This is a genomic window from Pseudomonas sp. HT11 (genome assembly GCF_044875395.1).
Taxonomy (GTDB): Bacteria; Pseudomonadota; Gammaproteobacteria; order Pseudomonadales; family Pseudomonadaceae; genus Aquipseudomonas.
The window spans coordinates 1,329,976-1,384,595 of record NZ_CP173217.1 but is presented as its reverse complement, the minus strand read 5'-3'; the positions used below and the strand labels follow the sequence as shown (position 1 = coordinate 1,384,595).

Sequence of the window (54,620 nt, the reverse complement as noted above, 5' to 3'; positions counted from 1 at the left end):
GGCCGCGCGCAGCATGTCGCCGGTGGAGATTTGTGGAATGCCGAATTTTTCAGTGATGAACTTTGCCTGAGTACCTTTACCGGCCCCGGGAGCTCCCAGCAGAATGACGCGCATCGATGTGCTCCTCAATTTTTTATAGAGATGACGCTCGGATTCGCCGCGTGGGGCCAATCTCGTAAAAATATGGGTCCAGGCCGATCAAACGGCCAAAGGCTGATCAAGATACACAGCGGGCTCTATCCATACAAGCCGCCGAAAGTCGCAGGAACCCACGCCCGGCATGCGTCACAGCTCGGGTGTGCCTGAGTGCAACCTTGCCCCGCAAACGCCGACCGCCCTTTTCGGGGCGGTCGTCATGGTTTATCTGCAAGCCGTTGAGAACACGCAGAAAACTTTAACCGGTGTTGCGCAAACCGGCGGCAATACCGGCCACAGACACCAGCAGCGCCTGTTCCAGAGGGCTGTCCTGTGCGGCTTCCTGCTCACGCGAGCGCGCCAGCAACTCGGCTTGCAGCAAGTGCAACGGGTCGAGGTAGGTGTTGCGCAGACGGATGAACTCAAGGGTGTCTGGGCTATGGGCCAGCAGTTGCGACTGGCCAGTCAGGCCAAGCACCACGCTGCACGCCTGCGACAATAGGTCGCGTAAGTGCGCACCCAATGGCAGCAGGTCCGGTTGCACCAGACGCTCGTCATACAGGCGGGCAATATCGGCATCGGCCTTGGCCAGCACCATTTCCAGCATGTCGATGCGCGTGCGGAAGAACGGCCACTGCTCGCGCATCTGCCCCAGCAACTCGCCTTCACCCCGCTCCAGGGCCTTGCTGAGTGCTGCTTCCCAGCCGAGCCACGCAGGCAGCATCAGGCGGGTTTGGGTCCAGCCGAAGATCCATGGAATGGCCCGCAGGCTTTCGATTCCGCCCGCGCGGCGCTTGGCCGGGCGACTGCCGAGCGGCAAGCGGCCGAGCTCCTGCTCTGGCGTGGACTGGCGAAAATACTCGACGAACTGCGGATTTTCCCGCACCACGGCGCGGTAGGCGCTGACACCGTCTGCTGCCAATTCATCCATCAAATGGCGCCAGGCAGGCTCCGGTGGTGGCGGTGGCAACAGCGTGGCTTCCAATACGGCGGCCAGGTACAGGTTGAGGTTCTGCTCAGCGATGTCCGGCAAGCCGAATTTGAAGCGGATCATTTCGCCTTGCTCGGTGGTACGGAAACGCCCCGCCACCGAGCCCGGCGGCTGCGACAGGATCGCCGCGTGCGCCGGGCCGCCGCCACGGCCGACGGTGCCGCCGCGACCGTGGAACAACAACAATTCCACCTGTTGTTCGCGGCAGATATCCACCAAGCGTTCCTGTGCCCGGTACTGTGCCCAGGCGGCGGCAGTAGTGCCGGCATCCTTGGCTGAGTCCGAGTAGCCAATCATGACTTCCTGCGGGCCTTGCAACCGCGCGCGATAGCCCGGCAATTGCAGCAGGGTTTCCATGACCGGCCCGGCGTTATCCAGGTCGGCCAGGGTTTCGAACAGCGGCACCACCCGCATCGGCCGTTGCACGCCCGACTCTTTAAGCAGCAGCTGCACCGCCAGCACATCGGAGGCGGCACCTGCCATCGAGATGACATACGAGCCGAGCGACGCAGCGGGCGCGGCGGCGATTTCCTTGCAGGTGTTCAACACCTCGGCAGTGTCCGCCGACGGTTTGAAGTAGCCCGGCAGCAGCGGTCGGCGATTGGTCAGCTCCTGGGTCAGGAAACTGATGCGTGCCTCTTCGTCCCAGTCTTCATAACGACCCAGGCCCAGGTAATCGGTGATTTCGGTCATGGCCGACGAATGCCGGCTGGAATCCTGGCGCACGTCCAGGCGTACCAGGAACAGGCCAAAGGTCACCGCACGGCGCAGGCAGTCGAGCAACGGGCCATCGGCGATCACGCCCATGCCGCACGCGTGCAGCGACTGATAACACAACTCCAGCGGGTCCAGCAGGTCACGGTTGTTCTGCAACACTTCGGCCGGCGCCGGGGTGTTGGCGGTCAGCGAGGTGTGCGCCCATTGGCGCGTGGCGCGCAGACGTTCGCGCAGTTGCTTGAGCAAGGCGCGATAAGGCTCAACGCTGTCGCCCACCTTGGCCTGCAACGCGGGGCTGGCCTGTTGCATCGACAGCTCGGACGCCAGGTGATCGATGTCGCGCAGGTACAGGTCCGCCGCCATCCAGCGCGCCAGCAGCAGCACTTCACGGGTCACCGGTGCGGTGACATTCGGGTTGCCGTCACGGTCGCCGCCCATCCACGAAGCAAAGCGGATCGGCGCTGCCTCCAGCGGCAGGTGCAGGCCGGTGGCGGCGTGCAGGGCATGGTCGGCTTTGCGCAAGTAGTTGGGGATGGCGTGCCACAGCGAATGCTCGATCACCGCAAAACCCCATTTTGCTTCGTCCACCGGGGTGGGCCGTACGCGGCGGATTTCTTCGGTGTGCCAGGCTTCGGCGATCAGCCGTTGCAGGCGCTCACGGATCTGTTCGCGCTCGGCAGTGGTGAGGTCGCGGTGGTCCTGCAGCGCCAGTTGCGCGGCAATCGCATCGTATTTCTGAATGAGGGTGCGCCGCGCCACTTCGGTGGGGTGGGCAGTGAGGACCAGTTCAATCTCCAGTCGCGCCAACTGGCGGGCCAGCGACTCGTTGCTGTGCCCTTCGCTTTGCAGGCGGGCCAGCAACTCGGGCAACACACGGGATTCGAACGGTGCCGGTTGCGACTCATCGCGCCGGTGGATCAATTGGTATTGCTCGGCAATGTTGGCCAGGTTGAGGAACTGGTTGAAGGCTCGCGCCACGGGCAGCAGTTCGTTTTCCTGCAATTGGTTCAAGCTGGCGCTGAGTTCCTCGCCGGCGGCTTGCTCGGCTACGGCTCCACGGCGGTCGGCCTTGGCGCCTTTGCGGATCTGCTCGATCTTGTCGAGAAAGTCGTCGCCGTACTGCTCTCGAATGGTGTTGCCCAACAGCTCACCCAGCAGGTGAACATCCTCACGCAAGCGTGCATCGATATCACTCATCAGCCAATCTCCAGCCAGAAATCCGGGACGCGCAGGGGTTCCAGAGTGCCGCCCGCGTCGGTTTCTGACAAGACACTTTAAACCTTGTGAGTTGCAGCTAGTCTCAACCGTGAGTCGCCGCGTTATCCGCGTCGGCGGCCGGACACTCATCACCGCCTGCTACTGCGGGCTCATTGAGGTTGCCATGAAGATTCGAGAACTGGCCCAGCATTGGGAAGAGAACGCCACGGGTCGCCTGACCAAGACCGAGTACGCGATTCATCTGGATGTGGAGTCTGCTGCACGGCTGGCCGCCATTGCCGAGATGTACCCCAAGCGCCACACCGAAGAACTGCTCGGCGAGCTGATCGGGGCCGCCCTTGAAGAGCTGGAAGCGAGCTTTCCCTACGTCAAGGGCCAGCACGTGATTGCCACCGATGAAGAGGGTGATCCCCTCTACGAAGACGTGGGCCCGACGCCACGCTTTCTCACGTTGTCCCGGCGCTATCTGCATGATTTGTCAGACAGTGCTGACGAACAGCAGCACTGATACACACCTGCAAAATCTCTTTTGACCCAAGTATTCCGGGCCTTTCACGGGCCCTGGGTACCTCTGCGCGCGTCGAAAGTTCCAACTTTTAAACGCTGACCATTCAGTCAGATATTTTTTTAGGCAATTCGCCATCTTCTCTGAACTTTTGAAAAAAGCCTCCGGTCACAACCAGTAAGCCATCACTTGGAACGGCCGTTTGAATAAGTGTTTCGAGCCTTGCCGCCGAGACCCGAACCGCCGACCAGTGCCATGGATTTTGATGTTTTTCAGGAGTTACCCAATGGAGTTGAAGACGATGAAGACCAGCACTGCCAAAACCTCGTTTAACCACCTGCGCGGGCTTAAATTGGCCGCGCTGGCAATCGGCACCAGCTTCGTTCTGGCGGGCTGCGCCGGCAACCCACCGACCGAGCAATACGCCGTGACCCAATCTGCGGTCAACAGCGCTGTAAGCGCCGGCGGCACCGAGTACGCAGCTGTGGAAATGAAGTCGGCTCAGGACAAGCTCAAAGAAGCCGAAATCGCCATGCATGACAAGAACTACGACAAGGCTCGTCAGTTGGCCGAACAAGCCGAGTGGGACGCTCGCGTTGCAGAGCGCAAAGCCCAGGCCGCCAAAGCCCAACAGGCTGTGAAGGACTCCCAGAAGGCTGTTCAGGAGCTGCGTCAGGAAGGCATGCGCCCAGCTGTTATCCAACAGCAATAAGCCAACGCCCCTGATTGCATTGCACCCGAAATCGAATTGAAAGGACGACACGACTATGCGTAAACAATTGATGATCCCTGCTCTGCTGGCGATGAGCGTTGCCCTGGCGGCCTGCTCCACCCCGCCGAACGCGAACCTGGAAAACGCACGGACCAACTTCTCGGCCCTGCAGACCAACCCACAAGCCACCAAGCTTGCGGCGCTGGAAACCAAGGACGCCAGCGACTGGCTGGACAAGGCTGACAAGGCCTACCGCGACAAGGAAGACGAGAAGAAGGTCGACCAACTGGCCTACCTGACCAATCAGCGCGTTGAAGTGGCCAAAGACACCATCGTGCTGCGTGAATCCGAAGCCAAGCTGAAAAACGCTGGCGACGAACGTGCTCGCGCCCTGCTGCAAGCCCGTGACGCCCAGATCAAGCAACTGCAAGACAGCTTGAACGCCAAGCAAACTGATCGCGGCACCCTGGTGACTTTCGGTGATGTGCTGTTCGCCACCAACAAGTCCGATCTGAAATCCAGCGGCCTGGTCAACATCACCAAGCTGGCGCAGTTCCTGCGTGACAACCCGGACCGTAAAGTGATCGTCGAAGGCTACACCGACAGCACCGGCTCCGACTCGTACAACCAGAGCCTGTCCGAGCGTCGTGCCGCTTCCGTGCAGCGCGCACTGGCTCAACAAGGCGTGGATATCTCGCGCATCGTGACCCAGGGTTACGGCAAGGAATACCCGGTTGCCGACAACGGCAGCGCCTCGGGCCGTGCCATGAACCGTCGCGTTGAAGTGACCATCTCCAACGACAACCAGCCGGTCAAGCCACGTTCTTCCGTTGCTAATTGATCGATTGAAGCAGTAAAAAAAACCCACCTTTTGGTGGGTTTTTTTATGCCTCAGACTTCGATTTTACGGCTGCTGTCATCGGCGGGCATCATGGCCTCCATGCCTTGTCGGCCCGCCATCAGTTTCTCCAGTTCCTGCGGGCCCTTCTGGTCCTCGGCGCTGCCGCCCTGAGACCCGCCCGCCGCCTTCGACAGCATGTCCATGAGCATCTTCATCGGGTCTTGCTTCTCTTGCTTCTGGGCGTCTTGAGCGCCGTCCTCACCGCCCTGCCCCAGCTTTGCTGCGCCCTGGGCCATTTCCAACATCTTACTGATCGCGCCAATTCCACCAACCATGATCACTCTCCCGGATTCGATATACGCAAATTAACTATCAGCAACACTGACACGTCATTCAGTGGCTTCTTACGCGATACGGTTCCAGATATTTCCGTGATCATGTGGCAGGGATGAAGCGCAGGTCACTCCTGCAGTTGCGGCGTCTCCTGGCCCATGCAGCGCACGGCCTGCTTCTTGTTGTTCACCAGCACACCGCTCAAGCCTTTTTGTTCGGTATCAAACATCACCAACACACCGTCGACGCACTGCGCCACTTGCGCCGCTGGCGTCAGGGAAATTTTGTAGTCCTCGCCCGGCACCGTCTTGAGCAGGGTGAAGTCGCTGAGCAGCAACGCATCTTCCGGCTTGGCGAAGTGCAGGTAGCCGTAATACCACAGGCAACCGACGGTGCCGATGATGGTGCCGACGCCGGTGAGGATCAGCGGGATCATGTTGCGTTCTTCGCTCATTGCGGGCTCTCTGACGTGTCAACGTTAGGGTTCGGGTAGTTGGGGATTTCCCCCAGGCGGCGCAGGCCGTTGAAGTGCTGCGGGTCGTCCAGATAACGCAGCATCACGGTTTGCCAGGTCTTGTCGGCAAATGTCTGCACATGGCCGCCACGCGTCAACTGCAACACCCTGGGCGGCGGCGCGGCCTGATACAGGCGAATGCCATTGGCCAGCGGCACGATCGGATCATCCAGGCTATGAAACAGCAGCTTGGGTACGCCGGTCAGTTGCGGCATGGCGTTGATCGCACTGTCAGCGTCGGGCACCAGCCAGGACAGGGGCACTTGAAACGGCCATGTTATCCAGGACGTACTCAGAGCGAATTGTCCTACGTCACGATAACTGGCGGGCACCCCGTCCAATACCAGCGCCTTGAGCTGCGGCTGGCGCTGCGGGTGCGCCGCCAGGTAATGCACAGCGAGTGCCCCACCCAGGCTTTGACCCAACACAATCAACGGTTGACCCTGGGTTTCGGGCGCCTTGTCGATCCAGTTGAACGCCGCATCAATGTCCTGGTAGATCGCCGGCAACGACGGCTTGCCTTCCGACAAACCGTACCCGCGGTAGTCCAGCAGCAGCACTTGATAGCCCTGCTCCGGCAACCACCAACTGCCCCCCAGGTGCCACGCCAGGTTGCCGCCGTTGCCATGCAAGTGCAGCACCGTGCCTTTGACTGGCACGCCGGATTTGGCCGGCAGCCACCAGGCGTGAAGCTTTACCCCGTCGGCGGTGGTCAGGGTGACATCGCGGTACTGCAGATGGGCTTTTTCCGGCGTGAACGGCAGGCCGGGTTCGGGGTAGAACAGCAGCGAGCTGCAGCCGTTCAATGTGAGTAGCAGGCAAAGAATGCCGAGGATTCTCATCCGTTGAAGCCTCGTAAGTGGGTTGGAAATCAGTCTTAAGATCAATAGAGATCAAAGGTGGGAGCTGGCTTGCCAGCGCCCACCTTTTGATCCGGTTTTTCAGGACTATCGCCTACAGGATATTCGAGTAATCCGCCTCGATCCGGTCCAGGCTCAAGTGGTTGAGGAAGTTGGAGAAGCACATCCACGCCGCCAGCGCGTTCATGTCGCGAAACTGCTCGGGCAGGTACTTGGGCGGCACCACCAGGCCTTCATCGACCAATTGGCGCAGGGTGCGCATGTCTTCCAGCGTGGTCTTGCCGCAGAACAGCAGCGGCACTTGTTCCAGCTTGCCTTTGCGCACGGCCAGCTGGATGTAGTTGTAGACCATGATAAAGCCCTTGAGGTAGGACAAATCCTTGGTAAACGGCAGACCGGTCGGCGTCGAGCCGCGGAAAACCCGGCTGGCATTGCCGTAGCTTTCGGCCATCTCAAAGCCTTGCTCACGGAAGAATTCGAACACCTGCAGGAAATCGGCGCCCTCCTCGACCATATGGATGGCACGGGTGCGGTTGGTCAATTTGCGCAAGCGGCTCGGGTAGGAGGCGAAGGTGATGATCTCCATCAGAATTGCCAGGCCTTCCTGGGTCACCGTGGACGACGGCGGGCCCTTGGACAGGAAGGTGCAGATCGGCTGGTTCTGACCGTTGAGCGTGGTGCCGACGTGCACCAGGCCTTCATGCACTTCCAGGGCGCGCACATCGCGGTCGTTGAACATCGCATCGGCGCGAATCTTGATGTAGTCGGCGCCAGCCGCCGCGTCCGCGACAATCCCGTCGGACTCAAACACGCGGATGGTTTCTTCGGCTTCGCCAAACACCTTGTTCAGGCGGGTTTGCAGCAACGCCACTGCATCCTTGGCGGTGAGGGTCTTGGCTTCGTCCTTGAGGTCGCCACGGCCGTCGATGTTGTTCAGGTAGTCAGACAGCATCAGGCCCAAGTCGGCCAGGGTCGGGTCGCCGGCGTGGAACGCATCGGAGGCGGCGCCATACAGCTCCTGGGAGATCAGACCGAAATCCTCGGTGCCGCGCGCTTCGAGCATGCGCACCACCATGCGGTATTCACGGCACATGCGCCGCATGATCTGCCCCACCGGGCTGAACTGGCCGAGGCGGCGGGTGATGTCGCGCTCGATGTTCTGGAACTCCAGCTTGACTGCACTGGAATCGAACGACAGTGGCCGGTTCAGGTAGTAGTCGCGGTCCACGGCCGGCATCGCCTTGCCCTTGGCCTTGAGGAAACCCTGACGAATGTTCTCGTCCCACTTCACGGCGTCGAGGACGCGAATCGGTGTTTGCGCCAGCACAATGCGATCAGACAAGGTGCGTATCGTCTGCTGGTAATCGTCCACCCGGTGCTTCCTCTTTAAACGTTATTTGCCCGCGCGCTGGTAGCGCACGGCTTCAACGAACACATCGGCATTGGCCGGGTCATCCAGGTAGGCAAACACCTGGTCCATGGAGCTGTCCACCAGCACGCCGGCGCCTTCGACCGTGTCGACGGTGCTGCCGTGCAGCACGTGTTGGCCGATGGCTTGGTGGATCTGCTCAAGGTCGAGGTTGTAGACCACCAATTCAGGCTTTTTGTCGCCTTCGTTTTCAAAGTCAAAGCCGGCGAGGATGAAATGCCCACCCAGCTTGTCCGGCAACGGCGCCGACAAATACCAGCGGTTGCCATGGCGCACCACGGTAAACAGGTACTCATCGCGCTGGACCGGCTTGGCTTTAGGGTAGCTCACGGCTTTATAGCGGTGCTCGCCGACGCGCGTGATCTGCAGGTTAAGCGGCTCGCCCCAGGCATTCTTGCTCGACCAATGGCCAAGCAAGGCGGCCGGCGCAGCGTCGCGCGCCAGCAGCGGGTCCTTGAAAGTCACCAGGCAACCGCTGAGCAACAGGAACGACAAGGCGATCAACGCGACATGCCAGGCTTTCATTGCGTACTCCATCAGGTGTCGGAGCTGGCTTGCGTGCGATACAGGCGCCTCGGTGCATCGGGTAATCCAAGGCGATGCTATCGCAGGAACGCCAGCCCCCACATAAAGCGGATAGCGCACAGGGTGTGCTAGACCGAAGCCAGCACCAAATGCATATAACGCTTGAGGATCTCAAGCATCTCTTCACCGGTCAGAGGCTCTGGGCCGCCAAGCAGGCCCTGATATTCCATCCGACCGATTATCGCCGTCAACACTTTGGCATCCTGTTGCGGCTCCCGAGAACCCAAGACCTGGAAAAACTGCCCGGTGCCCTGCAACAGAATCTGCTGATGGGACCGCACCAGTTGCGCCAGACGCGGGTTGAGCAAGGCTTCCTGGCGAAAGGCCTGCTCGGCCATCAGGTGTTCGCGGCGGTTGGTCAGTTGGCGCATCACGTAGTCGGCGGTGAGCCGCGCAATGTCATCGGCCAATTGCGAGCGCGACTGCGGGCTGCCATCGCCATAGGCGACCATCTCGCGCAGCAGGCCTTCGTTGCGCACCCACAGCTTGCCCATGAAGGCAGCGCTGCGTTCTACGTATTGGGCGAAGGTATCGGTGAGCAGGTCATCGATGTCCTTGAAATAATAGGTGGTGGCCGACAACGGCACGCCCGCCTCTGCCGCCACGGCGCGGTGGCGCACGCCACGTACACCATCGCGCACGACGATGCGCATGGCCGCATCGAGAATATCCTGCCTGCGCTGCTCGCTGCCCCGCCGACTGGCCTTACGGCCCTGGTACTGAACACTTTCAGCCACGGCAGCAGCAATGCCGGCGGCACCTTCTTGAGCCATTACGCGGTTCACGACAGATCTTCCTTTAAAGGGTGACGCGGAGCGTCACGGGCTGCGTTCCTACGCACAGTGTGGGAACGATCACCTGGCGCCGTTCTCTTGACGGCTGAATACGCCACATAAAAAAGCCGCCTTATAAAAGGCGGCTTCGGATTTCACTACGGTTACGCTTGTGGCCGCATGTGCGGGAACAAGATCACATCGCGGATCGACGGCGAGTTGGTCAACAACATCACCAACCGGTCGATGCCGATACCTTCACCGGCGGTTGGCGGCATGCCGTATTCCAGGGCGCGGACGAAGTCGGCGTCGTAGTGCATCGCCTCGTCGTCGCCAGCGTCCTTGTCGGCCACCTGGGCCATGAAGCGCTCGGCCTGGTCTTCAGCATCGTTAAGCTCGGAATAAGCGTTGGCGATTTCGCGCCCGCCAATGAACAGCTCGAAACGGTCGGTGACGTTCGGGTTGTCATCGTTGCGACGGGCCAACGGCGACACTTCGAACGGGTACTGGGTGATGAAGTGCGGCTGCTCCAGCTTGTGCTCAACCAGCTCTTCGAAAATCATCACCTGCAATTTGCCCAGGCCTTCAAAACCCAGCACCTTGGCGCCGGCTTTCTTGGCGATGGCGCGGGCCTTGTCGATGTCATTCAGGTCGTCAGCGGTCAGCTCAGGGTTGTACTTGAGGATCGAGTCGAACACCGACAGGCGCACGAACGGCTCGCCGAAGTGGAACACCTTGTCGCCGTACGGCACGTCGGTGCTGCCCAGGACCAGCTGCGCCAGCTCGCGGAACAACTCTTCGGTCAGGTCCATGTTGTCTTCGTAGTCGGCGTAAGCCTGGTAGAACTCCAACATGGTGAATTCTGGGTTGTGACGGGTCGAGACGCCTTCGTTACGGAAGTTGCGGTTGATCTCGAAGACTTTTTCGAAGCCGCCAACCACCAGGCGCTTGAGGTACAGCTCAGGCGCAATGCGCAGGAACATTTCCATGTCCAGCGCGTTGTGGTGGGTTTCGAACGGCTTGGCTGCGGCACCACCGGGGATGGTTTGCAGCATCGGCGTTTCCACTTCCAGGAAGTCACGCTTCATCAGGAAGCTGCGGATGTGGGCGATGACTTGCGAACGCACGCGGAAGGTCTGGCGCACGTCTTCGTTGACGATCAGGTCAACGTAGCGCTGGCGATAGCGCTGTTCGGTGTCGGTCAGGCCGTGGTGCTTGTCCGGCAGCGGGCGCAGGGATTTGGTCAGCAGGCGCACGCTGGTCATTTCGACGTACAGGTCGCCCTTGCCGGAACGGGCCAGGGTGCCTTCAGCGGCAATGATGTCGCCCATGTCCCAGGTTTTCACCGAGGCCAGGGTTTCTTCCGGCAGGGTTTTACGGTTGACGTAGACCTGGATGCGGCCGGTCATGTCCTGGATCACCATGAACGAGCCACGGTTGAGCATGATGCGACCGGCAACCTTGACCGGGATTGCAGCCTCTGCCAGCTCTTCCTTGGTCTTGTCCGCGTACTGCTTCTGCAAGGCATCGCAGTAGTTTTCGCGGCGGAAGTCGTTGGGGAAGGCATTGCCCTTGGCGCGCTCGGCAGCAAGCTTTTCCTTGCGCAGGGCGATCAGGGAGTTTTCTTCCTGTTGCAGGGCTTGCGGGTCGAGTTGTTGGTCGCTCATGTCTTTAAATTTTCCATCAGGTTCGTTGCCCCAGCCTGTGGCTGGGGATCGCGGGCAAGCCCGCTCCCACAGGGATCGAGGGGTGTCAGCCAATCCCGCATTGCATGTATTACAAGCCCGATTTCAGGCTGGCTTCCAGGTATTCGTCAATGTCGCCATCGAGCACCTTGTCGCAGTCACTGCGCTCGATGTTAGTGCGCAGATCCTTGATCCGCGACGCATCAAGCACATACGAACGGATCTGGTGACCCCAGCCGATATCCGACTTGGTGTCTTCCAGCGCCTGGGACGCGGCGTTGCGCTTCTGCATTTCCTGCTCGTACAACTTGGCCCGCAGCATTTTCATGGCGGTGTCCTTGTTCGCGTGCTGGGAACGTTCGTTCTGGCAGCTGACCACGGTGTTGGTCGGTACGTGGGTAATACGTACGGCCGAGTCGGTGGTGTTTACGTGCTGACCACCGGCACCGGAGGAGCGATAGGTGTCGATCCGCAGGTCGGCCGGGTTGATCTCGATTTCGACCTTGTCGTCGATCTCTGGCGAGACGAACACCGCCGAGAACGAGGTATGGCGACGGTTGCCGGAGTCGAATGGGCTCTTGCGCACCAGGCGGTGCACGCCGATCTCGGTGCGCAGCCAGCCAAAGGCGTATTCACCCTTGATGTGCACGGTCGCGCCTTTGATGCCAGCGACTTCACCGGCCGACAGCTCCATGATGGTCGCGTCGAAACCGCGTTTGTCAGCCCAGCGCAGGTACATGCGCAACAGGATGTTGGCCCAGTCCTGGGCCTCGGTGCCGCCGGAACCGGCCTGGATGTCCAGGTAGGCGTTGTTCGGGTCCATTTCGTGGCTGAACATGCGGCGGAATTCAAGCTTGGCGAGGTTTTCCTCGAGACGGGCCAGCTCGGCGACGACATCGCCCACTGCGCCTTCGTCGTTTTCTTCGACGGCCATGTCCAGCAGGTCGCGGCAATCGCCCAGACCGGTGTTCAGTTCGTCGAGCGTGTCGACGATCTGTGCCAGCGCAGCGCGCTCGCGGCCCAGTTCCTGGGCGTATTCAGGTTTGTTCCAGACAGCCGGATCTTCAAGCTCGCGATTGACTTCGGTCAGACGCTCATGCTTTTGATCGTAGTCAAAGATACCCCCGAATAGTTTCGGAGCGCTCGGACAGGTCCTTGATGGTGTTAAGGATCGGGTTGATTTCCATGGCGGGCAGCACTCGTTGGCGAACTTTTGAAAGCCGACGAGTATAACGACAAACCAGCGGGAACGGCAGCCCGCTTGGCGAAAAGGCCGGATTTGTACACAATCCAAGCCCCATGAAGATCCAAATATGGGAGGGGCTTGCCCCCGCTGGCAGCCTGTCAGTCAATGATGTTGTGACTGCCCCACCGCTATCGGGGGCTAGCCCCCTCCCACATTGAATGGGGCACGGCCTCAGGTCACTCGATACCGACCTGATTGCGCCCATTGTGCTTGGCCGTGTACAAGCCTTTATCCGCCGCCATGATCAGCTGCCGGCAATCCGTGCCCTGCACCGGCGTCAGGGTCGACAGGCCAATGCTGATGGTCAGGCTGGCGCCTTCGGCCGGGGCAATGTGCGGGATTTTCAGCGCCGCCACGGCCATGCGCAGCTTTTCTGCCACCAGGCGTGCGCCGCCCGGCGAGGTGTTCGGCAGCACCAGCGCAAACTCTTCACCGCCATAGCGTGCCGGCAGATCGGAAGGACGACTGCTGGCTTCGCGGATCGTCGCAGCGACTTTGCGCAACGCTTCGTCACCTTCGACATGGCCAAAGCTGTCGTTGTAGGTCTTGAAGAAATCCACATCGATCATCAACAACGACAACTGAGTCTGGTCACGCATGGCGCGACGCCATTCCAGCTCAAGGTACTCATCGAAGTGCCGGCGATTGGACAGCCCGGTAAGACCGTCGGAGTTCATCAACCGTTGCAGCACCAGATTGGTGTCCAGCAACTGCTGCTGGCTGACCCGCAGCGCCCGATACGCCGCATCCCGCTGCAACAGCGTCATGTACGAACGCGAGTGATAGCGGATGCGCGCCACCAGCTCGATGTTGTCCGGCAGCTTGACCAAATAGTCGTTGGCCCCGGCCGCGAACGCCGCGCTCTTGATCAGCGGGTCTTCCTTGGTCGACAGCACGATGATCGGGATATTCGCGGTGGCCGGATGGTTGCGGTATTCACGCACCAGCGTCAGGCCATCAAGGCCCGGCATGACCAGATCCTGCAGGATCACCGTGGGCTTGATGCGAATCGCCTGGGCAATCGCCTGATGCGGGTCGGCGCAAAAGTGGAAGTCGATGTTTTCCTCATGGGCCAGGCCGCGCCGCACCGCTTCGCCGATCATGGCCTGGTCGTCGACCAGCAACACCATGGCGGCATTTTCGTCGGTCTTGATGTCGTCGATCTGTAAATCATTCATGTGCAGTCACCTGAATTACTTTCCTGCATGCCGGCACCGCGGAGGGTTTGATCATTTTGCAAAGACCTCCAGCAATCGGGGCGCAATTCTGTCCAGTGGGCGAATTTCAACAGCGGCATCAATGGCCGCCGCCGCTTTGGGCATGCCATACACCGCCGAGCTCTGTTGATCCTGGGCGATGGTCAAATATCCTTGTTCACGCAGCAATTTGAGCCCCTGGGCGCCGTCGCGACCCATGCCGGTCAGCAATACGCCGACGGCGTCGCCGTTCCAATGGCTGGCGACGCTTTCAAAAAACACGTCGATGGAAGGCCGGTAAATCTCGTTAACCGGCTCTGCGGTATAGGCCAGCGTGCCGTTTTTCAACAGGCGGATGTGGTGGTTGGTGCCGGCCAGCAGGACCACACCGCTTTGTGGCGGCTCGCCCTCACGCGCCAGGCGCACCGGCAGGCCGGACGCGCTGCTCAGCCACTCGGCCATGCCCGCGGCGAACACCTGATCCACATGCTGCACCAGCACGATGGCCGCCGAAAAGTCCCGTGGCAAACCCTTGAGCAGGATTTCCAGGGCAGCCGGCCCGCCTGCCGAGGAACCAATCGCCACCAGGCTTTGACGCTTGCCGGTGCCGCGCTGGGGCGCCGTTTCGGTGCGCACCCGGCTGCCGCGCTGGCCGACCAGCCAGCCAATATTGAGGATTTTGCGCAGCAACGGCGCCGCCGCATCCTTGGCGTTGCCAACGCCCAGCGCCGGCGTATCCACCACATCCAGGGCGCCATGGCCCATGGCTTCGAACACGCGGCTGACATTGGCCTGGCGGTCGACGGTGACGATCACGATCGGGCACGGGGTCTCGGCCATGATCCGCCGCGTGGCCTCCACGCCATCCATCACCGGCATGATCAGGTCCATCAGGATCAGGTCCGGGACCACCTCGGCGCAGTGCTGCACGGCTTCCAGACCGTTGCTGGCCACCCACACCACCTGGTGCGCGGGTTCAAAACTCAAGGCGCGGCGCAAGGCCTCCACCGCCATGGGCATGTCATTGACGATCGCAATCCTCATGCCCGTGCGCCTCCGATCAGTTCCATCACGGCGTCCAGCAAGGCATCGTCATGGAAACTGGCTTTAGCTAAATAATAGTCGGCGCCGGCATCCAGTCCACGACGCCGGTCTTCTTCGCGATCCTTGTACGACACCACCATCACCGGCAACGATTGCAGGCGACTGTCACGGCGCAAGAGTGTGACCAATTCAATACCGTCCATGCGAGGCATATCAATGTCAGTGATGAGCAGGTCGAAGTCTTCGGAACGCAACGCGTTCCAGCCATCCATGCCATCGACCGCGACAGCCACTTCATAACCGCGATTAAGTAACAATTTGCGTTGCAGCTCACGCACAGTGAGCGAGTCGTCCACCACCAGCACGCGTTTACGCGGCGCCTCGGTGGCCTGCTGGCTACGCCGGGCGATGCGTTCCAGGCGGCCGGTATTGAGCAGCTTGTCCACCGAACGCAGCATGTCTTCAACGTCGACGATCAACACCACCGAGCCGTCGTCCAGCAAGGCACCGGCAGAAATATCCTGAACCTTGCCGAGGCGATCATCCAGCGGCAACACCACCAGCGTGCGCTCGCCGATAAAGCGCTCCACCGCGATGCCATACACCGCATCGCGCTCGCGGATCACCACGACTTTAAGCGTCTCCTCATTGCTCTGCCCCGGGGGGCGCTGCAGCAACTGGCTGGCGGCGACCAGGCCGACGTGGCGGCCCTCGTGCCAGAAATGCTGGCGGCCTTCCAGTTGCACGATGTCATCGGGGGCCAGGTCGCACATGCGTTCGATGTGCGCCAGCGGGAACGCATAGGCTTCCTCGCCGACTTCCACCACCAAACTGCGCACCACCGACAGGGTCAGCGGCACCTCAAGGTGGAAGCGGCTGCCGCGCCCCGCCGCCTGCTCCAGCACCACCGCGCCGCGCAGTTGGCGCACCATATGCTGCACCGCATCCAGGCCGACGCCGCGCCCGGACACTTCGGTGACCTTGTCGCGCAGGCTGAACCCCGGCAGGAACAGGAACGTCAGCAATTCTTCCTCACTCAGGCGCTGAGCGGTTTCCAGTGGCGACAGGTGCCGCTCGACGATGGTGCCGCGCAGGCGCTCAAGATCGACGCCGTTGCCGTCGTCGCTCAACTCCAGCACCAGCAAACCTGCCTGGTGCGAGGCGCGCAGGCGGATCAGGCCCTCGGCCGGCTTACCGGCCAGCATGCGCTGCTCGGGCATTTCGATACCGTGATCGACGGCATTGCGTAAGAGGTGCGTGAGCGGGGCTTCGAGCTTTTCCAGTACGTCGCGGTCAACCTGGGTTTTTTCGCCTTCGATTTCCAGGCGCACTTGCTTGCCAAGGCTGCGGCCCAGGTCGCGGACCATACGCACTTGACCGGCCAGTACATCGGCAAACGGACGCATGCGGCAGGCCAGCGCGGTGTCGTAAAGCACTTGGGCACGCTGCCCGGCCTGCCAGCCGAACTCGTCCAGCTCGGCGGTTTTTTCCGCCAGCAAGGCCTGGGCTTCGCTTAACAGGCGCCGGGTGTCGGCCAGCGCTTCCTGGGCTTCGAGGTTCAAATCCAGGGCTTTGAGCTGGCCGTCCAATGTGTCCAGGGCGCGGGCGCTGTTGCTTTGAATGCGTTTGAGGCGCTGCATGCTCGCCAGGTAAGGCTTGAGCCGCTGGGTTTCCACCAGGGATTTACTCGACAGGTCGAGCAGGCTGTTCAAGCGCTCGGCGGTGACCCGCAGCACACGTTCGCCGCCTTCGGTCATGCGTTTGTTCTGGCGTGGCGGCTCGCTGGTCACGGGCGGCGCAGGCTCGGGTTCCGGCGGCGGCTCTTCGATAATCGGCGCCGGTGCAGATTGCGCAGGCGGCGGTGGCGCGATGTTGGCGGTCGGCTGCGACGGATCGAGCAAGCGCTCCATCAACGCCACATAAGCCTGGATATCCGCCGGGCCAACGTCGTTGCCGGGCGTGGCGATGCGCATCAGCAGGTCGGTGCCTTGCAGCAACGCGTCGATATGTTCGGGTTGCAAGTACAGGCGGCTTTCCTGGGCGCTGACCAGGCAATCCTCCATGACGTGGGCCACGCTGACCCCAGCGTCCACCCCGACAATCCGCGCCGCGCCCTTGAGCGAATGCGCGGCGCGCATGCACGCCTCCAACTGGTCGGCCTGGGTCGGGTTGCGCTCAAGCGCCAGCAGGCCGGCGCTCAGCACCTGGGTTTGCGCATCGGCTTCCAGGCTGAACAGCTCCAGCAGCGAGGCATCGCGCATCTGCTCGGGGGTCATGAGAGGCTCCGGGTCACGGCGGACAACAATTGCGCCTCGTCCAGCCAACGCAGGCTGCGGCCTTTCCACTGCAACACGCCCTGGGTGAAGCGCGCACTCGCCTGGGTGCCGGACGCCGATGCGGCCTTCAAGGTGCGCTCGTCGATGGCGTGGATGCCGTCAACTTCATCGACCGGCACCACGACCGGGCCGTCCTGCGCGGCGATGATCAACATGCGCGGCATGATGCGCCCGCCACTGGCACCGTTGCTGGTCGCGTCCAGCCCCAGCAGCTCCACCAACGACAGGCATGCAACCAAGGCGCCACGCACATTGGCCACGCCAAGCAGCGCCCGGGAACGCTGGTGCGGCAGCGAATGAATCGGCTGCAGCGGCGCCACTTCGACCAGGCACCGGGTGGCGATGCCCAGCCATTCCTCGCCAAGACGGAACATCAACAGGGAACGGGTAACGATGTCTTCGTCGAGTTCAGCCACGGCATAGGCGCGCTCACCGCCCTGCTGCAAGGCGTAACGGTCGAGCAACCGGGTGGCGGCAGCGGAATACACCGAGCAGTTGCGGCAGTGAATATGCTCCGCCAACAGCGGGCAGGACTTGTCGCCATGGATGCCGATGCGGTTCCAGCAGTCGTCAATGGCTTGGGTGTCGGCCAGGGTCAGATCCAGGCTTGCGGTGTTGAGCGCGTCGGTGCTACTCATCGTTTGGACTCACTGTCAGCTCGCTCGCTACGCGCGGCCCGCGCCTGCAAACGGCGCGCCCCCGCACTGTCGCCCTGGGACTCAAGCAACGCCGCCAGGTGCATCAAGGCCTGCGGGTGCTGCGGCTCCAGGTACAAGGCTTTTCGATAATAGCCCTGGGCTTCCAGGGCGCTGCCGGCTACATCGCTGAGCAACCCCAGCCAATAAAACACCTGGGCGGCCGGCGGATGGTTACTCAAATACTGCTCACAGGCGGCGCGGGCTTCGGCGCTCTTGCCTTCATTGGCCAGCGTGGCGATACGGCCGAGCAAGTCGCCGGCATCCGTCTGCGACGCCTTGATCGGCACCACCTGCGCGCTGACCGTGCTGAACGGCCGTGGCTTGACCGGAATCGGTGCGGCACTGCGCTGCGGAACCGGCGCAGGCACGGGCACGAATACCGGCTCAGGCTTGACCGGCTCGACGTGCCGACTGAAGGCAAAAGATTGCGGTATGCCAATCGAGCGCATGCCATGGCGCCCCAACAGGCTGCCTTCGGCCGGGCCGATAAACAGCACGCCGTCCTGATGAGTCAGGCCCTTGAGCACATCAAAGACTTGCTTTTGGGTCGGCTGGTCAAAGTAGATCAGCAAGTTGCGGCAAAACACGAAGTCGTAGCTCGGCTCATTGGCCAGCAGGCCCGGATCGAGCAGGTTGCCGACTTGCAGGCGCACTTGTTCGCGCACCCGGTCGGCGATGCGAAAACCGTCGGCCTCCTCGGTGAAATGGCGCTCGCGAAAGTCGATGTCGCTGCCGCGAAACGAATTCTTGCCATACACGCCACGCTTGGCGCGCTCCACCGACAACGGGCTGACATCCAGACCCAGCACCTTGAATTGATGCGGCGCCAGGCCCGCATCGAGCAGGGCCATGGCAATCGAATACGGCTCTTCGCCGGTGGAACACGGCAAGCTCAGAATACGCAGCGCGCGCATCTGCTTGATCTCGGCCAGCCGCGCCTTGGCCAGCCGCGCCAGGGTGGCAAAGGATTCGGGGTAACGGAAAAACCAGGTCTCGGGCACGATCACCGCTTCGATCAGCGCCTGCTGCTCATCATGCGAGCTCTGCAGATGCCTCCAGTAAGCCTCTGGCGTCTGCGCCTGCACAATCTGGCTGCGCTGGCGCACCGCGCGCTCGATGATCGCCTCGCCCACAGACGAGACGTCCAGGCCGATGCGTTCCTTCAAGAAGGCAAAGAAGCGCGGGTCGTTGCTCATAGACTCAGCTCGGCAGAAAACAGCAAGGTGCGCACGGGCTCGGTGAGCAATTCGTTGACACCAATCCATTGCATCAAGCCCAAGGCGTCCTCACGCACCAGCCCCAGGTAGGGTGCCTCGCGATTGTCCAGGCCATACGGCTTGAACTCCCCAAGGCCGCAGCGCAGGGTGTCGGTGGCCTGTTCCAGGATCAGCCCCAGCCAGCGCGCTTCAACCCACGGTTGCGGCTGGTAGTTGACCAGCACCAACCGCGTACTGGTGCGGGCTTGGGCCGGCGTGCCGAAGGTCAGCGCACACAGGTCGATCACCGGCACCAGCGCGCCACGGTGGGCAAAAATCCCCGCCACCCAGACCGGCGCATGTGCGATGGGTTTGAGCGGCAGGCGCGGCAGCACCTCGGCCACTTCCGTGGCTTTGAGGGCATAACGTTCGCCGCCGATGTGAAACACCAGAAACAACGCCTTTTTCGCTGCCGGGACGGCGCCGCGTTTAGCCGCGAGGTCGCTCATCAGACTTTGAAACGCGACACGCCGCTGCGCAGACCGACCGCAACCTGGCTCAATTCATCAATGGCAAAGCTGGCCTGGCGCAGGGATTCGACGGTCTGGCTGCTGGCATCGCCCAGTTGCACCAGTGCGTGGTTGATCTGCTCGGCACCGGTGGCCTGGGCCTGCATGCCTTCGTTGACCATCAACACGCGTGGCGCCAACGCCTGCACCTGATGAATGATCTGCGACAGTTGCTCGCCCACTTGCTGCACTTCGAACATGCCGCGGCGCACTTCCTCGGAGAATTTGTCCATGCCCATTACGCCGGCCGACACTGCTGACTGGATCTCGCGCACCATCTGCTCGATGTCGTAGGTGGCCACGGCGGTCTGGTCGGCCAAGCGGCGCACTTCAGTGGCAACCACGGCGAAACCGCGGCCGTATTCACCGGCCTTTTCGGCCTCGATAGCAGCGTTGAGCGACAACAGGTTGGTCTGGTCGGCGACCTTGACGATGGTCACCACCACTTGGTTGATGTTGCCGGCCTTCTCATTGAGGATCGCCAATTTGGCATTGACCAGGTCGGCGGCGCCCATCACCGAGTGCATGGTTTCTTCCATGCGCGCCAGGCCCTGTTGGCCAGAACCGGCAGCGACCGACGCCTGGTCGGCAGCGGTGGACACTTCGGTCATGGTACGTACCAGGTCCTTGGACGTGGCGGCGATCTCCCGCGACGTTGCGCCGATCTCGGTGGTCGTTGCCGCGGTTTCGGTGGCGGTGGCCTGTTGCTGCTTGGAGGTAGCGGCAATCTCGGTGACCGAGGTGGTCACCTGCACCGACGAGCGCTGGGCCTGGGACACCAGGGCCGTCAGCTCGGTCATCATATCGTTGAAGCCGGTTTCGACGGCGCCGAATTCGTCCTTGCGCTCCAGGTTCAGGCGCTTGCTCAAATCGCCGTCACGCATGGTGCCGAGGATCGCCACGATGCGCTGCATCGGCGCCATGATGGCGCGCATCAACAGCAGGCCACACAGGCCGGCGGCGAGAATGGCCAGGGCCAGCGACACGAACATGCTGACTTTGGCAGCCGACACCGCGTCATCAATCGCCGTGGTTGCACGGTCGGCGACGTCTTTGTTCTCGGTAATGATGTCGTTGAGCTTCATGCGTCCTGCCGTCCAGGCGGGCGTCAGGTTGGCGTTGAATTCCTTGCGTGCAGCAACCAGGTCATTGCGCTGCAGGGCGTCGAGCACGATGGCCAGGCTCTTGTTATAGGCCTGGTGCAGGGCTTCGAACTTGTCGAACTCGGACTGGTCATCGCGACCGTTGATGGTGTGCTGGTAGTTGGCCATCTGCTCCCGGACACGCCCTTCAAATGACTTGAAGTCAGCCCTGTCGGCATCGGTCAGGCCCTTGTCGTCACGCAGACCGAGCAATGCCAGGGTTTGCAGGTAGCTGTCGACCCAGGCACTGCGGATCATCGAGCTCAGATAAACCCCCGGCACCGCGTCATCGCGGACAGCCGTCTCGCTGACCTCAATCTTCAGCAACCGTGAATAAGAGACCACAACCATTGACAGCATGATCGCGATAATGACCGCAAAGCTCGCCAAAATCCGTTGGCGCAAGGTCCAGTTCTTCACAGTAATTCCTCGAAGGGCCATTCAAATGGAGGGGAGTATAGCTGAGCGGATGGCCTCATTTATCAATGGGATTTGATGTAGCGTGCACAGAACGCAAATAAAGGTGGGAGGGGGCTTGCCTCCGATAGCGGTGAGCCAGCTAGCGATAAGCTGACTGATACATAACTTGTTTCACATGCAAGGCCATCACGCCGCCATCAATCAATTTTCCTGCGTCACCGAACCGCTTAAGCTATCCGGCGTCTGTTTATAGTCCGTTGCGTTTGGCCGAAGGCATGTCCGAACCGTTATTTCTGATCCAGCACGTGCCAGGAACGGCGCGGGATTTGCTCACGACAGGTTGTCTCTATGCACCGCAGGAATTTGCTTAAAGCGTCCATGGCCATTGCGGCTTACACCGGTTTATCGGCCAGTGGCCTGCTGGCCGCGCAGGCCTGGGCCGGTAACCGTGCCGCCGATGGCAAGGCCGTGGCGTTTGACTTTGAAACACTCAAAGCCCAGGCCAAACAGCTCGCCGGCACCGCGTATAAAGACACCAGGCAGGTGCTGCCGCCGACCCTGGCAAACATGACGCCGCAGAATTTCAATGCCATCGGCTACGACGGCAACCATTCGCTGTGGAAGGAGTTGAACGGCCAACTCGACGTGCAGTTCTTCCACGTCGGCATGGGTTTCAAGACGCCGGTGCGCATGCACAGCGTCGACCCCAAGACCCGTGAAGCCCGCGAGGTGCATTTCCGCCCGTCGTTGTTCAACTATGAAAAGACCACGGTAGACACCAAGCAACTGACCGGCGACTTGGGTTTCTCCGGTTTCAAGCTGTTCAAGGCGCCGGAGCTGGATCGCCATGACGTGCTGTCGTTCCTTGGCGCCAGCTACTTCCGTGCGGTGGATTCCACCGGCCAGTACGGCCTTTCCGCACGCGGCCTGGCGATTGATACCTACGCGAAAAAACGCGAAGAATTCCCCGACTTTACGCAGTTCTGGTTCGAAACCCCGGCCAAGGACGCCACGCGTTTTGTGGTCTATGCCCTGCTCGACTCGCCGAGCGCTACCGGTGCCTACCGCTTCGACATTGATTGCCAGGCCACTCAGGTGGTGATGGCCATCGACGCGAACATCAATGCGCGCACCGCCATCGAACAATTGGGTATCGCGGCGATGACCAGCATGTTCAGTTGCGGCACCGTTGAGCGCCGCATGTGCGACACCATCCACCCGCAGATCCACGACTCTGACCGCCTGGCGATGTGGCGCGGCAATGGCGAGTGGATCTGCCGCCCGCTGAACAACCCGGCCACACTGCAATTCAACGCGTTCGCCGACACCGACCCGAAAGGCTTCGGCCTGGTGCAGACCGACCATGAGTTCGCCAGCTACCAGGACACCGTCGACTGGTACAGCAAGCGCCCAAGCCTGTGGGTTGAACCGACGACCGCATGGGGCGAAGGCTCGATCGACCTGTTGGAAATCCCCACCACCGGCGAAACCCTGGACAACATCGTGGCCTTCTGGACCCCGAAAAAGCCCGTGGCCGCCGGCGACTCACTCAACTATGGCTACAAGCTGTACTGGAGCGCATTGCCACCCGTGAGCACACCGCTGGCCCAAGTCGATGCCACCCGTTCAGGCATGGGCGGCTTTACCGAAGGTTGGGCACCGGGCGAGCACTATCCCGAAGTGTGGGCGCGCCGCTTTGCCGTGGACTTCAAGGGCGGCGGCCTGGACCGTCTGCCGGCCGGCACCGGCATCGAGCCCGTGGTGACTTGCTCTCACGGTGAAGTGAAAGACTTCAGCGTGCTGGTGCTCGACAACATCAAGGGCTACCGCATTCTGTTCGATTGGTACCCGACCAGCGACAGTGTGGAGCCGGTGGAATTGCGGCTGTTTATCCGCACCCAGGACCGCACCTTGAGTGAAACCTGGCTGTACCAGTACTTCCCGCCTGCACCGGACAAGCGCAAGTACACCTGACCCACAAAGTGGGCGCTGGTTAGCCAGCGCCCACGCGGTCAGCGCGTTGTCTAAAACCGCGACACACTCTTCATCGCCCCTATCAGATACCGCATCGCAACCTGATCGTTTTCGGTCAGGGCGCGATATTGCGCCAGCAATTCGGCTTCATCCGAACTCAACCTGCGGCCACGCAAGAACATCCTGCGGGTTAGAAAAGACGCCACCACACCCGCTACACCATAGGACTTGGCCATGGACTGTTTCTCCTGATATCGATCTAAGACTCCTGTCGCCCATTCACCACCTTCCCTGAGGCGCAATGCCTTCGCGGACACACCGACTGACTCCCTGGGCCAGAAATCAGACTTACCTTAAGCGTAGAAACAATCTCGGCACGTGTGGGATTTTTTTAGAGTATTAACTTAAATAATTCGCTTAGGTAACAAAGACCTACAGCCCTTTCGCACGCGGCAACCGCCAGCGCTGGAAGTCGTCAGAAACGCGCGCAAGAAAAAACCCACCGGGTCAGGGTGGGTTTCGGTGAATCAGGCGCTGGTCAGTCCCGCAGATCAGACTCATGAATCGGCTGATCACGATGGGTCGCCCGTTGGTACTGCGCCGGCCAGGTGGCCTGGCGACCGCCCAAGTCATCGTCGGCATGCAACGGCCAGTACGGGTCACGCAACAGCTCACGGGCCAGGAAGATGATATCGGCCTGGCACGTGCGCAGAATGTGCTCGGCCTGGGCCGGCTCGGTGATCATGCCGACCGTGCCGGTGGCGATGCCCGACTCTTTGCGCACACGCTCGGCAAAGCGCGTCTGGTAGCCGGGGCCGGTGGGGATCTCGGCGTTGGCGGCGGTGCCACCGGACGACACGTCGATCAGGTCTACGCCCAAGTCTTTGAGGCGGCGCGCCAGCTCCACGGTTTCATCCGGGTTCCAGCCGTCTTCGACCCAGTCGGTGGCCGACACGCGCACAAACAGCGGCAGCTCCTGAGGCCAGACCTCACGCACGGCCTGGGTCACTTCGAGCACCAGGCGTATGCGGTTTTCAAACGAGCCACCGTAGTGGTCCTGGCGCTGATTGCTGATGGGCGACAGGAATTGATGCAGCAGGTAACCGTGGGCCGCATGGATTTCCACCACTTCAAAGCCGGCGGTCAACGCGCGTTTGGCGGCGGCGACAAAGTCGGCGATCACTTGCTGAATTTGCGCATCATCCAATGGCTTGGGCTGGGTGTGGTTGGGATCAAAGGCAATCGGCGAAGGCCCAACCGGCACCCAACCGCCCTCTTCCGGCTTGACGCTGCCGTGCTTGCCGATCCACGGCCGGTGTGTGCTGGCCTTGCGCCCAGCGTGCGCCAGTTGAATGCCCGCCACTGCGCCCTGGGCAGCAATGAAACGCGTGATGCGTTGCAACGGTTCGATTTGTGCGTCGTTCCACAGGCCCAGGTCCTGGGCAGTGATGCGGCCATCGGCGGTCACGGCGGTGGCTTCGGTGAAAATCAGCCCGGCGCCGCCCACGGCGCGGCTGCCAAGGTGCACCAGGTGCCAGTCATTGGCCAGGCCATCGTCGGATGAGTACTGGCACATCGGCGAGACGGCAATCCGGTTGAGCAGGGTCAATTGACGGAGGGTGTAGGGTTCGAGCAGCTGACTCATGGCGCACCTCTTCTGGGTTCTGTGGGCACTATTCAAACAGTGCTTAGAGCCTAGTCGACAACGGTGGCTTGCATAGGGTTCAGATGGAAAACGGGAGCCGATTGCCGGCTCCCGTGCAGCAGCGGCTTACATTTCGACCTGGGTGCCCAGCTCGATCACCCGGTTGACCGGGAGTTTGAAGAAGCGCAGGTTGCCGTTGGCATTCTTCAACATGAAGGCAAACAGGCTTTCACGCCAACGGGCCATGCCCTTGATGCGCGAGGCAATCACCGTTTCGCGGCTGAGGAAGTAGGTGGTGCGCATCGGGCTGAAATCCAGGTCGTCCAGATGGCACAGCTTGAGTGCCTCCGGCACGTCCGGCTCATCGGTAAACCCGAAGTGCAGGATCACCCGGAAGAACCCTTCCCCATAGGCGTCCACCTCAAAGCGCCGCGAGGCCGGCACACGCGGAATGTCCTCGTAGACCACCGTCAGCATCACTACCTGCTCATGCAGCACCTGGTTGTGCAGCAGGTTGTGCAACAGCGCGTGGGGCACGGCGTCTGGGCGCGCGGTAAGGAACACCGCCGTGCCCTGCACGCGATGAGGCGGCTGCACGCGAATACTGCTGATGAAGATCGGCAACGGCAGGCCGCCCTCGTCGAGACGCTCCACCAGCAATTGCTTGCCGCGCTTCCAGGTGGTCATCAGCACAAACAGCACGATCCCCGCCAACACCGGAAAGGCACCGCCCTGAATGATCTTCGGCACGTTGGCCGCAAAGTACAGGCCGTCCACCAACAGGCAGCAAACCAAGACCGGCACGGCGAGTATCGGCGGCCATTTCCACAACAGCAGCATCACCGCCGACACCAGGATGGTGGTCATCAGCATGGTGCCGGTCACCGCTACGCCGTACGCGGACGCCAGCGCATTGGAGGACTCGAAGCCGATCACCAGCAGAATCACGCCAACCATCAGCGACCAATTCACCGCGCCGATGTAGATCTGGCCCTGTTCGGCGCTGGAGGTGTGTTGAATGTGCATGCGCGGGATATAACCCAGCTGGATCGCCTGGCGCGTCAACGAGAACGCACCCGAAATCACCGCCTGGGAGGCAATCACCGTGGCCAGGGTGGACAACACCACCAGCGGGATCAGCGCCCAGCTCGGCGCCAGCAGGTAGAACGGGTTACGCGCGGCTTCCGGATCGCCCAACAGCATGGCGCCCTGGCCGAAATAGTTAAGCACCAGCGCCGGCAGCACCAGAATGAACCAGGCGCGAGCGATGGGTTTACGGCCGAAGTGGCCCATGTCGGCGTACAACGCCTCGGCGCCCGTCAATGCCAGCACCACCGCACCGAGGATTGCCACACCAATACCCGGGTGAGCCTCGAAGAAACGCACGCCCCACATCGGATTCAATGCGTTGAGCACTTCAGGGTGCAGGGTGATGCCATACACACCGAGGCCGCCGAGCACCAGGAACCACGTCACCATCACTGGCCCGAACAGCTTGCCGATGCGGTCGGTGCCGTGTTTCTGGATCAGGAACAGCGCCACCAGCACCACCAGTGCGATCGGTACGACCCATTTGTCGAGGCCATCGAATGCCAACTCCAGGCCTTCAATAGCCGACAACACCGAAATCGCCGGGGTGATCATGCTGTCGCCGTAGAACAGTGCCGCGCCGCACAAGCCACACACCACCAGGAAACTGCGCAACTTCTTGCGCTCCCCTGCCGCTCGTCGCGCCAACGCCGTCAGCGCCATGATGCCGCCTTCGCCTTGGTTGTCGGCGCGCAACACGAACAGCATGTATTTGATCGACACCACCCAGATCAGCGACCAGAAGATCAGCGCCAGGATCCCCAGCACACCATCATGGTTGACCTGAACACCGTAACCACCGGTAAACACTTCTTTAAGGGTATAGAGCGGGCTGGTACCGATATCGCCGTAAACCACCCCGACTGCCGCCACCAGCATGCCAATCGGCTTTGCATTGGAATGCTCGGCACCTGCCGCCTGACTATTTGCCTGACCCATCAACCACTCCTGCCCTTTGACCCAAGGTCTTTTATAAACAACGCGCCTAAGCTGACCGTAGCATGCGCTGTTTTACTTCTCGTAACAGACGTTTTATTGACCCAAGGGTTTTACCCATGCGCAACGGCGCGAAGCATAGCGCAGCACTCGTCGCATTTCCCTGCTCAAGTGATTCAGGCAATGCAGTCAGTCAGAGAGGAAGCGGCAATTTGCAGCCTTTTTGCCTGCATTGATCACATCTACGGCCACCCGTATATTTTTGGCCCGGCCCAGTAGTGCCGCCTTCGCGGTGTAAGCGAAAGATTCCTGACCGGCTTACCCGATCAATAAACCATGCCCCTACATGGCGCGCGCAGCCGATATAGAAACTCAATGATCGGCCTGTCTCTTTTAAGGTACATTTCTCATGTACGAAGTGAAACACGTACTGTCAGTCAATGGCGTGGATATCTACCAGGCCTGGCTGGACACCGTGCAGGACACGCGCTCAAAAGCAAGAATCACCACCAGAGTGGACCGCGCGTCCCTTGGTCACTTTGGCGCTACCGAGCCAGTGGGTGGTGGGGTCTTTGAGATGAAACTCGATTTCGGACCTGGGTTTCGCGTGTATTACGCAATCCACGATCGGCAAATTGTTTTTCTGTTGGGTGGTGGATCAAAAGCCAGGCAGCAGAACGATATCGATCAGGCTAAGGCGCTCTGGAAATCTTATAAGGTGCAGCAAAAATGACCATTCGTACTCGTTCTCATGAAGACAGCGTTCTTGAAATGCTTCGAGACGACGAAGCGTTCGCCCTCGAATATCTGTCTGTCGCGCTTGAAGAAATCGATGAAGCGGGTGGTGAAGACGCCTTCCTTGTTGCTATCCGTCGAGTGGCGGAGGCTCGTGGCGGAATGCTCAGCTTGTCGAAAAACACAGGGCTTAATAGGGCGAATCTCTACCGGTCCATCGCCGTCGGCGGCGACCCGAAGCTCTCGACTCTCTTGAAAGTGCTTCAGGCGTTAGGTGTGGGCATGTCTAAAGTTGTAGCGCACCGCGCAGAGCAAGACGTCCGGGCTTAAGAGCCTGGTAAGGATTGTGCGAATCCGCCACTGCAGCACTCGTCGCATTTCCCCGCATAAAGCTGGTCAAGTGCGTTGCCCGTCGCTAGAATTGCGCACTTTTTGATCAGAGGCGCACCAAGCGCCCGTCTACCGCCGTGTCGTGCCCGACTGGCGGCGCCATTCAATACCGAGGTTAGACATGTCCACCACCATCGCAAAAGCCAACCCCAAGGTCGGCTTTGTATCCCTGGGTTGCCCGAAGGCTCTGGTCGACTCCGAGCGCATCCTTACGCAACTGCGCATGGAAGGCTATGACGTCGTGTCCACGTATCAGGACGCCGACGTGGTGGTGGTCAACACCTGCGGCTTCATCGACTCGGCCAAGGCTGAGTCGCTGGAAGTGATCGGCGAAGCCATCAAGGAAAACGGCAAGGTCATCGTCACCGGCTGCATGGGCGTGGAAGAAGGCGCTATCCGCAACGTGCACCCAAGCGTGCTGGCCGTGACCGGCCCGCAGCAGTACGAGCAGGTGGTCAACGCCGTGCACGACGTGGTGCCGCCGCGTCAGGACCACAACCCGCTGATCGACCTGGTGCCGCCGCAAGGCATCAAGCTGACCCCGCGCCACTACGCCTACCTGAAGATTTCCGAAGGCTGCAACCACAGCTGCAGCTTCTGCATCATCCCGTCGATGCGCGGCAAGCTGGTCAGCCGCCCGGTCGGTGATGTGCTGGACGAGGCTCAGCGCCTGGTCAAATCCGGCGTCAAAGAGCTGTTGGTGATTTCCCAGGACACCAGCGCCTACGGCGTCGACGTAAAGTACCGCACCGGTTTCTGGAACGGCGCGCCGGTGAAAACCCGCATGACCGAACTCTGCGAAGCCTTGAGCAGCTTGGGCGTATGGGTGCGCCTGCACTACGTTTACCCGTACCCGCACGTGGACGAACTGATCCCGTTGATGGCCGCCGGCAAGATCCTGCCGTACCTGGACATCCCGTTCCAGCACGCCAGCCCGAAAATCCTCAAGGCCATGAAACGCCCGGCCTTCGAAGACAAGACCCTGGCGCGCATCAAGAACTGGCGCGAGATCTGCCCGGAGCTGATCATCCGCTCGACCTTCATCGTCGGCTTCCCCGGCGAAACCGAAGAAGACTTCCAGTACCTGCTGGACTGGCTGACCGAAGCGCAGCTGGACCGCGTTGGTTGCTTCCAGTACTCGCCGGTCGAAGGCGCACCCGCCAACCTGCTGGACGCAGCCATCGTGCCGGATGAGGTCAAGCAAGACCGTTGGGAGCGCTTCATGGCGCACCAGCAGGCCATCAGCTCGGCACGTCTGCAACTGCGCATCGGCCGGGAAATCGAAGTGCTGATCGACGAAGTCGACGAGCAAGGCGCCGTAGGCCGTTGCTTCTTCGATGCGCCGGAAATCGACGGTAACGTGTTTATCGACGATGCCAGCGGTTTGAAGCCGGGCGACAAGGTCTGGTGCACCGTGACCGACGCCGACGAATACGACCTGTGGGCCGTCAAGCGCGACTGATCAAAAAAACCTTAAAAGCCCCGCATCTGGACAAGATGCGGGGCTTTTTTAGGTCTATCGTTTGCCCATTGGCGTAGAAACAGGCGAGGGGCAGCGGGCATGCGTCAGCTTTCGGCAATTCATACACCCAAACTCAGCGACTTCGCGCACCTGGCGCAACTGTGGGAAGACTCGGTGCGGGCGACCCACGACTTTTTGCCGGACAGCTACATCGTGTTGCTCAAGGAGCTGGTGCTGACGCGCTACCTCGACTCGGTGATGCTGATCTGCACCAAGGACGCGCGCCAACGCATCACCGGGTTTGCCGGCGTGGCGTCAGGCAAGGTCGAGATGCTGTTTATCGACCCGCAGCACCGTGGCCAGGGCCTTGGCCGGCAACTGCTGCGTTATGCGATCGAGCACATGAACGCCGACACGCTGGACGTCAACGAACAGAACCCGCAGGCCCTGGGCTTTTACTTCAAGCAGGGCTTTGAGGTGATCGGACGGGCGGAGCATGACGGGCTGGGCCAGCCGTATCCGTTGCTGCACATGCGTTTGCGCCAGCAGCAACTGCGCAGAGGCTGACGCAACACAGAATAAAATGCGGGAGCCGGCTTGCCTGCGAACGCGGTGGCCCCATCAGCACACCTTGGCTGATACACCGCCTTCGCGAGCAAGCCCGCTCCCACATTTTGAACCGTGTATTGACCAATAAAGCTCCTGCGCTGAAATGGAGCCGGGATTAACCCGCGCCAGGCAGGTACAATAGCTCCCCCATTTTGCTACGGCCCTTGTCATGACTGACCCCATACGCCTCTCCAAACGCCTTATCGAACTGGTCGGTTGCTCCCGTCGGGAGGCTGAGCTGTTTATCGAAGGCGGCTGGGTCTCGGTGGACGGCGAAGTGATCGACGAACCGCAGTTCAAGGTCACCACCCAGAAGGTCGAGCTGAACCCAGAGGCCAAAGCCACTGCACCGGAGCCGGTGACCATTCTGCTGCACGCGCCGGCTGGCGTGGACGCGGAAACGGCGATGGCGTCGATCAGCGCCGAAACCCTGTCCGAAGAACACCGCTTCAGCAAACGCCCGCTCAAGGGCCACTTCCTGCGCCTGACCGCCAGTGCCGACCTGCAAGCCAAGGCCAGCGGCCTGCTGGTATTCACCCAGGACTGGAAGATTCTGCGCAAGTTGACCGCCGATGCCGCCAAGATCGAGCAGGAATACGTGGTGGAGGTTGAAGGCGACATGGTCGCCCACGGCCTCAATCGCCTGAACCACGGCCTGACTTACAAAGGCAAAGAGCTGCCCGCCGTGAAAGCCAGCTGGCAGAACGAAAACCGCCTGCGCTTTGCGATGAAAAACCCGCAGCCGGGCGTGATCGCGCTGTTCTGCGAAGCCGTTGGCTTGAAAGTCATCGCCTTCCGCCGCATCCGCATTGGCGGCGTGTCCATCGGCAAAGTGCCGGTCGGCCAATGGCGTTACCTGTCCGGCAAAGAGAAGTTCTAAGCCGCTGCCCCTTTCTCGACGCCGCCTGAGTGGGCGGTGTCCTCAGTTGAATACCAGGATTGCCCACCATGATTCACAACGACGTACTGCGCAGCGTGCGCTACATGCTCGACATCAGCGACAACAAGATGGTCGAGATCATCAAGCTCGGCGGCATGGACGTGACCAAGGAAGACCTGCTGACCTACCTCAAGAAAGATGAGGAAGAAGGTTTTGTGTTCTGCCCGGACGACGTCATGGCGCACTTCCTTGACGGCCTGGTGATTTTCAAGCGCGGCAAGGACGAAAGCCGTCCGCCGCAGCCGATCGAAACCCCGGTGACCAACAACATCATCCTCAAGAAGCTGCGCGTGGCCTTCGAACTGAAGGAAGACGACATGCACGCGATCCTCAAGGCCGCCGAGTTCCCGGTGTCCAAGCCTGAGCTGAGCGCGCTGTTCCGCAAGTTTGGCCACACCAACTACCGCACGTGTGGCGACCAGTTGCTGCGTAACTTCCTCAAGGGCCTGACGCTGCGGGTTCGTGCGTAAACCATGAGCTACAACGTCTCCCCCGTCGGCTTCGTGCGCTCCTGCTTCAAGGAGAAGTTCGCCATCCCACGCCAACCGCAACTGGCGCCTGCCGCCCGCGGCGTGCTGGAACTGGTGACGCCGTTCGACGGGGGTGAGGCCGTGCAGGGCCTGGAGCAGGTCAGCCATGTCTGGTTGCTGTTTCTGTTCCACCAGGCCCTGGAAGACAAGCCGCGCCTCAAAGTGCGCCCGCCGCGCCTGGGCGGCAACACGTCCATGGGTGTGTTCGCCACCCGCGCCACCCATCGCCCGAACGGCATTGGTCAGTCAGTGGTCAAGCTGGACAAGGTGGAGCCGGGGCGGTTGTGGATTTCCGGGATTGATTTGCTCGATGGCACGCCGGTGCTGGATATCAAGCCGTATGTGCCCTACGCCGATATTATCGACACGGCCACCAACCGCATCGCCAGTGGCGCGCCGCAGCTGATTCCGGTGCAGTGGCTGAAGACCGCGCTGCAACAGGCACAAGGCCATGCTCAGCGTCTTGGCGAGCCTCTGGTGGAGTTGATTGATCAGTGCCTGGCGCAGGACCCAAGGCCGGCGTATCAAACGCCGGGGCCGGAGCGCGAATACGGTGCGCAGTTCTGGGATGTGGATGTGCGCTGGCACTATCCCGAGGCGGGCCTTATCTGTGTACTGGAAGTGGTTCCAGCTGAATAAACCGGAAACAAAATGTGGGAGGGGGCTTGCCCCCGATAGCGGTGGGACATTCAACATCTCTGTTGACTGACTTGGCGCCATCGGGGGCAAGCCCCCTCCCACATTTAGATCTTCTTTGTTGCCCTGACTGTTTTACTTCTCGACGAACGCCCGCTCGATCAGATAATCACCCGGCTCACGCATACGCGGCGAAACCTTCAGGCCGAAGCTGTTCAACACTTCGCTGGTTTCGTCCAACATGCTTGGGCTGCCGCAAAGCATGGCGCGGTCGTCTTCGGGGTTGATCGGTGGCAGGCCGATGTCGCTGAACAGCTTGCCGCTGCGCATCAGGTCGGTCAGGCGGCCTTCGTTTTCGAATGGCTCGCGGGTCACGGTCGGGTAGTAAATCAACTTGTCACGCAGGGCCTCGCCGAAGAATTCGTTCTGCGGCAGGTGCTCGGTGATGAATTCGCGGTAGGCGACTTCGTTGACGTAACGCACGCCGTGGCACAGGATCACTTTTTCGAAACGCTCGTAGGTTTCCGGGTCCTGGATCACGCTCATGAACGGCGCGAGGCCAGTACCGGTGCTGAGCAGGTACAGGTGTTTGCCCGGCTTCAAATCGTCAAGCACCAGGGTGCCCGTCGGTTTTTTGCTGATGATGATCTCGTCGCCTTCCTTCAAGTGCTGCAATTGGGAAGTCAGCGGGCCATCGGGCACCTTGATGCTGAAGAACTCCAGATGCTCTTCCCAGTTCGGGCTGGCAATGGAGTATGCGCGCATGAGCGGGCGGCCATTTGGCTGTTGCAGGCCGATCATCACGAACTGACCGTTCTCGAAGCGCAGGCCCGGATCGCGGGTGCACTTGAAGCTGAACAGAGTGTCGTTCCAGTGATGAACACTGAGGACACGCTCGTGGTTCATGTTGCTCATGTACGGGGGACTCCTGGAAATGGGTCTGCGCCAAGATTGAGGTGCGCAATTGCACAGCATTCTAATGGCGGCGACAATATCTGTTAACTGGATTATTAAGATAAGGGTTATCGGTTATATCGATATGCGATTTACTCTCCGTCAACTGCAAGTCTTCGTCGCCGTCGCCCAGCAGGAAAGCGTCTCACGCGCTGCTGGCCTTCTGGCCTTATCTCAATCCGCCGCCAGCACCTCGATCACCGAGCTGGAGCGTCAATCCAGCTGCCAATTATTCGACCGCGCGGGCAAACGCCTGAGCCTCAATGCCCTCGGCCATCAGCTGTTGCCGCAGGCGGTGGCACTGCTGGACCAGGCCAAAGAGATCGAAGACCTGCTCAACGGCAAGTCAGGCTTTGGCTCCCTGGCGGTCGGCGCCACCCTGACCATCGGCAATTACCTGGCCACGCTGTTGATCGGCAGCTTCATGCAGCAGCACCCCGAGAGCCAGGTGAAGCTGCATGTGCAGAACACTGCGCATATCGTGCATCAGGTAGCGCACTACGAAATTGACCTGGGTCTAATCGAAGGCGACTGCAGCCACCCGGACATCGAAGTGCAAACCTGGGTGGAAGATGAGCTGGTGGTGTTTTGTGCGCCGCAGCATCACTTGGCCAAACGCGGCGTGGCAACCATGGAAGAGTTGACCCATGAAGCCTGGATCCTGCGCGAACAAGGCTCCGGCACGCGGCTGACCTTTGACCAGGCGATGCGACATCATCGCAGCGCGCTGAATATCCGCCTGGAGCTGGAACACACCGAGGCGATCAAACGCGCGGTGGAATCGGGCTTGGGGATTGGCTGCATTTCCCGGCTGGCGCTGCGCGATGCATTCCGCCGTGGCAGCCTGGTGCCGGTGGAAACCCCGGACCTGGACCTGGCCCGGCAGTTTTACTTCATCTGGCATAAACAGAAGTACCAGACCTCGGCAATGCGCGAGTTTCTGGAACTGTGCCGCGCCTTCACCGCCGGGGTTCAGCGCAGCGACGAAATTGTGCTGCCGAGCATCGCCTGAGGCCTTAGATCAGAATCACGGCCCACACCAGGGTAATCATGGTCAGCGCCACGAATTGCGCGGCGCTGCCCATGTCCTTGGCGTTTTTCGACAGCGGGTGCAGGTCGAGGGAAATCCGGTCGATGGCCGCTTCCACCGCGGAGTTGAGCAGTTCGACAATCAGGGCCAGCAGGCACACCGCGATGAGCAAGGCGCGCTCAACGCGGCTGACGTGCAGGAAAAAGCTCAGCGGAATCAGGATCACGTTGAGCAACACCAACTGACGGAATGCCGCCTCGCCAGTGAAAGCCGCACGCAGGCCATCCAGGGAATAGCCCCCTGCGTTGAAGATACGTTTAATACCGGTTTGACCCTTGAAAGGCGACATAGATGTAGGCAACTGAACCAAAGAAGTAGGGAAACTAGATCACGCAAAGTCAAAAAAGCGTGAATCGGCAATGTCTTAGTGCTGCGAAATTGACTCAAGTTGTTGCAAGAGCAGCGCCGCCTGAGTGCGCGTGCGCACGCCCAGCTTGCGAAAAATCGCCGTCACATGGGCCTTGATGGTCGCCTCCGACACGCTCAATTCATAAGCAATCTGCTTGTTCAGCAAGCCTTCGCAGACCATGGTCAACACCCGAAATTGCTGGGGCGTCAGGCTGGCGAGGCCATCACGGGCAGCCTTGGCTTCGTCGGACACGTTGATTTCGTCAAACGCTTGCGGCGGCCAGGACACATCGCCGTCAAGCACGGTGCGCACGGCTTTCTGGATCGCTTCCATTGAACTGGACTTGGGAATGAAACCGCTGGCACCAAACTCCTTGGAGCGCACCACCACGTCAGCTTCTTCCTGGGCCGAAACCATCACCACCGGGATCTGCGGGTATTGACCGCGTAACAGCACCAGCCCGGAAAAACCGTAGGCACCGGGCATGTTCAGGTCGAGCAGCACCAGGTCCCAGTCGGATTTTTCGGTGAGTCGTGCTTCCAGCTCAGCAATGCTGGCCACTTCAACCAGTCGCACGTCCGGGCCAAGGCCCAGGGTTACCGCCTGATGCAGCGCACTGCGAAACAGCGGGTGGTCATCGGCTATCAGGATTTCGTATGTGGCCATTGATTAAATGATCCTGTTTTTTATGGCAGCCCTGACGGGTTCAGGGTTCGCCAGTACACAAGGCAACGGCCAGGCAGCCACCGCCAAGGGGCAGGCTCAGCGTCAAAAACACCTGCAACGACGCTGAAAATTCACGGTTACGCCCCAATCGGCGCCCAGCATGCCCAGCGTAGCCTGGGGGGTCAAGCACTACGCCCGTGGGCATTTTAGCGAGTTGCAGGTTTACAGTGCCATCATGCAAACGTCGTCTGGTCATACCGCCGGGATGTGGGGCGAGAGGCGCGCATGAACGCTGTCCGACGGGTCCAGCGGCAACAGGAACTTGGCCGCCAGGTAATGGGTGCTGAATACGTCGAGGTAAGCATCCAGCACTTCACTGGCCGCCTGATCGCTGGCCAGCTCCAGGCACAGCGCCGCGACTTCGGCGGTGCAAAAATGATCATCCCGCTTGGAGCGGCGCAGCTTGTAGCGCGACAGCTGTTCAGGCGCCAGGCTCAACACGGGCAAGTGCTCAAGGTAGGGGCTCTTGCGGAACATCTTGCGCGCTTCACTCCAGGTACCATCCAGCAGGATGAACAACGGGCGCTTGCCCTCCTCCACTTTCACCTCACTGACAACCCGCTCTGGCGCGACGAATTCGCCGGGAAACACGATGTAGGGTTGCCACTGCGGGTCGGCCAGCAGGGTCAGCAACGCGGGATCAACCTCGGTGCGCGACCAGGCGAACGCGGTGGTGTCGTCAATCACATCGGCAATCAGCCAGCCGGTGTTGCTCGGCTTCATCGGCTCCACATCGTGCATCAGCAGGCACATCGCCGAACGCGCCTCTACCTGCGGCCGCCAGGCACACAGGCAATATTCGGGAATCACCCGGCAGCCGGGGCAACGTTCGGCGCGCGAACCTCGGTTGAGGAACGGGCGCACGGCCCGCGCCAGCCGCTGGGTACGCAAGCGGGAAACGGCATGGCTCATCGGGTGCAACCCGTAGAAGGGAAAATCGACACTGGGGGAACTCGAGACAGGCTTAAGTGGCGGCAGTTTACCAGAGCCGCCGGCACTTCTGAGCGATACGCCTGGCTGTAGTGGCAGGCGCTCACCTATAATTGCGCGCCACTGAACGCACAGCGCAGTGGCTGGTCTATGCACCAGTAACCGAATCAGGAGATTTTCATGCTGCGTTCCATGCTGCGCCTTGTTGCCCCATCCGTCGCCCTCGCGCTGGTATTGCCCATGGGCGCCCACGCGGCCTCGCTGCTGGAGGCCCAAATGAACAGGAAGCTGCAAAGCGTCGCGGCCGAAAGCAACAAGGACCTGCCCCGGGAAATCGATGAAAAAACCCTGGAAGTGGCCTACACCGTTGAAGGCATGCAGCTGATCGATCACCTCAGCGTGCAGCCTGACCGTGCCGAACAGATGCGCGCCAACCCCAAGGCCGTGTATTTCCAGCTGGGTCAAAGCGTGTGCCTGAACAAGGGTTACCGCGAGTTGATGGCCAAGGGCGCCGTGATGCGCTATGACATCTCCGAGAACAAGACCAACCGCCCGGTGGCGTCGGTCAAGTTTGTCGAAGCCGATTGCCCGGCACCTGCCGCAGCGAAGAAGAAAAAGTAACGATTGCTCGACCATCGCGCGCTGCTGTCCTGTGGCGCGCACTTCCCTCGCTGCCTATGCTTGCCGACGACTAAACTGCTTGATGTACGGCCAATAACCGGTTGCCAGCCAAGGGTTTTTCGGCTCATGATCAAGTCATCCCGACCGCCTGCCCCGCGCATTTTCCACGCCGTTCTGTAACATTTTCAGGGCAAAAGAGGGTTGCCCTCCTGCGACTTGCAGTGCAAAGGTTTCCAAATCACAAGGAACATACAGAGCCCGCTTCGCCGCTCGGTGCATACCGTGCAATGCCCCTGGCGTGCAGCGACACATGCAGTGTCGTGGCCGCGGACGAATACCTCGCCGAGGGCCCAGGTTCTGTGAAGAAGGAGAAGTTGAATGCCTTACGAATCGAATGACCGTCTGCTCCGTCATTTTGAAGAACACGGGACCGACCTCACTCAGCAGGTCGACGCGCAACTCCAGCTGGTCGCGCCCAGCAGCCCGAACATTCCCCTTTATCGCGACATGATCCTCACCGTTCTGCGCATGGCCCAGGACGATCGCAACCGTTGGAACGCCAAAATCACCTTGCAGGCGATCCGCGAGCTGGACAATGCCTTCCGCGTGCTCGAACAGTTCAAGGACCGCCGCAAGGTGACCGTGTTCGGCTCGGCGCGCACACCGGTTGAAAGCCCGTTGTATGCCCTGGCCCGGGAAGTCGGCGCCCAGCTGGCGCAATCGGACCTGATGGTGATCACCGGCGGTGGCGGCGGCATCATGGCGGCAGCCCACGAAGGCGCCGGCCTGGAACACAGCCTGGGGTTCAACATTACCCTGCCGTTTGAGCAGCACGCCAACCCGACCATCGACGGCACCGAGAACCTGCTGTCCTTCCACTTCTTCTTTACCCGCAAGCTGTTTTTCGTCAAGGAAGCCGATGCGCTGGTGTTGTGCCCGGGCGGGTTCGGCACCCTGGATGAAGCGCTTGAAGTGCTCACCCTGATCCAGACCGGCAAAAGCCCACTGGTGCCAGTGGTACTGCTGGATGCTCCGGGCGGCGGCTTTTGGCAAGGCGCTTTGGACTTTATCCGCAGCCAGCTGGAAGCCAATCGCTATATCCTGCCCACCGACCTCAAGCTGGTCCGACTGGTACACAGTGCTGAAGAAGCCGTGGACGAAATCAACCAGTTCTATGCCAACTTTCACTCCACGCGCTGGTTGAAGCGTGAGTTTGTGGTGCGCATGAACCATACGCTCAGTGAACGGGCGCTGGCTCATTTGCAAAGCGAGTTTGCCAGCCTGCGGCTGAGTGGTGAATTCCAGCAGCTTGCCTATACCGGCGAGGAACACGATGAGCCGAGGTTCAGCCATTTGACGCGCTTGGTGTTCAACTTCAATGGCCGCGATCAAGGCCGACTGCGAGAGTTGGTGGATTACATCAATCTGCCGGAAAATTGGGCACAGGCTCAGGGGAAAGCGCAGCAGCGAGTAACGCCCGAGCCAGCATGATTTTTTGAAGGCAAAAAAAAGGCCCACTATTTTCATAGTGGGCCTTTTTAATTTACCGAGTTCGATCAGATGCATCAGATTCGATGTGGGAGCTGGCTTGCCTGCGACGGCATCATCGCGATCCTACTGGGAAACCGAAGTGTCCACATCGCAGTCAAGCCAGCGCCCGGATTCTAAATTTCAGCAGCTAGAAAACTCAGTCTTCCATGTCTCGGCCGCTTAACAGGCGGCTGATCATGTCCATCGAAAACCCGCGATAACTCAGGAAACGACCTTGCTTAGCACGCTCCCTGGCATCAATCGGAAGATGGCCGGCAAACTTGCGGCGCCAGGTATCTTCCAACTGCGACTGCCAACTGATACCGCACTCACGCAGGGCGAGGTCGATATCAGCGCGTTGCAGACCGCGCTGGCTCAGCTCTTCACGAATTCGCGCCGGGCCATAGCCGGAGCGCGCGCGGTAGGAGACAAAGCTTTCCAGGTAACGCGCTTCCGACAGAAGCCCTTCTTCCGTTAAGCGGTCGAGGGCAGTTTCGATCATCTCGGGCTCTGCACCGCGCTGACGCAGTTTACGCGTCAGCTCGACTCGACCATGCTCGCGTCGAGCGAGCAGGTCCATCGCAGTGCGCCGAACGGCGACGAGTGTATCCAGTACAACAGTCATCGTTTGCTTCAGATGTCAGTGTCAGCTTCTTCGACTTCTTCAACCGGCTCACGATTGGCAGCAGCTTTCACGTCTGGCGCTGCGGTCAGCAGCTTGTCGCGAATCTGCTTCTCGAGCGTGGCGGCGATATCCGGGTTGTCTGCCAGGAACTTGGCCGAGTTGGCCTTGCCCTGACCGATCTTGCTGCCGTTGTAGGCATACCAGGCGCCGGATTTCTCGACGAAACCGTGCAACACGCCCAGGTCGATCATCTCGCCGTTCAGGTAGATACCCTTGCCGTAGAGAATCTGGAACTCAGCCTGACGGAAAGGCGGAGCCACTTTGTTCTTCACGACTTTAACGCGGGTTTCGCTGCCGACAACCTCGTCACCTTCCTTCACCGCGCCGGTACGGCGGATATCCAGACGGACCGAAGCGTAGAACTTCAGCGCGTTACCACCAGTGGTGGTTTCCGGGCTGCCGAACATCACGCCGATCTTCATACGGATCTGGTTGATGAAGATCACCAGGCAGTTGGCGTTCTTGATGTTACCGGTGATTTTACGCAGCGCCTGGGACATCAGGCGGGCTTGCAGGCCCACGTGCATGTCGCCCATTTCGCCTTCGATTTCAGCTTTCGGTACCAGGGCTGCCACGGAATCGACCACGATCACGTCGATGGCGTTGGAGCGCACCAGCATGTCGGTGATTTCCAGGGCTTGCTCACCGGTGTCCGGCTGGGAAACGAGCAGGTCGTCTACGTTGACGCCCAGTTTGCCGGCGTATTCAGGATCCAGGGCGTGCTCGGCGTCGACGAACGCGCAGGTGGCGCCCATTTTTTGCGCCTGGGCAATCACCGACAGAGTCAGAGTGGTTTTACCGGAAGATTCAGGACCGTAGATTTCGACGATACGGCCTTTTGGCAGGCCGCCAATGCCGAGCGCGATGTCCAGACCCAGAGAGCCAGTGGAAATAGCCGGGATCGCCTGACGATCGTGATCGCCCATACGCATTACGGCACCCTTGCCGAATTGACGTTCGATCTGACCCAGGGCCGCAGCCAAGGCTTTCTTCTTGTTGTCGTCCATTAAAGTCCTCACGTAATCAATAAGGCCTGACGGCCAACACCTGTATAAGTAGACAGTATTGTTCCACAAAGATCGAAGATCGCCTACCCCTGTTTTTCTATTTCTAGTGCAGCTCGTCGCAACAAGCCCTCAAGCGCGGCTTTTACCGTTTGTCGGCGGACCTCGTCGCGGTTGCCGGGGAAGTGCGCAAGCTCGGCCGTCACCTCTTCGCCAACCCCAAACGCCAGCCAGACGGTGCCGACCGGTTTGTCCGGCGAACCACCATCCGGCCCTGCCACACCACTGACCGCCACGGCAAAGCGCGACAGGCTTTTTTCCTGTGCGCCGCGGACCATCGCCTCCACCACTTCCTGGCTGACAGCGCCGACTTTGCCGAACAGTTTCTCCGGTACGCCCAACTGCCGGGTCTTCTGCCGGTTGGAATAGGTGACATATCCCGCCTCAAACCAGGCCGAACTACCTGGAATCCGCGTGATGGCTTCGGCAATACCGCCGCCGGTGCACGACTCGGCGGTAGTGACGTGGGCGTTGAGCACCTGCAAACGGCGACCCAGTTCAGCGGCCAGTTGAGTGATTTCCTTCACGGTCGACTCCAGAAGTAGGCGGGGGATTTGCCTACCCTACAGGAGCAAATCGCACGCGCAAGCGACAGACTGGATCAAGATGCTAACGCCCGACGGCGCGCACGTACGCTTGGCAGGCACGTAAGGCGATCAGGGCGTTATCGCCGTCATCGGTGATGGCGATAATTCGTTGAGCATGCGCCGGGTCAAGTCGGGCTCGCGGGGCTGCATGAACCACGCCGCCGGAGGTGGTGGCGGCTGGCATTGGGCAGCCGAGGGTACGGTCGGCGGCGTCGAGAAGGACTGACAACCGCACATCAGCAGTGGCCAGGCGGTCGCGCAGAGCAGCTTGATTACGCTGGGCATCAATCAATTCCTGGGCATGTTGTCGGTCGCTGGCACTGAGTTGCTGCTCCAGCGCCAGCCGTTTTTTCTGCTCTGCCTGCTGTCGAAGCGAGGCCGCCTGAGCGTTTAGATCCGCCTGCTGCTCAAGCTGTGAACCATATCGCCACGCCTGCACCTGCCAAACCGCAACCACCAGCAAGCACACGCCGATCAGCCGTAACCCGCCTAAGAAGCGCACAACACCGCCTTCGCCCGGGCCCACAATTGCAGACGGTGCTCCAGCCCGTTCAACCCACCGTTGATGCGTCGGGTGATGGTGGTGAACTGGTCCTTGTCGGCCAGCTCATTCAAACCGTTGCTTTGCCAGAACCACGCCGCCGATTCACACGCCCACTGCGGCTGCTCCAGCAACTCGGGCTGGCGCAGCAGGCGATCGTCGCCAAACAGCGCCTGGCTGCACGCCAGGTAATTGCGCCGCCCCGTAATCTGGATCAGTCCCCTGCCCCGATACTTCTGGCCATCGCCGTCCGCTTCGGGGGTGTTGCCCAGGCGTGCGGCCAAGATGCCGGTGTCGTATTTGCTGAGGTATTGGTCGCTGCCCAGTTCGCGCACGTAGCGCAGCTCGCCGGATTCGTGACCGATTTGAGCCAGGAACGCAGCGATGCGCTTGGTTTGGCCGATCCCGAACCTGGACATTGCAGTGTTCAATGCGGACAAAAAAAGGCCCGCAACAGGGCGGGCTCCGGGCAGGATTTGAACCAGTTGAGAAAGCGTTATAGCCATGGGTCCTCACTCGGCCGCGGATAAACCGTTGGCCATGATCGTGCATCGATAACTCTCGCTGCGCTTGCCACTGGAGGTCACCGTCTTGATCGACCAACGGCCGCGCATAAAGTCGGGCCACGACTCGTCCAGCAGCAACAGGCCTTCAGCGCCGAACAAGGGGTTTCCGGGGCAGATCACATTGACCTGCATCCCTTCGCGCCCCACTCGGCGCATCTCGCCCTCGGCAGCGGTTCTGGCTTCAGCCTCGTTCTGGTAACGCTGCGTCACCACCTTGAACGGCGCGATGCCCACCTGCACCACCCGTTGTTTACCGGCTGCCGCGTCCCACCAGGACGTTTGTGCGCCCAGGTAAGTAGCGCGGCTGGTTTGGGTAAAGCTGGCGGTGATAAACGCGCGATCACCCGGACGATTGTCGCGGGTGATCGACAACGGCACGACCGGCAAGACCTTGCCCGACAGCGATTTTGTCTGCCCTTTGCGGCCCAGCACATACAGCTCGTCGACAGGCTTGGCCACGGCATCGAAGCGATTGGCCAGACGCGTGAGAAACGCCATGTCACTTTCATTGGTCTGGTCGATGTGCGGGATATGCTCGCCTTCCAGATCAGGCGCCACGCGCGGTGAAAAACCGTAGCGCGTGGTCAATTGGCGAAACAGCGCACCCAGGCTGATCGGCCCGTGACTGGCGGTGCGTCGCTTCTTGAATTCGGGCTCATCAAAGGGCGCCGCCGTCGCCACCAGCACCAGACGCAGCGGGAACAGTGACGGTGTGCGCTGGGTGATCTTGAAGCGGCCCTTGTCCACCAGGCCCGACTCCCGATACCCGATGCGCAGGCCGATACGCCCGCCCAGGCTGGGCAGCCCTTCAAGGCCCTCGATGTCGAGTGTCAGCTTGACCTGGTCGGACGTGAACCCGGCCATGTCGGTATGCTCCCACTCCAATAGCCGCTCATTGAGGAGCGCGGCATTGGCACCGTAAATCTCCACCACGGGTGTAAATCCAAGTGTCATGGTTGCTCCTTAATCCCAGGCCGTAACCGGCTGCCTGGCCACGGGCTGGGTATCCAGCTCAGGCACAATCACATTGACGCCTGCCGGCAATACCGCGCCCTGTTCGGCCAACTGCGGGTTCAAGCGCCACAGCACCTCTTCGGCGGCATCATCACAGCGACCGAGCTCGCGATAGAGCAACAGGTTGACCGAGTCACCGGCAATACTTCGAACCTTACGCATTGACGAACTCCTCCAGTACCAACACCCAATTGACCACCATGGCCGTGCCGTCATCGATCACACAGGACTGTTTTTCGTCCACCGATTTGATGGTCCACAGCCCCCAGTTCAGGCCTACGCCATCGACCAGCGGCAACGGCACACGCTGGGCTTGCAGCGCACGCAATTCGTCCATCCGCGCCATGCCCAGCGCGCGTGCAGCCTTGCCGCCGAATGACAGCGTTTCGAGCGCCTGGCCAACTTGGGTGGATTTGGGCTTGCCGGAAACGATATCTAGGCTGCCCCAACCCCCACTGCTCAAACGGTCCAGGGTGTCGTAGGCGAACCCACGGGACAGCCCGAAAATAAACGGGCCCAACGCCATTTGTTGTCGCATCACACCACTCCTGTATCGGTCAGGGCCGAGTCACGTCGCGTCGCCAGCAGGCTGTCCATCGACAGCGGCGAGAATTGCGCTTCGATCTGTTGCACCACGATCGCGGCCAGTTGTTGTGGGTTGGCCTGCTCGGGTGCGTTGATGGTGATTTGCGGTGCGAAGTTGACTTGGCGGTTGTCGGCTTGAGCGCTACTGAGGTTTTTGCTGGTCTGGCCAGGTGATGGCAGACGGTCATCGGAGCCCATCAGTTTTTCACTCAGCCAGGCGCCGATATCACTGCCGGCAAACGTACCCAGCGCGCCGCCGACCACTTTGCCGATGGCACCGCCAGCGACACCGCCCATGACCCCGCCCAGCACTGTGCCAGCCCCCGGCACCACCGAGCCGATCGCCGCCCCGGCGAGCGTGCCGAGCGCGCGGCCAACGGCCATGCCCGCAAATTCGCCAGCAACGCCACCGGCAACACCGCCGCCGACTGACCCTACCGTGGTGCCGACGGCTTTACCCAGGTTCCCCGACATCGCGCCCTGGACAAGGTCAATGCCAGCACCCGCCAGCACCACGCCAAGGGAGCCACTTCGCGCGACCTTACTGGCTCTCGCAGTTCGTGAAGGCTTGTCTGCGGAGCGATCACCGCGCGGCGTTTCGTTGCCTTTGGGTGTGTTCTGGCTGGCTGGCGCGCTCACCTTGCCTGGTGTGGTATCGCCGCCTCCGAGAATCTTGCCGGCGACCTTCTCGAACACCTTGTCCTTCACCGCATCGAACACACCAGAAAACACCGGCCCCAGCGCCGCGCCAGCCAGCGTTACAGCAGCCGTGGTCTTGGGCAGCGCCTCGGCCAACCAGCCCACGCCCGTCACCAGCCCGGTCATCGCGCTTAGCGAGGTGTCCACGATCGGCGCCAGCGCGGCATCCTTGGCGGTATCCAGACGCGTGGTGCTGGCCTCGAAGGCTTGACGACGTGCCTGTGTGGAATCTGCGCGAACCGCTGCCGAACGCAGGACCGAGCCTTGTTCGCCAAGTGCCGACGTCGCGTACACCGACTTGTCGGCCACCAGCGTAAACGCCTGCTTTACCGTATCGATGGCGGGCACCAGGCTCAGAATCGACTGGTTGCCATCGAACAATTGAGTGGCCAACGCCGCTTGTTTCTCAGCCGGTTGCGCCTTGAGCGCTTCAAGCACCGTGAGCAGGGTCTGGGGCGCATCCTGCTGCATCCCGCCAGCGAGCAACGTGGGATCAAGTTTGAGCGCCGCCCACGCATTGCGCTGGCTTTCAGAAGCGCCGTCGCCTTTGGCCAGGGTGCTGCTGATTTTCTCCAGCCCGACACCGGCTGCACTCTTGCTGTTGCCGGCACTGAGCAATGCCGCCGAAAGCGCCGCTGCCTGCTCGGGGCTCATGCCCGCGGCGGTGGCCGTCCCCCCTGCGCGCTGCACAATAGCGCCGATATCCGCCGCTTCTGCCTTGAGCGAAACGTGGGTGCCCAACACATTGGTCGCGTCAGCCAGGTCCCGGGTTTGCTCGCGGTCGATTTTCATCGACTCGCGCCAGCCGCCCATCATGTCGCCGGCATTTTTGACGTCGACCTTGAAGGCCGTCGCCATGATGGCTGCGTCGCGGGCAAACTGGGTCAGGTCGTCCTGACGAGCCGCGCGGTCGATATTGCCCGAGGCATCCTTGCGGTCGCTGCCGATGCCGGACCGGGCGGCCACATACTCGACCTGTGCCAGGTCCACAGCGCTTGCACCGCTCGCCGCTACCATCGGTTCCGACGCCATGGCCAAGTTGGTTTCGCGCAGTTGTTTGCGCTGGCGGCCGACAAACATCAACAACTGATCCAGGTCAGTCATCGCGGCATCCAGTGCCTGCGAGGGTTTGCGCGCCTCAGCGGGGGCTGCAGCTTTTGCTGCTCCCGCGCCTTCGCCAGCTTCAACTTGCCGGGCGTCCATCATCTTGAGCAGTGAGGCGTTGAACAGCTCGAGGGTATTCACCAGCCGATCCTGCCCCGCCGCCAGGAGATTGATCTCAAGGCTGGCAGTCGCCAGGGCCAACCCCAGGCTCGCGGCCTCTACCGGCATCGCGCCCGAGGGCCCGGCGAGTGTTGACGCAATGGGTTTGATACTGGCCTGCGCCACTGCGGTGTCACGTGAGCCCAGCGTCAGCTCGCCTTCCGTGGCGATGGCTGACGGGCTTGCATGGTTATTGCCTGCCATACCGCTCTACTCCTGTTTGACGCCAAGGCGAGTGATCGCGATGTCGTAGCGGCGCAATGCTTTTCCGGCGTCCCAGTCGAGGATCTCCGCCTCATTGACCGAGTAAATCAGTGGCACCACATCGAGGATCACTTCGATGTCGCGCTCCGAAAGAAGTCCGCCGGTTTGTTTAAAAAATCGTCGATGCGCTCCTGCAGTTCCGTCCAGTCAGGAACGGTCAGACCGGCCAAGTCAGGGATCATCAGGCCGGTGCAATGAGCGGTAATGAATTCGGCGCGTTCTTTGTTGGTGGCGAGTTTCTTCATGGCCTTGGTAGCGCGCAGGGCAGGCATTTCCAGGCTCAGTGCGGTCAGGCTGCGGCCGGCGGCGTCGAGGGGCAGCAGCAGGTGCACCTGTTCATGCTGCGACGGTTCATCGCGTTCGCCGAGGAAGAACGACGCTGGGCGCGTCGACATTTCGTGCACGTACTGAGCAATGCTCACGTAGTCCGGGCGCTTGAGCTGATCGAGTTCTTTTTCCGACAGGCCGGTGGCGAGTTTCGCCAGTTCAAAAAACTGGTCGTCCTCGTCATCACCGGCCCGGGCCAGCGCAGCTTTTTGCGCGGCGTAGAACAGCGGCTTGAGTTGAATCTGCTGGATCGTCGCGCCAGTGTCGGCGGTGATCGGAGACAGCAGAATGTGCAGCGGTGGCATCCAGGCCATGGGGCAATTCCTTGTTTAAGCGTTGTTGAAAGCAGCGCAAATCTAAAGCTGAGCGCGGTCGATGTGGGAGCTGGCTTGCCTGCGATGGCATCAGCTCGGTACACCAGGCACACCCAGTCGCCTGCATCGCGGGCAAGCCCGGCTCCCACATTGACTGTGCTCACTTCAGGTCACGGTAGCCCTTAAGGCATCAGCACAGCGCGGCGGGCATCGCCGAGAATGTCGACACCGTTGAGCATGAACTTCTGGGTACGCACGTCGATGTCGATCACCGGAATGCCGTTTTCCAGACGGTTGTAGGTACGGCACGACAACTCCAGGGTGGTAGTGGCCTTGTCGCCCATCTTCAGCTTCGCCTCCTCCAGGGATTTAAGTTTGCCGCCGACGGTGTGGTAGGTGAAATAGGTCTTGCCATCCTGGTCCTGACCGGCTTCACGCACGTTCAGCAGAATATCGTCGCCCTGACGCACGCCCAGGGCCAGCATGATTTCCGGACCGGCACCTTGCAGAACCAACTTGGCATTGAGCACCTTGCCGCTCTTGGCCATTTCTTCGGCGATGAAGCGCCCGCCGGACATGGATTCCATGTCGAATTCGATCTTCGGCGGGGTGAACTCTTCTACCGTCGCGGACAACGGCAGGCCTTGAAGGGTGGCCGCAATGGCCTGTCTTACACGGTTGGTAAACATTAGAGAACGTCCTCCAGGAACTGCTCGATGATTTCATCGCGGGCATTGAGTTGGTAAATCATGTGTTCATTCGGCGCATAGCGGCCGTAGTCGATGACGATGAACCAGGTGCCGTTCTTGTACTTCTCGACACTGTTGAGCTCCGGGTGCAGGTACACGCTGCCGCCGGGGATGGTTTCGTCGGCGACCAGGGTTTGCAGCCAGTCGTTGATGCGCTTGACCTCCTGGTCCATGAACGACTTGGTGAGGTTCTTGGCCATGGCTTTCTGGCCGGCCTTGACCAGCTTGCGGCTGATCGCATCTTCCAGGCCGACGTAGCTGATGAACTTGCCGGTGATAGAGCGGTTACCCAGCAGCGAAAAACCGCCAAGGATGGTGCGCGCGTAGTAGCTCACGCCGTAGCGGTTGAGCAGGTCGCCTTCGGTGGAGGTGTCGAGGATGTTGTACTCGACCACGCGGGAAACGTCCTCGGCGAACGTCACCTGGTTGCCTGGGCTTTCCCACTGCTTGACCTTGGCCAGTGCAGCGATGGCCAGCGACGATGGCGACAGGAACACGTTCTTTTTCGCCGCCTTGGAGTACACCGACGGCATGTTGTGCACCAGCAGGCAACGGTCGAAACCGAGGTCGGCCCCGCCCAGCTCGCCGCTGTAGGTCACTTGGTCAGCAACCGAAGCATCCTTGCCATCCAGCACCACACGGGCCTTGATGCGCTTGCCGAAGGCGGCGAACTCACCGGCCACGGCTTTGGTGCCGGTGAAGCCCGGAGCGCCGATGATAGTCAGGTCTTCGGGGACGCTGCTCAGGGCAGCCAGGCCCAGTTTGCGGCCAGTGGTCGGCTCGTTGCCGCCGATCACATTGTTGAGGGTGTCGGCCGGGGTTGCGCCCTCCTCCACGATCACCACGTAGACCGGCACCTTCACCACTTTGAGGATCTGGTAGACGGCCTGGAACAGCGTGCCCGACTCGGCGCCGGTCGGATCCAGCAGCGCCTGGGTGGTGAAGCTGTTGATGCGAAACGGCGCGTTTTTCGGGATCGACGCGTGGGCGTTCGGCGCAGTGCCGACCAGGCCGATAACGTTATCGCCAAGGCCACCCGTGGCCTCGGGGGATTCGGTGGCATTCACGGTGATGCCGTTGTGCTCGAAGTTAAGAACCTCAGCCATGGTTAGTCAGCCTTCTTGGGGGTGGAGTTGAGGACGCTGGTCAGTTCCAGGCGGCCGGCGGTGCGCAGGGCGGATGCTTCGACGTCGAGCAGTTCCAGTTCTTCGCCGGCGGTGGACCAGTGGCCACCTCCGATGGGGAATGGGATGAGGACGGTGTAGGTTTGGCGGTTAGCCATGTGTAAATTTCTCCAGATGCAAAAAGCCCCTTAAGCGGGGGATTCATTGGGCGAAAAAAAACCGCTTTCGCGGTCATGTCAGTCCCTAGATTGGCGCTACAGGCCAGTTGATTAAGGCCGGAAAACCTTCCTGCTTATCGATACGGTTCAATTCAATTCGATACAGCTTCCAGGCTTGCAGCCGTGCCACCTCGTCATCGGTTGCCTTCCCCAGGTCTTGTGCATCCAACAGGGGGGCGATACGTATCGCCGCGACTTGCAACAGTTCGTCTCGACGTTGCATGGCTTCGTTACTCACCAGTTGTGCCATAACCTCAGCTGCATCTTCAGCCGACAAACCAATTCCTTCCAAACTCTCTGCATCTGGATTGACGTATATCGAGCCCTTGTAATTCACTGTTCTCATTTAAACGCTCCTTATGCGGAAATAGTTGTATATGCCTGGCGGGCCGTGTAAGAACCTGGCGACAAGGTAAGCAAGCTATCAAGTGTCGCACCGGAGCCGAAACCGACAATAGACACGGTACTGATATCAACCATTTTCGGCACACCGACATTGATGATTGTCGTCTGGGCGCCGCCTTTACTAATGGTCGTCTGCGCGAGGCTTAGCTGAATAAAACCGTAGTACGTAGTGAACAATGGAACGTCCTGAACCACGACCTCACACTTATGAAAACACAACTTAAAGCTCACACTTTCGCCGGCCCCCCCATCGCGAGAAAACAAGCCGCCGTAATCAGGGCCCCATTGCGAAACGCCATTCGCCAAGCCGGTTTCTATTCGGCAGTCGGTGAACTTAATCGACATTTCCGTGATAGCGGAAAAACCACCACATATGTAGACATTCGAATCAGGAAATCGCATCAGCGCGCCACGAACGATTGGTTTAGACGCTTCTGTCCCATACGGGATGAATAGAAGCGACATATTGTCAACATTGGTTCCACCCAAGCCCCGACCTACCTCATAGACCTTTCCACGCCGTAGGAAAATAGTGGCTGAGCCGCACAACATGACCCTGCCAACCGCAGCAGCAATGGTTTTAAGTGGCTTATCCGAAGTGAGACCGCTATTGGTGTCCAGGCCACTGGAGGAGTCGACATACAGAACCTTGTTAACTTCTGCTCGAACAGCCGCTGGAACCTGCTCAGTTGCCGCAACTACTTTCTGGTCGATTAAGGATATCTTTTTACTTACCGTATCCGTTAGTGCATTGCATGCCGACACCAGGCCGGCGATTACCGTTTCCAAACTCATCTTTTACACTCCTTGTAAAACGTCGTTTTTTCCAGTACCCAAAGGCGAGGACTATTTAAGTTCTACGCTCATGACCCGAAACAACACCCCCATATGCCGCGCCATGTTATCAATACTCGCTGCGGCGAGCTGCGCGAACTCCCCAGCCATCAAGACATTAAGATTTTCATTACCTACTACAACCGTCACACTGTCCGTCGGCAATGGCGAAATATCTAACGTAAATCGTTGAAGCACTCGAGTCGCAGACGCTTTATAAGTCAGCAACTTTCCCGCCACCGAGTAAATCGCCAGCAAGGTCCCACTGGCGAGATAAAAACCAAACTCGCCAATCTCATACTCGGCCTCGCCATCAAACAGCGCGGCCATCCTGAGTTGCCGGTCGCCCAAGTCCTCATAATCCACAATGGCGACACGCTGGCGTTCATCACGCAAGGCCACTTCCGTGCCGTCTGGGTTGTAGCGGCCGGTACCGGCGCCGATGTGGGTAATTTCGCCTTTCAAACCCTGGTTCTTTGCCTGCAGCACTTCATCCAAACCTTTGGAGGTGAAGCGCACCAGGCGCGTAATGTCATCTGTCATGGCTGCGCCCTGAGGTCGTAGTCGTTAATGGTGTAGTGCTGGGCCACCCCGGCACTGTTAAGTCGCGCAACCAACGCCAACTCCGGCAGCGCCCCGTTCAGACACAACTCGCCGTCGCTTAAAGGGGCGTCGAGGAGTTGAGTGAACGCAAGCCGACCCTCGGTTTCATGCACGATGGTGATGGTCGCCTGATCCCGCTCGCTCTTCGCCGCATTGATACGGCGAATCAAGCGGTTGTGGTCACCACTGGACCAACTGCGCCCGATGATCGCTTGCACATCGAAGGTGTAAGGCAGGCTCAACGGCTGCTGCTGATACCACGCGCTGATATTGGAGGTGAACCCCAGCGACTCCACCGCATGACTCAACGCCTTGGGTGTACCCGCCTGGCGTTGGATCTGCCAGGACAACGCCACGGTGAGACGCTTTTCAGCTTCGCTGGCGTCAGCATCCCATTCGCTCACCCCGCGGTCGGCAGCAAGGTAAGGAAGAAATTCGGCAGGCGTTTGCAGTGGGTTCATCAACGCCGGAAACGGTGGCAAAACCCGGTCGAGCAACTGTCCGAAGCCCAGGTCCAGGGCTTTTTCCAGGGGTGAGCTGTTGGCAGGTAACAAACTCGTTTTGGGCTCACTCATAGCGTGCGCACCTCCACCTCAACCGCCGTGCAATACGGTGCCTGGAATGCGGTACCGATGATCGGCTGCAACGGTTCGAGGATTTGCAGTTGCGCAGCGCCGGCGCTGTGAATCGCGTAGTCAATCCAGCTCGGGTCCACCCGCCCTTCCAGGCGATGACAGGACTCTGCATAGTCTTGCAGCAGCTTTTGAGCGGCGACTTGTGTAAGCCCCGAATCCGGGCCGGCGTTGATCTTGGCGACCACGCGGATTTTGTAGGGAAGGATTTGCGCACTTTGCACGCTCACTAGGTCCGTCTCCGGCCGCACATCCGGCCGTGCGAAATGGCGACGAACGCCGTCAAGCAAATCGGCAGACGGCGTGCCGTCGCCCTCACGGGAAAGCACGGTGACCATGACTTCGCCGGGCGCTGTTCGACGCCCGTTGCCATCTTTGACCTGGGCCGCATAGCCGTCCGGGTCAAAGGTGTAGCTGACCGTCACCACGCCCGGCGTTGCGCTTTGCACCTTCACCGACGGCCGTTCGCCTAGAGTGAAAACCTCACGCCGATACTGCATTCGCGAACCCGCGGCCGGGGCATGTGGCGCCAGGTAGTAACGAAGGCGAGCGTCGTCATCGCTCTCCAATGTTGGCGGCACGGGCGGAAACGCCGCCGGGTCGCCGGGATCGAGTACCTGGCGTTCCAGGCCCATATCGGCCAGGCGCGCATCCAAATTGCTGCCGGTGGCCCACCATGCCAGCATCTGTTTGATGCGCGCATTGTATTTGCGCTCGTGGGTTTGCAGCCGCACACAAAACGCTTCCAGCGCCAGGGTCAGCAGCTCGCTTTCATTGTCGAGGCTGGCCTTGAGTTTGGCCGCACTTTGCGGCGCTCGGGTGGCGACGTAATCGACAACAAACGCCTTGAATTCGGCCAGCAACGGTTCGAACTCATCCACCGCGATGATGGCCGGTTCCGCCAGTTGGTTCTGGCCGGGGATCAGCATGCTCATGTCACGACCTCAAAGGATTGTTGGCGGTTTTTCCAGGTGCCGGCAAAGCGCAGCAGCAGGCCCGCGCCTTGGCGGGTTGCGACGATGACCTGGGGTTGGAAGTCGCCGATGCCGTTCTGCGCGTTATAGAACGCTTGGGCGGCGTGGCTTTGAGCGAGGATCAGCAGGTCGTCGCCGAGGTTCTGGCCGAGCAGTTGCGGGATCTGCGAGCCGTACAGCGGGCGTTTTTGGCGAGTGCCCACGGGGGTGGTCAGCGCTCGGGTGGCGCGCTGCACGAATTGCAGCCAGTCATCGACGGCTGCCCCGGTGTTCCTGTCGATTCCGATCATGCGGTGTCCTTATCGGGGGCTGATGACGCGTCCTTGGTGGTCCACCACGGGGCCGCTGAAGTGTGCGCCGCCAGCATCGAGCAACAGGCGGGTGCCGCCGATTTGCAGAGTGATGCCCTGGGCGCTCATGGTCAGGCTGGCGGCGCCGACCTTGATGTCGACCTGTTCGCGGGAGCCGCTAAATGTGGTGGGGCCGTTGACCCAGTTGAACGTGTGGCTGGCGTCGTCGTAGTCGCTTTGTGTGCCGTCCTGATGGCGGCGCCGGGTCAAGCTGGCAACGCTGGAGACCGGCGGAAACTGACTACTGTTCAGGCCGAACAAGGCTACAGACTGGCCGCCACCTTCGCCGCCGCCGTAGTTGAGCAATAGGCATTGTTCGCCCACGGACGGAATGCGCGTTTCAGTCTGTGCACCGGCGCTGGGGTTGAAAAAGCGGATGGCCGGCGTGAGCAACTCACCGTGGCTGACCTTGCAGGTATTGCTGGCGGCGTCGACCTCCTGGCACACGCCAATGCGGCAGAAGCTTTCGGCACGTCGGTAAAGGTCTTCAAGCTGGGTTTCCATTTCCACCAGGCGCTCGACGATCGGCCCCAGTTGCATGCGTAACAGCGCGTCGAACATGGGCTACTCCGCCAGTGGTTTGTATTGATCGGGGTCGTTGATGTTCGAGACTTCCCAGGTGCGGGCGAACAGCGGTTGGCCGGTGGGATCGGTGAGTAATACAGGTCCCAAGTAAAGGGTTTGGGTGAAGGAAACGGTCCAGGTGTCGTAGTCCGTTTCCGCCGTGGTGCGCACAGACGGCGCGGCGACGATATTCATCGGCAAATCACACTGTGCTTGCGGCAGCCTCCAGCGGTTATCCAGCACCAGGTCCATAAGTTGGCTGGCCAGGTCGCAGGCATCAAATGGCAATGCCCCGGGCGCAACCATGGCCTTGAGCGAAAGGGTCAACGCGTGAGCCTTACGCCCTTCGCGAGAGCGAATGCCGGGGCCATTGCCCTCGACCGTAATCAGTACGCCGGTTTTGTCCCCGGCGCCGTTAAAGTCTTGGTGATTGCCGACCTTCAAGTCCGGGAAGGCCGCTTTTAGCGCTTCGCCAATGGCGAGGGGCAGTTGAGAGGGCTTTTCGATGAGCGTCATTTTAAGTAGCGTCCTTGCAACAGTTACTGCGGGTCCTGACGGGAGTTTTCGTTGATCCCGATGCGCTTGGCCGCCCACCGCTCATACAGGCCGATGGCTACATCGGCACCGGCCATGGCAGTCAGGCAACCAATGGCGCCGGCCGTCCAGATCGACATGCCGGCGGCGTAGCACAGCATCAGCGCTGAAACGCCGCACACCATGCAGGCCCCGGAGCGCAGGGCCAGACGGCGGATCAGCGACCAACCCCGTGCGCCCTCTTTGTCGGCGCGCCACATTTCGCCGGATACCCCGCCGATCACTGCCAATACGATGACCAGCCAGATAGGCATTTCCGCTAACGCTTGCTGTTCATTTGTCATGTCACGCCTCCTGGCTGAGCAATAGATAGTCCGTTTTTCATTTACAAATGCTTCGATAGGTAGGCATTCCAAAAAGCCCGGTCGCCCGGGCTTTTCAGTAATGCGGTCCAGATTCGGTCTTTCGGCGCTACTGGCGCGGTACGGACCTTTCCTAAGATGTTTTTCCGACCACGATCCCTGTCTGCCGGATAACTGCTTCTGGTGCTTTACGCTGCACACCCGGGCCAGTTGCCAACCCTCTGAACCGTTATTAGGCCGGTTCATCGCTGCCTGTTTTTGAAGCGTTGAAACTAAAGAGCGTCGGCATCCTTGCCGGTGTTGCCTGGCATCCCTGCCATCGCTTCGATGGCGTCCTTGCCGATGTTGCGTGCCTTCCTTGTCTTCCTTGGCAGCATCCTTGCCGCCTCCACCACCTTGTTGGCTGGCTTGAGACGAAGAATATGCATGTATGCATATACAGTCAATGCACAAATGCATTTATTTTTACGTGCGAAATGCACGGGTGCATTTTCAGCCTTGCAGGTGAAGGGTTTGCCGGTTTTTTGCAGGCGAAAAAAAGCCCGCGCACTGGCGGGCTTTGTCTTACGTAAGGAGGTTAACGGGCGTACATGCCCCACCAGAATACATGGCCGAGGATGCTGATCTGCTCATCCTGGATATCCTGGAAACTGTAGTCCTCATCCGGGTGCTCATCGCGATTGAAACTGCGCAGACGAATCCCGGAAGGCAGGCGGTAGAGCTGTTTCACCCGCAACTGGCCATTATGGTTGATGGCATACAAGTCGCCATCGACGATGTCGCCAATGCCACTCTTGCCTGCGTTCACCCCGACCGTGGCGCCGTCGCGCAGCACCGGCAACATACTGTTGCCGCGCACCGTCACACACTTGGCCTGATCGAATTGCACACCGTTATGCCGCAGGCTGCGCTTGCCGAAACGCAAGCTGGCCTTCTCGCTTTCCTCGATGACGAATCTTCCTGATCCAGCAGCCAATTCAACCTCACGCAGAAAGGGGATCGACACCTCGTCATCATTAACGGGCGTGTCGTCGTCCCACAGGCTTATGTCCTTGAGTTCCGAATGCATCG

At 60.5% G+C, this 54,620-nt stretch carries 63 protein-coding genes (2 of these 63 only partly in view); 14 read left to right on the top strand and 49 right to left on the bottom strand.

The window, feature by feature from the left end:
• Positions 1–114, bottom strand: partial view of an adenylate kinase gene (gene adk / locus ABWL43_RS06190; protein ID WP_145161799.1) — the beginning only. 534 nt of this gene lie to the left of the window's left edge; only the first 114 of its 648 coding nucleotides appear in the window; its start codon is at positions 112–114; the stop codon falls past the left edge of the window.
• A 280-nt stretch (positions 115–394) separates the two neighbouring features.
• Positions 395–3,040 (bottom strand): phosphoenolpyruvate carboxylase, encoded by a 2,646-nt coding sequence (ppc, locus tag ABWL43_RS06185; protein ID WP_404487187.1) that lies wholly within the window; start codon positions 3,038–3,040, stop codon positions 395–397.
• Between the two features lie 184 nt (positions 3,041–3,224).
• Here ppc and ABWL43_RS06180 point away from each other — a divergent pair, with 184 nt between their 5' ends.
• From ABWL43_RS06180 to ABWL43_RS06170, 3 genes are all read left to right on the top strand, one after another.
• Entirely contained in the window at positions 3,225–3,569 is a 345-nt protein-coding gene (locus ABWL43_RS06180) for a pilin assembly protein (protein WP_145161793.1), read from the top strand.
• A 283-nt stretch (positions 3,570–3,852) separates the two neighbouring features.
• Entirely contained in the window at positions 3,853–4,278 is a 426-nt protein-coding gene (locus ABWL43_RS06175) for a DUF4398 domain-containing protein (protein ID WP_145161788.1), read from the top strand.
• Between the two features lie 55 nt (positions 4,279–4,333).
• Positions 4,334–5,119, top strand: a complete 786-nt coding sequence (locus ABWL43_RS06170; RefSeq protein WP_106577200.1) for an OmpA family protein — start codon at positions 4,334–4,336, stop codon at positions 5,117–5,119.
• Between the two features lie 50 nt (positions 5,120–5,169).
• On the opposite strand, the gene ABWL43_RS06165 is transcribed toward ABWL43_RS06170, so the two are convergent.
• The 15 genes from ABWL43_RS06165 to ABWL43_RS06095 all read right to left on the bottom strand — a co-directional run bounded on the left by ABWL43_RS06165 (position 5,170) and on the right by ABWL43_RS06095 (position 21,145).
• Positions 5,170–5,454 carry a hypothetical protein gene (locus ABWL43_RS06165; protein WP_242194332.1) on the bottom strand — a complete coding sequence of 95 codons (285 nt, stop codon included), beginning with the start codon at positions 5,452–5,454 and terminating at the stop codon, positions 5,170–5,172.
• 125 nt (positions 5,455–5,579) lie between these two features.
• The gene (locus ABWL43_RS06160; protein WP_106577202.1) at positions 5,580–5,906 is read right to left on the bottom strand and encodes a hypothetical protein; all 327 of its coding nucleotides are present in this window, start codon (positions 5,904–5,906) and stop codon (positions 5,580–5,582) included.
• Positions 5,903–6,808, bottom strand: a complete 906-nt coding sequence (locus tag ABWL43_RS06155) for an alpha/beta hydrolase (RefSeq protein ID WP_145161785.1) — start codon at positions 6,806–6,808, stop codon at positions 5,903–5,905. The genes ABWL43_RS06160 and ABWL43_RS06155 overlap by 4 nt, the downstream gene beginning before the upstream one ends.
• Before the next feature lie 112 nt (positions 6,809–6,920).
• Positions 6,921–8,198: a flavohemoglobin expression-modulating QEGLA motif protein gene (locus ABWL43_RS06150; RefSeq protein ID WP_106577204.1), complete on the bottom strand. Its 1,278-nt coding sequence runs from the start codon at positions 8,196–8,198 to the stop codon at positions 6,921–6,923.
• A gap of 21 nt (positions 8,199–8,219) precedes the next feature.
• Positions 8,220–8,780, bottom strand: a complete 561-nt coding sequence (locus ABWL43_RS06145; RefSeq protein ID WP_404487183.1) for a hypothetical protein — start codon at positions 8,778–8,780, stop codon at positions 8,220–8,222.
• Between the two features lie 128 nt (positions 8,781–8,908).
• The gene (locus tag ABWL43_RS06140; protein ID WP_145161779.1) at positions 8,909–9,625 is read right to left on the bottom strand and encodes a TetR/AcrR family transcriptional regulator; all 717 of its coding nucleotides are present in this window, start codon (positions 9,623–9,625) and stop codon (positions 8,909–8,911) included.
• 152 nt (positions 9,626–9,777) lie between these two features.
• The gene (gene lysS / locus ABWL43_RS06135) at positions 9,778–11,280 is read right to left on the bottom strand and encodes a lysine--tRNA ligase (protein WP_145161776.1); all 1,503 of its coding nucleotides are present in this window, start codon (positions 11,278–11,280) and stop codon (positions 9,778–9,780) included.
• A gap of 109 nt (positions 11,281–11,389) precedes the next feature.
• Positions 11,390–12,485, bottom strand: a protein-coding gene (gene prfB / locus ABWL43_RS06130) for a peptide chain release factor 2 (RefSeq protein ID WP_096236834.1) whose coding sequence is annotated in 2 segments (ribosomal slippage) — positions 11,390–12,412 and positions 12,414–12,485 — 1,095 coding nt in all. Because the reading frame shifts where the segments join, the coding sequence is not laid out codon by codon here.
• Positions 12,486–12,720: 235 nt separating this feature from the next.
• The gene (locus ABWL43_RS06125; RefSeq protein WP_145161774.1) at positions 12,721–13,722 is read right to left on the bottom strand and encodes a PleD family two-component system response regulator; all 1,002 of its coding nucleotides are present in this window, start codon (positions 13,720–13,722) and stop codon (positions 12,721–12,723) included.
• Between the two features lie 51 nt (positions 13,723–13,773).
• Positions 13,774–14,784 carry a chemotaxis response regulator protein-glutamate methylesterase gene (locus tag ABWL43_RS06120; RefSeq protein ID WP_145161771.1) on the bottom strand — a complete coding sequence of 337 codons (1,011 nt, stop codon included), beginning with the start codon at positions 14,782–14,784 and terminating at the stop codon, positions 13,774–13,776.
• The gene (locus ABWL43_RS06115; RefSeq protein WP_404487180.1) at positions 14,781–17,060 is read right to left on the bottom strand and encodes a hybrid sensor histidine kinase/response regulator; all 2,280 of its coding nucleotides are present in this window, start codon (positions 17,058–17,060) and stop codon (positions 14,781–14,783) included. Before ABWL43_RS06115 ends, ABWL43_RS06120 begins: the two co-directional genes overlap by 4 nt.
• On the bottom strand, positions 17,057–17,758 hold the full coding sequence (locus tag ABWL43_RS06110) for a chemotaxis protein CheW (protein WP_404487178.1): 702 nt from the start codon (positions 17,756–17,758) through the stop codon (positions 17,057–17,059). The genes ABWL43_RS06115 and ABWL43_RS06110 overlap by 4 nt, the downstream gene beginning before the upstream one ends.
• Positions 17,755–19,014 carry a CheR family methyltransferase gene (locus ABWL43_RS06105; protein ID WP_404487176.1) on the bottom strand — a complete coding sequence of 420 codons (1,260 nt, stop codon included), beginning with the start codon at positions 19,012–19,014 and terminating at the stop codon, positions 17,755–17,757. The genes ABWL43_RS06110 and ABWL43_RS06105 overlap by 4 nt, the downstream gene beginning before the upstream one ends.
• Positions 19,011–19,523: a chemotaxis protein CheW gene (locus ABWL43_RS06100; protein WP_145161752.1), complete on the bottom strand. Its 513-nt coding sequence runs from the start codon at positions 19,521–19,523 to the stop codon at positions 19,011–19,013. Before ABWL43_RS06100 ends, ABWL43_RS06105 begins: the two co-directional genes overlap by 4 nt.
• Entirely contained in the window at positions 19,523–21,145 is a 1,623-nt protein-coding gene (locus ABWL43_RS06095) for a methyl-accepting chemotaxis protein (RefSeq protein WP_242194347.1), read from the bottom strand. The genes ABWL43_RS06100 and ABWL43_RS06095 overlap by 1 nt, the downstream gene beginning before the upstream one ends.
• A 348-nt stretch (positions 21,146–21,493) precedes the next feature.
• Here ABWL43_RS06095 and ABWL43_RS06090 point away from each other — a divergent pair, with 348 nt between their 5' ends.
• Positions 21,494–23,119 (top strand): glucan biosynthesis protein D, encoded by a 1,626-nt coding sequence (locus ABWL43_RS06090; protein ID WP_404487173.1) that lies wholly within the window; start codon positions 21,494–21,496, stop codon positions 23,117–23,119.
• Between the two features lie 50 nt (positions 23,120–23,169).
• Here the strand turns inward: ABWL43_RS06090 and ABWL43_RS06085 are convergent, their stop codons facing one another.
• The 3 genes from ABWL43_RS06085 to ABWL43_RS06075 form a co-directional block, all read right to left on the bottom strand.
• Positions 23,170–23,355 carry a hypothetical protein gene (locus ABWL43_RS06085; protein WP_106577224.1) on the bottom strand — a complete coding sequence of 62 codons (186 nt, stop codon included), beginning with the start codon at positions 23,353–23,355 and terminating at the stop codon, positions 23,170–23,172.
• 302 nt (positions 23,356–23,657) lie between these two features.
• Positions 23,658–24,764, bottom strand: coding sequence for an NADH:flavin oxidoreductase/NADH oxidase (locus tag ABWL43_RS06080; protein ID WP_106577225.1), 1,107 nt, complete (start codon positions 24,762–24,764; stop codon positions 23,658–23,660).
• Positions 24,765–24,890: 126 nt separating this feature from the next.
• Positions 24,891–26,792 carry a potassium transporter Kup gene (locus tag ABWL43_RS06075; RefSeq protein WP_404487171.1) on the bottom strand — a complete coding sequence of 634 codons (1,902 nt, stop codon included), beginning with the start codon at positions 26,790–26,792 and terminating at the stop codon, positions 24,891–24,893.
• A 406-nt stretch (positions 26,793–27,198) separates the two neighbouring features.
• Between ABWL43_RS06075 and ABWL43_RS06070 the strand changes: the two genes are divergently transcribed.
• The 7 genes from ABWL43_RS06070 (at position 27,199) to tsaA (ending at position 32,094) form a co-directional block, all read left to right on the top strand.
• Positions 27,199–27,522, top strand: a complete 324-nt coding sequence (locus ABWL43_RS06070) for a type II toxin-antitoxin system RelE/ParE family toxin (protein ID WP_145161739.1) — start codon at positions 27,199–27,201, stop codon at positions 27,520–27,522.
• Complete coding sequence (locus ABWL43_RS06065; protein WP_145161736.1) at positions 27,519–27,854, top strand: addiction module antidote protein; 336 nt, start codon at positions 27,519–27,521, stop codon at positions 27,852–27,854. Before ABWL43_RS06070 ends, ABWL43_RS06065 begins: the two co-directional genes overlap by 4 nt.
• A gap of 181 nt (positions 27,855–28,035) precedes the next feature.
• Complete coding sequence (gene rimO / locus ABWL43_RS06060; RefSeq protein WP_106577227.1) at positions 28,036–29,376, top strand: 30S ribosomal protein S12 methylthiotransferase RimO; 1,341 nt, start codon at positions 28,036–28,038, stop codon at positions 29,374–29,376.
• Between the two features lie 99 nt (positions 29,377–29,475).
• Entirely contained in the window at positions 29,476–29,943 is a 468-nt protein-coding gene (locus ABWL43_RS06055; RefSeq protein WP_106577228.1) for a GNAT family N-acetyltransferase, read from the top strand.
• 211 nt (positions 29,944–30,154) lie between these two features.
• Positions 30,155–30,865, top strand: coding sequence for an rRNA pseudouridine synthase (locus tag ABWL43_RS06050; RefSeq protein ID WP_404487167.1), 711 nt, complete (start codon positions 30,155–30,157; stop codon positions 30,863–30,865).
• A 68-nt stretch (positions 30,866–30,933) separates the two neighbouring features.
• On the top strand, positions 30,934–31,395 hold the full coding sequence (locus tag ABWL43_RS06045) for a DUF1456 family protein (protein WP_003189058.1): 462 nt from the start codon (positions 30,934–30,936) through the stop codon (positions 31,393–31,395).
• Positions 31,396–31,398: 3 nt separating this feature from the next.
• Complete coding sequence (gene tsaA / locus ABWL43_RS06040) at positions 31,399–32,094, top strand: tRNA (N6-threonylcarbamoyladenosine(37)-N6)-methyltransferase TrmO (RefSeq protein WP_404487165.1); 696 nt, start codon at positions 31,399–31,401, stop codon at positions 32,092–32,094.
• A gap of 132 nt (positions 32,095–32,226) precedes the next feature.
• On the opposite strand, the gene fpr is transcribed toward tsaA, so the two are convergent.
• Positions 32,227–33,006, bottom strand: coding sequence for a ferredoxin-NADP reductase (gene fpr / locus ABWL43_RS06035; RefSeq protein ID WP_003189055.1), 780 nt, complete (start codon positions 33,004–33,006; stop codon positions 32,227–32,229).
• Between the two features lie 124 nt (positions 33,007–33,130).
• On the opposite strand from fpr, the gene ABWL43_RS06030 reads away from it, so the two are divergent.
• On the top strand, positions 33,131–34,057 hold the full coding sequence (locus ABWL43_RS06030; RefSeq protein ID WP_169368331.1) for a LysR family transcriptional regulator: 927 nt from the start codon (positions 33,131–33,133) through the stop codon (positions 34,055–34,057).
• Between the two features lie 4 nt (positions 34,058–34,061).
• Here ABWL43_RS06030 and ABWL43_RS06025 read toward each other — a convergent pair whose 3' ends face one another.
• From ABWL43_RS06025 to ABWL43_RS06015, 3 genes are all read right to left on the bottom strand, one after another.
• Positions 34,062–34,424, bottom strand: coding sequence for a diacylglycerol kinase (locus ABWL43_RS06025; protein ID WP_094949927.1), 363 nt, complete (start codon positions 34,422–34,424; stop codon positions 34,062–34,064).
• A 75-nt stretch (positions 34,425–34,499) separates the two neighbouring features.
• Positions 34,500–35,150: a response regulator transcription factor ErdR gene (gene erdR, locus ABWL43_RS06020; RefSeq protein ID WP_404487162.1), complete on the bottom strand. Its 651-nt coding sequence runs from the start codon at positions 35,148–35,150 to the stop codon at positions 34,500–34,502.
• A gap of 252 nt (positions 35,151–35,402) precedes the next feature.
• Complete coding sequence (locus ABWL43_RS06015; RefSeq protein ID WP_404487160.1) at positions 35,403–36,122, bottom strand: tRNA-uridine aminocarboxypropyltransferase; 720 nt, start codon at positions 36,120–36,122, stop codon at positions 35,403–35,405.
• Between the two features lie 198 nt (positions 36,123–36,320).
• Between ABWL43_RS06015 and ABWL43_RS06010 the strand changes: the two genes are divergently transcribed.
• Together ABWL43_RS06010 and ABWL43_RS06005 are read left to right on the top strand one after the other, a co-directional pair.
• A complete protein-coding gene (locus tag ABWL43_RS06010; RefSeq protein WP_106577233.1) occupies positions 36,321–36,761 on the top strand; it encodes a PA3611 family quorum-sensing-regulated virulence factor in 441 nt (146 codons plus the stop codon).
• Positions 36,762–37,139: 378 nt separating this feature from the next.
• Positions 37,140–38,252, top strand: coding sequence for a TIGR00730 family Rossman fold protein (locus ABWL43_RS06005; RefSeq protein WP_404487157.1), 1,113 nt, complete (start codon positions 37,140–37,142; stop codon positions 38,250–38,252).
• Between the two features lie 196 nt (positions 38,253–38,448).
• Here the strand turns inward: ABWL43_RS06005 and recX are convergent, their stop codons facing one another.
• The 25 genes from recX to ABWL43_RS05880 all read right to left on the bottom strand — a co-directional run.
• Positions 38,449–38,916, bottom strand: a complete 468-nt coding sequence (gene recX / locus ABWL43_RS06000; RefSeq protein ID WP_017137076.1) for a recombination regulator RecX — start codon at positions 38,914–38,916, stop codon at positions 38,449–38,451.
• A gap of 8 nt (positions 38,917–38,924) precedes the next feature.
• The gene (recA, locus tag ABWL43_RS05995; RefSeq protein WP_003189042.1) at positions 38,925–39,983 is read right to left on the bottom strand and encodes a recombinase RecA; all 1,059 of its coding nucleotides are present in this window, start codon (positions 39,981–39,983) and stop codon (positions 38,925–38,927) included.
• An 83-nt stretch (positions 39,984–40,066) separates the two neighbouring features.
• Entirely contained in the window at positions 40,067–40,567 is a 501-nt protein-coding gene (locus tag ABWL43_RS05990) for a CinA family protein (RefSeq protein ID WP_106577235.1), read from the bottom strand.
• Positions 40,568–40,649: 82 nt separating this feature from the next.
• Entirely contained in the window at positions 40,650–41,129 is a 480-nt protein-coding gene (locus ABWL43_RS05985) for a lysis system i-spanin subunit Rz (protein ID WP_404487154.1), read from the bottom strand.
• Positions 41,117–41,674, bottom strand: a complete 558-nt coding sequence (locus tag ABWL43_RS05980; protein WP_404487152.1) for a glycoside hydrolase family 19 protein — start codon at positions 41,672–41,674, stop codon at positions 41,117–41,119. The genes ABWL43_RS05985 and ABWL43_RS05980 overlap by 13 nt, the downstream gene beginning before the upstream one ends.
• A gap of 6 nt (positions 41,675–41,680) precedes the next feature.
• Entirely contained in the window at positions 41,681–42,688 is a 1,008-nt protein-coding gene (locus tag ABWL43_RS05975; RefSeq protein WP_404487150.1) for a phage late control D family protein, read from the bottom strand.
• A 9-nt stretch (positions 42,689–42,697) separates the two neighbouring features.
• Positions 42,698–42,910 (bottom strand): tail protein X, encoded by a 213-nt coding sequence (locus ABWL43_RS05970; protein WP_106577239.1) that lies wholly within the window; start codon positions 42,908–42,910, stop codon positions 42,698–42,700.
• Complete coding sequence (locus ABWL43_RS05965; protein ID WP_145161628.1) at positions 42,903–43,286, bottom strand: phage tail protein; 384 nt, start codon at positions 43,284–43,286, stop codon at positions 42,903–42,905. The genes ABWL43_RS05970 and ABWL43_RS05965 overlap by 8 nt, the downstream gene beginning before the upstream one ends.
• Entirely contained in the window at positions 43,286–45,499 is a 2,214-nt protein-coding gene (locus ABWL43_RS05960) for a phage tail tape measure protein (RefSeq protein ID WP_404487148.1), read from the bottom strand. The genes ABWL43_RS05965 and ABWL43_RS05960 overlap by 1 nt, the downstream gene beginning before the upstream one ends.
• Before the next feature lie 6 nt (positions 45,500–45,505).
• Positions 45,506–45,631, bottom strand: coding sequence for a hypothetical protein (locus ABWL43_RS05955; RefSeq protein ID WP_017844653.1), 126 nt, complete (start codon positions 45,629–45,631; stop codon positions 45,506–45,508).
• Positions 45,628–46,200 carry a phage tail assembly protein gene (locus tag ABWL43_RS05950; protein WP_145161622.1) on the bottom strand — a complete coding sequence of 191 codons (573 nt, stop codon included), beginning with the start codon at positions 46,198–46,200 and terminating at the stop codon, positions 45,628–45,630. The genes ABWL43_RS05955 and ABWL43_RS05950 overlap by 4 nt, the downstream gene beginning before the upstream one ends.
• A 182-nt stretch (positions 46,201–46,382) precedes the next feature.
• Positions 46,383–46,889, bottom strand: coding sequence for a phage major tail tube protein (locus tag ABWL43_RS05945; protein WP_106577243.1), 507 nt, complete (start codon positions 46,887–46,889; stop codon positions 46,383–46,385).
• The gene (locus ABWL43_RS05940; RefSeq protein ID WP_404487145.1) at positions 46,889–48,055 is read right to left on the bottom strand and encodes a phage tail protein; all 1,167 of its coding nucleotides are present in this window, start codon (positions 48,053–48,055) and stop codon (positions 46,889–46,891) included. Before ABWL43_RS05940 ends, ABWL43_RS05945 begins: the two co-directional genes overlap by 1 nt.
• A 2-nt stretch (positions 48,056–48,057) precedes the next feature.
• Complete coding sequence (locus ABWL43_RS05935) at positions 48,058–48,231, bottom strand: hypothetical protein (RefSeq protein ID WP_177410080.1); 174 nt, start codon at positions 48,229–48,231, stop codon at positions 48,058–48,060.
• An 85-nt stretch (positions 48,232–48,316) separates the two neighbouring features.
• The gene (locus tag ABWL43_RS05930; RefSeq protein ID WP_404487143.1) at positions 48,317–48,637 is read right to left on the bottom strand and encodes a tail fiber assembly protein; all 321 of its coding nucleotides are present in this window, start codon (positions 48,635–48,637) and stop codon (positions 48,317–48,319) included.
• 11 nt (positions 48,638–48,648) lie between these two features.
• On the bottom strand, positions 48,649–49,491 hold the full coding sequence (locus ABWL43_RS05925; protein WP_106577245.1) for a hypothetical protein: 843 nt from the start codon (positions 49,489–49,491) through the stop codon (positions 48,649–48,651).
• Between the two features lie 51 nt (positions 49,492–49,542).
• Positions 49,543–50,073, bottom strand: a complete 531-nt coding sequence (locus tag ABWL43_RS05920) for a hypothetical protein (RefSeq protein ID WP_404487140.1) — start codon at positions 50,071–50,073, stop codon at positions 49,543–49,545.
• Positions 50,070–50,708: a phage tail protein I gene (locus tag ABWL43_RS05915; RefSeq protein WP_404487138.1), complete on the bottom strand. Its 639-nt coding sequence runs from the start codon at positions 50,706–50,708 to the stop codon at positions 50,070–50,072. The genes ABWL43_RS05920 and ABWL43_RS05915 overlap by 4 nt, the downstream gene beginning before the upstream one ends.
• On the bottom strand, positions 50,705–51,700 hold the full coding sequence (locus tag ABWL43_RS05910; protein ID WP_262210491.1) for a baseplate J/gp47 family protein: 996 nt from the start codon (positions 51,698–51,700) through the stop codon (positions 50,705–50,707). The genes ABWL43_RS05915 and ABWL43_RS05910 overlap by 4 nt, the downstream gene beginning before the upstream one ends.
• On the bottom strand, positions 51,697–52,029 hold the full coding sequence (locus ABWL43_RS05905) for a phage baseplate protein (RefSeq protein WP_106577249.1): 333 nt from the start codon (positions 52,027–52,029) through the stop codon (positions 51,697–51,699). The genes ABWL43_RS05910 and ABWL43_RS05905 overlap by 4 nt, the downstream gene beginning before the upstream one ends.
• Before the next feature lie 9 nt (positions 52,030–52,038).
• A complete protein-coding gene (locus ABWL43_RS05900; protein ID WP_404487135.1) occupies positions 52,039–52,650 on the bottom strand; it encodes a phage baseplate assembly protein V in 612 nt (203 codons plus the stop codon).
• A 3-nt stretch (positions 52,651–52,653) separates the two neighbouring features.
• Positions 52,654–53,169, bottom strand: a complete 516-nt coding sequence (locus ABWL43_RS05895; protein ID WP_404487133.1) for a hypothetical protein — start codon at positions 53,167–53,169, stop codon at positions 52,654–52,656.
• Positions 53,170–53,192: 23 nt separating this feature from the next.
• Positions 53,193–53,531: a phage holin family protein gene (locus ABWL43_RS05890; RefSeq protein ID WP_106577252.1), complete on the bottom strand. Its 339-nt coding sequence runs from the start codon at positions 53,529–53,531 to the stop codon at positions 53,193–53,195.
• A gap of 290 nt (positions 53,532–53,821) precedes the next feature.
• Positions 53,822–54,148, bottom strand: coding sequence for a hypothetical protein (locus ABWL43_RS05885; RefSeq protein ID WP_404488515.1), 327 nt, complete (start codon positions 54,146–54,148; stop codon positions 53,822–53,824).
• A protein-coding gene (locus ABWL43_RS05880) for an XRE family transcriptional regulator (protein WP_094949894.1) crosses the window boundary here: on the bottom strand, positions 54,127–54,620 show its 3' portion. The gene runs 241 nt beyond the window's last position; 494 of the gene's 735 nt are visible here — the last part of the coding sequence; its start codon lies off the right edge, out of view; the stop codon is at positions 54,127–54,129. The genes ABWL43_RS05885 and ABWL43_RS05880 overlap by 22 nt, the downstream gene beginning before the upstream one ends.

Excerpts from the sequence above, each read along its gene's own strand:
- ABWL43_RS05910 (WP_262210491.1), bottom strand. The coding sequence starts at position 51,700 with ATGAGCATGCTGATCCCCGGCCAGAACCAACTGGCGGAACCGGCCATC.
- lysS (WP_145161776.1), bottom strand. The coding sequence starts at position 11,280 with ATGAGCGACCAACAACTCGACCCGCAAGCCCTGCAACAGGAAGAAAAC.
- ABWL43_RS05915 (WP_404487138.1), bottom strand. The coding sequence starts at position 50,708 with ATGAGTGAGCCCAAAACGAGTTTGTTACCTGCCAACAGCTCACCCCTG.
- tsaA (WP_404487165.1), top strand. The coding sequence starts at position 31,399 with ATGAGCTACAACGTCTCCCCCGTCGGCTTCGTGCGCTCCTGCTTCAAG.
- ABWL43_RS05900 (WP_404487135.1), bottom strand. The coding sequence starts at position 52,650 with ATGTTCGACGCGCTGTTACGCATGCAACTGGGGCCGATCGTCGAGCGC.
- ABWL43_RS06125 (WP_145161774.1), bottom strand. The coding sequence starts at position 13,722 with ATGAATGATTTACAGATCGACGACATCAAGACCGACGAAAATGCCGCC.
- ABWL43_RS06070 (WP_145161739.1), top strand. The coding sequence starts at position 27,199 with ATGTACGAAGTGAAACACGTACTGTCAGTCAATGGCGTGGATATCTAC.
- ABWL43_RS06045 (WP_003189058.1), top strand. The coding sequence starts at position 30,934 with ATGATTCACAACGACGTACTGCGCAGCGTGCGCTACATGCTCGACATC.
- ABWL43_RS06065 (WP_145161736.1), top strand. The coding sequence starts at position 27,519 with ATGACCATTCGTACTCGTTCTCATGAAGACAGCGTTCTTGAAATGCTT.
- ABWL43_RS06090 (WP_404487173.1), top strand. The coding sequence starts at position 21,494 with ATGCACCGCAGGAATTTGCTTAAAGCGTCCATGGCCATTGCGGCTTAC.
- ABWL43_RS06155 (WP_145161785.1), bottom strand. The coding sequence starts at position 6,808 with ATGAGAATCCTCGGCATTCTTTGCCTGCTACTCACATTGAACGGCTGC.
- ABWL43_RS06015 (WP_404487160.1), bottom strand. The coding sequence starts at position 36,122 with ATGAGCCATGCCGTTTCCCGCTTGCGTACCCAGCGGCTGGCGCGGGCC.
- recA (WP_003189042.1), bottom strand. The coding sequence starts at position 39,983 with ATGGACGACAACAAGAAGAAAGCCTTGGCTGCGGCCCTGGGTCAGATC.
- ABWL43_RS05960 (WP_404487148.1), bottom strand. The coding sequence starts at position 45,499 with ATGGCAGGCAATAACCATGCAAGCCCGTCAGCCATCGCCACGGAAGGC.
- ABWL43_RS06025 (WP_094949927.1), bottom strand. The coding sequence starts at position 34,424 with ATGTCGCCTTTCAAGGGTCAAACCGGTATTAAACGTATCTTCAACGCA.
- ABWL43_RS05895 (WP_404487133.1), bottom strand. The coding sequence starts at position 53,169 with ATGACGCTCATCGAAAAGCCCTCTCAACTGCCCCTCGCCATTGGCGAA.
- ABWL43_RS06115 (WP_404487180.1), bottom strand. The coding sequence starts at position 17,060 with ATGACCCCCGAGCAGATGCGCGATGCCTCGCTGCTGGAGCTGTTCAGC.
- fpr (WP_003189055.1), bottom strand. The coding sequence starts at position 33,006 with ATGAGCAACATGAACCACGAGCGTGTCCTCAGTGTTCATCACTGGAAC.
- ABWL43_RS05935 (WP_177410080.1), bottom strand. The coding sequence starts at position 48,231 with ATGGCTAACCGCCAAACCTACACCGTCCTCATCCCATTCCCCATCGGA.
- ABWL43_RS05970 (WP_106577239.1), bottom strand. The coding sequence starts at position 42,910 with ATGCGTAAGGTTCGAAGTATTGCCGGTGACTCGGTCAACCTGTTGCTC.
- ABWL43_RS05940 (WP_404487145.1), bottom strand. The coding sequence starts at position 48,055 with ATGGCTGAGGTTCTTAACTTCGAGCACAACGGCATCACCGTGAATGCC.
- ABWL43_RS05925 (WP_106577245.1), bottom strand. The coding sequence starts at position 49,491 with ATGAGTTTGGAAACGGTAATCGCCGGCCTGGTGTCGGCATGCAATGCA.
- ABWL43_RS06010 (WP_106577233.1), top strand. The coding sequence starts at position 36,321 with ATGCTGCGTTCCATGCTGCGCCTTGTTGCCCCATCCGTCGCCCTCGCG.
- ABWL43_RS06005 (WP_404487157.1), top strand. The coding sequence starts at position 37,140 with ATGCCTTACGAATCGAATGACCGTCTGCTCCGTCATTTTGAAGAACAC.
- ppc (WP_404487187.1), bottom strand. The coding sequence starts at position 3,040 with ATGAGTGATATCGATGCACGCTTGCGTGAGGATGTTCACCTGCTGGGT.
- ABWL43_RS05965 (WP_145161628.1), bottom strand. The coding sequence starts at position 43,286 with ATGCGACAACAAATGGCGTTGGGCCCGTTTATTTTCGGGCTGTCCCGT.
- ABWL43_RS06160 (WP_106577202.1), bottom strand. The coding sequence starts at position 5,906 with ATGAGCGAAGAACGCAACATGATCCCGCTGATCCTCACCGGCGTCGGC.
- ABWL43_RS06120 (WP_145161771.1), bottom strand. The coding sequence starts at position 14,784 with ATGAGGATTGCGATCGTCAATGACATGCCCATGGCGGTGGAGGCCTTG.
- ABWL43_RS06105 (WP_404487176.1), bottom strand. The coding sequence starts at position 19,014 with ATGAGCAACGACCCGCGCTTCTTTGCCTTCTTGAAGGAACGCATCGGC.
- ABWL43_RS06075 (WP_404487171.1), bottom strand. The coding sequence starts at position 26,792 with ATGGGTCAGGCAAATAGTCAGGCGGCAGGTGCCGAGCATTCCAATGCA.
- ABWL43_RS05890 (WP_106577252.1), bottom strand. The coding sequence starts at position 53,531 with ATGACAAATGAACAGCAAGCGTTAGCGGAAATGCCTATCTGGCTGGTC.
- ABWL43_RS06050 (WP_404487167.1), top strand. The coding sequence starts at position 30,155 with ATGACTGACCCCATACGCCTCTCCAAACGCCTTATCGAACTGGTCGGT.
- ABWL43_RS06030 (WP_169368331.1), top strand. The coding sequence starts at position 33,131 with ATGCGATTTACTCTCCGTCAACTGCAAGTCTTCGTCGCCGTCGCCCAG.
- ABWL43_RS06100 (WP_145161752.1), bottom strand. The coding sequence starts at position 19,523 with ATGAGCGACCTCGCGGCTAAACGCGGCGCCGTCCCGGCAGCGAAAAAG.
- ABWL43_RS05980 (WP_404487152.1), bottom strand. The coding sequence starts at position 41,674 with ATGGCTATAACGCTTTCTCAACTGGTTCAAATCCTGCCCGGAGCCCGC.
- ABWL43_RS06080 (WP_106577225.1), bottom strand. The coding sequence starts at position 24,764 with ATGAGTCAGCTGCTCGAACCCTACACCCTCCGTCAATTGACCCTGCTC.
- ABWL43_RS06145 (WP_404487183.1), bottom strand. The coding sequence starts at position 8,780 with ATGAAAGCCTGGCATGTCGCGTTGATCGCCTTGTCGTTCCTGTTGCTC.
- ABWL43_RS06175 (WP_145161788.1), top strand. The coding sequence starts at position 3,853 with ATGGAGTTGAAGACGATGAAGACCAGCACTGCCAAAACCTCGTTTAAC.
- ABWL43_RS06085 (WP_106577224.1), bottom strand. The coding sequence starts at position 23,355 with ATGGCCAAGTCCTATGGTGTAGCGGGTGTGGTGGCGTCTTTTCTAACC.
- recX (WP_017137076.1), bottom strand. The coding sequence starts at position 38,916 with ATGACTGTTGTACTGGATACACTCGTCGCCGTTCGGCGCACTGCGATG.
- ABWL43_RS06180 (WP_145161793.1), top strand. The coding sequence starts at position 3,225 with ATGAAGATTCGAGAACTGGCCCAGCATTGGGAAGAGAACGCCACGGGT.
- ABWL43_RS06170 (WP_106577200.1), top strand. The coding sequence starts at position 4,334 with ATGCGTAAACAATTGATGATCCCTGCTCTGCTGGCGATGAGCGTTGCC.
- ABWL43_RS05945 (WP_106577243.1), bottom strand. The coding sequence starts at position 46,889 with ATGTTTACCAACCGTGTAAGACAGGCCATTGCGGCCACCCTTCAAGGC.
- ABWL43_RS06055 (WP_106577228.1), top strand. The coding sequence starts at position 29,476 with ATGCGTCAGCTTTCGGCAATTCATACACCCAAACTCAGCGACTTCGCG.
- ABWL43_RS05930 (WP_404487143.1), bottom strand. The coding sequence starts at position 48,637 with ATGAGAACAGTGAATTACAAGGGCTCGATATACGTCAATCCAGATGCA.
- ABWL43_RS05905 (WP_106577249.1), bottom strand. The coding sequence starts at position 52,029 with ATGATCGGAATCGACAGGAACACCGGGGCAGCCGTCGATGACTGGCTG.
- ABWL43_RS05950 (WP_145161622.1), bottom strand. The coding sequence starts at position 46,200 with ATGGCCTGGATGCCACCGCTGCACATTCTGCTGTCTCCGATCACCGCC.
- ABWL43_RS06165 (WP_242194332.1), bottom strand. The coding sequence starts at position 5,454 with ATGGTTGGTGGAATTGGCGCGATCAGTAAGATGTTGGAAATGGCCCAG.
- ABWL43_RS05975 (WP_404487150.1), bottom strand. The coding sequence starts at position 42,688 with ATGACACTTGGATTTACACCCGTGGTGGAGATTTACGGTGCCAATGCC.
- erdR (WP_404487162.1), bottom strand. The coding sequence starts at position 35,150 with ATGGCCACATACGAAATCCTGATAGCCGATGACCACCCGCTGTTTCGC.
- rimO (WP_106577227.1), top strand. The coding sequence starts at position 28,036 with ATGTCCACCACCATCGCAAAAGCCAACCCCAAGGTCGGCTTTGTATCC.
- ABWL43_RS05920 (WP_404487140.1), bottom strand. The coding sequence starts at position 50,073 with ATGACAGATGACATTACGCGCCTGGTGCGCTTCACCTCCAAAGGTTTG.
- ABWL43_RS06110 (WP_404487178.1), bottom strand. The coding sequence starts at position 17,758 with ATGAGTAGCACCGACGCGCTCAACACCGCAAGCCTGGATCTGACCCTG.